Here is a 57,671-nt window from a genome sequence, read left to right on the forward strand (position 1 = left end):
CAAAGGTAAAAGGTTTAGTAAAAAAAGGACTTGGTTATCTCTTGCATGAGCAAGAGTTTGTCGCGTTTGCTGACACCTACCCCCATTTGCAGGGGCTCGAGTTTGTTGAACAGGTGCTCGATGAGTTAGATTTTGACGCTCGCTTTAAACCAAAGCAAATAGAGCATATCCCAAGCGAAGGTCCGGTGGTGATCGTCGCAAACCACCCTATTGGCTCTTTAGATGCACTGGCACTAATCAAAGTGCTGGCGCAAGTACGGCCTGACTTAAAGGTTGTTGCTAACCGGATGTTGATGTCGGTTACACCAATGCATCCACTATTACTGCCTGTTGATAACCTCTCAGGGACCAGTAAAAAGCAAGAGCTGGCAAACATTCACAAGCATTTAAAATCTGAGGGGGCGCTACTTATCTTCCCAGCAGGTGAAGTTTCTCGCTTAAGCCCAACCGGAATTAAAGACTGCAAATGGAACTCTGGCTTTTTAAGAATGGCTAAAAAAGCCAACTGCCCCATTCTACCCATTTTTATCAAAGCGAAAAACAGTCCGCTCTTTTACGGCACCAGTATGATTTATAAGCCTTTAGCCAGTTTATTATTGGTCAAAGAGATGTTTAAACAAAGGCAAAAGTCGCTAGAATTTGAAATAGGCGCCAGCATTCCTCCAGAATCTTATCTTATTGATAACCTTAAAGACAAAGAGATAGTCGCGCTTATTCGCAAGCAACTTTATCGCCTTGCCAGTAAAAAGCCACTGCCACTCAAAACACAAACCCCCATTGCAGTTCCAGAAAATCGCAAAGAACTTAAAAAGGCAGTGGAAGCGTGCGAATGTATCGGTGAAACACCCGATGGCATGCAAATATACGTTTACCAATACACCGGCAGCTCGGTGATATTTAGAGAGCTTGGACGCCTTAGAGAAATTGCCTTTAGGGCCGTGGGAGAAGGGAGTGGTAATCGTCGTGATATCGATAAATACGATATGCACTACCACCATTTGTTGTTATGGGACACGAAACAGCTTGAGTTGGTGGGCGCCTACCGCCTTGCAAGTGCCAAGCAAGTGATTGAAGAACAAGGGCAAGCCGGGCTTTATACCGACAGTTTGTTTTCGTACAGTGAAGCCATGGCCCCATACTTCGAAAAAGGCCTCGAACTTGGTCGCAGCTTTGTGCAGCCCAAGTACTGGGGTCGCAAGAGCCTAGATTACCTGTGGTATGGGATCGGTGCATTCGTAAAGCGCTACCCAGAACACCGTTATATGTTTGGTGCAGTCAGCCTCTCAAACGCGTTACCGGATGAAGCAAAAGCCATGTTGGTTTATCACTACCAACATTACTTTTCAAACCTTGCAGGTATCGCCACGCCGAACAACGAAATGAAGCTAAGTAATGATCAGCTTAACCGTTATCAACACATGTTCAGTGGCGATGACATCAAAGAAGATTTCGCAGAGCTCAAACATATTCTTGCTAATATGGGTGCTCAAGTACCAACCTTATTTAAACAGTATACTGAGCTTTGCGAAGAGCAAGGCGTGAACTTTCTGAGCTTTAGTATAGATCCCGACTTTAATAACTGTATCGATGGTCTGGTACTCGTTGACTTAGCGAAATTAAAAGAGCAAAAAGCGAAACGCTACCTAGGCGACAACCCCTACGGTTAAGCTCAAATACATTGATCCGCTGCAATAAAGATCGCTACACTGCGGTCTTTATTGTTGCCTATTGTTATCACGGGATCATTAGTATGTTCAAGCTACTTGGCCAAGCTGCCATCATTGTGCTGGTGTTTTTCGCCGTTTCAGCCTATCAAGAAAGAAACATGCTTGTCGACTCGGGAGAGCAAACGGCGCCGCCATTTCACCTACCCATTTTACAATCCAAGCAAACTTATTCGTCTATTCAGCTTAAAGGTCAACAAAGTGTCGTGTATTTTTTTGCGCCTTGGTGCGGCGTATGTCGAGTGAGCATGCCAAATATTGATAAACTACATCAGCAAGGCAAAGTCAAAGCGGTGGCGATTGCGTTGGATTATCGTTCCACTGAAGAAGTAACAAAGTTTGTCAGCGATCTACAATTAGACATGCCCGTATTGCTCGGTAATCAGACCACAGCACAAGCGTATAAAGTGCAGGCTTACCCTACATATTATGTACTTGATGAAAACTTCAAAATAACCGAGCGCTCTGTTGGTTACTCATCTGAGATAGGGATCCGAGCGAGATTGTAAGAAACCTCAGTATACCGCTTACAGTTAATTACAACTCTCTGAAATTAATCAACAATTATTTCGTTTAGGCTGACGCACATCTTAATAAAGGATGAATAGGAAGCCGACCATGCGCCACGCCCCACACTTTACGCTCAGCAAAATTTCACTCCTCGTGCTCTGCACTACCCTTACTAATCATGCATTAGCCGATGAGAAGAAAATTGAACACATCGAAGTTATCTATAAACGCAGCTCAGTTATTTCAGAAATTACCGAAGATGCGCAAAAACTCGTAGACATGCCAGGAGCCATGGGCGACCCGCTCAGGGCTGCTTTTGCTCTACCTGGCGTTGTTGCTGCGGGTGGATCTATGGGCGCACCTGCCGTGCGAGGCTCTTCTCCTGACGACAATATCTTTGAAGTGGACTTTATGCCCGCAGGATATATCTTTCACGATTTCGGCAGCTCTATTTTCAACCGCAATACAATTCAAGATTTTCAGCTAAATTCTGCTGGATTTGGTACCAGTTACAGCAATGCCACTGGTGCCGTATTTGACGTCACGCTGCGTAATCCAAAATACCAAGATATTGCCACCACACTTGATTTAACCATGTTTAACGCAGGTATTTTTGTTGAAGGTAAAGCAACTGAAAATTCTGCATTCTATGTGTCAGCAAGAAAAAGTACCTTACCGCTGTTTTTCAGTGATGGCGAGGAGCTTGAGGATGATGATGGCAAGCCAACAGGGATCACCATTAACGATCCACCGGATGATCACGACTATCAAGCCAAGTGGCTGTGGGATATCAATGCAAATAATACCTTAACGGTAAATATCAATGGCGCGGAGGATTCGGTTGCGGCTGGGTTTTCAGGTGCGTCAGATCTTGCTCTTAAAACTCCAGAATATCAGGGCGATGCTCGCTATATTCGTAAATTTAATAGTCAGAACATTTTGTGGGACCACTACGCCAAAGACTTACATATTCGCGCAGGCGTCGGTTATCTCAATCACCAAGCCACCATGCGCTACGGTCAACGCGCGACTTTATCTGATGGCTACTTTGAGAATTTTGAAGAAGAACAACTCAGTTATAAAGTACGAGCCAGTTATAAGCTAAATAAAGAGCAACGTGTCATTGCAGATGCCGGCTACTACGACAAAAAATCCACCTACCGCTACGACGCTTTTAATTATGTTTGCACTGAGTTTGACCCCGACTGTGATCTAAATAAAGGTGAAAGGATTAAGGGCACATCGAGTGCTGGAACAGATTCTGCCTTTATTGGGGTTAATCACGTTTGGCAATTTTCACCAAACTGGCAAAGTGAACTAGGAATAGTGGGTGAATATTATGACTACAGTGATGAGACGATTGTCCATCCACGCCTTGCGCTCAATTACTTCTATAACGATGACACAGTGATCTCAGCTAAGGCTGGCACTTACAGCCGCATTCAAGACCTTGAATACATTTTACCTGTTGTTGGTAACCCGGAACTTGAAGCACAGCGTTCAACTCACTATACCTTAGGTTTTAAGCAGGAGTTGAAAAATGAGTGGTCATATTCCGTCGAGACCTATTATAAAACCATGGATGATCTGCCAAAAAGCGCCCCCTTATCTCAAGTAAACTACATCAATGGGACTTCCGGTACAGCCTACGGTGTTGATTTTATTGTTAACAAAAACAAAACCGATGACTGGTATGGTTGGATTGCGGTAAGCCTTGCAAAAAGTGAACGTGAGGATGAGCTAACCGGCATTAAGCGTGACTATTATGCCGATACCCCTTTTATTCTGAATGCCGTGTTTCACTATGACTTTGGTGAAAAGTGGTCTGGAGGCTTTAACTTTACCGCTCGCAGCGGTCAAGCCTACACCCCAATTGTGGGTGTAAAAGAGAACCCTGAATTTGCGAACCGCTACTTGCCTGTGTATGGCGACCCATTCTCAGAGCGTTTTGACACTTATCACCGCCTAGATATTCGTTTTGAACGCAAAACAGAGTTATTTGGTCTCGATGGCAAGCTAATTTTGGAGCTAATGAATGCATATGGCCAAGACAATACTGCCTATGTTGACCTTGACTACGATAGAGTCAAATCAATCAATGATTTATATATAGAAGAGGAAAGCGATGACTTTGAAATGCGTCCTTCTATTGGCTTCAGCGTAACATTTTAACTTGCCATAGGCGCGCAAGCTCTGCATGATCGCATTTATTTTTTAATGAGAGTCCCTTCATGCCTAAAGCGTGCGCCTATCATATTTTAGTAAAAACCGAAAAAGAGTGTTTAGACATCAAAGCCAAACTAGCCAAAGGTGCTGACTTTGGCAAATTGGCTAAACAATATTCCCTTTGTCCTTCAAAAAAGCGCGGTGGCGACCTTGGTGAGTTCAATAAAGGGGATATGGTGAAGGCCTTTGACGATGTGGTATTCAAAAAGCCGTTATTTGAAGTGCACGGCCCTGTGAAAACCAAGTTCGGCTTCCACTTGATCAAAACCGTCTATCGGAGTTAATCGCTTTTTTGGATTAATCTCATCATTTTAATTCAATTTACCTTCATGATTAATCCTCTATACTGAAGTTAATCATTCTAGCCAGAGAGTTTTGGAGATAACCAGGCGAATTTACGCACCAATAGCTGGCTATTGGAAGTGAATTCAACGCAGTTAGCGCTAAAACTGGCTGCTAGAAAGGCATTAATTATCCGAAGTTCAGGTTCATTTAGGAGAAAGAATATGTTTACTGTTATTTTTGGTCGTGAAGGTTGCCCGTTTTGTGTTCGTGCAAAAGAAGTGGCTGAGCGTTTAACGCAAGAGCGCGATGACTTCAATTTTCGCTATGTTGACATTATCAAGGAAGGCGTAAGCAAAGCCGATCTTGAAAAGTCAGCGGGTAAACCTTGCCCTACCGTACCACAGATTTTTATCGACCAAGATCACATTGGCGGCTTTACTGAATTTGAAGCCTATGCAAAAGCAAATTTAGGCCTTTACCAGTAAATTAGCAAAATCACATAGATTAAATTTTAACCAATATCAGGCACATATAAAATAGTGTGATTTTATGCAAGCTTTTATTTTATCTTTCCTGTACAATGCGCGCCTCTTTAAAATAGTTGAGGCGCATTAATGTCAGAACCAGTTACGTTTGAATCTTTAGACCTTTCTCCTGCAATCTTAAAAGCAGTCGAAGAGCTGGGATATAAAACACCTTCTGAGATCCAAGCTCAATGTATACCGTTATTGCTAGAAAGAAAAGACGTACTGGGACTAGCGCAGACGGGTACAGGTAAAACGGCAGCATTTGCACTGCCATTGTTAAACCAAGTAGACGCATCCGTTAAACAACCGCAAATTCTTGTGCTTACGCCAACGCGTGAGCTAGCTATTCAAGTTGCTGAAGCATTTCAGCAATATGCTAAATATACTAAAGGCGTTGAAGTACTAGCGCTTTATGGTGGTCAAAGCTATGGCATTCAGCTAAGTGCTCTACGCCGTGGTGCCCAAATTATTGTGGCGACACCAGGTCGTTTGATTGATCACATCAACCGCAAGACGATTGACCTTTCTGGTCTAAACGCACTTGTACTTGATGAAGCTGATGAAATGCTACGCATGGGCTTTATCGATGATGTTGAAAGCATCATGGAGAAAACACCGGAAGAGAAGCAAACTTGTTTGTTCTCTGCGACTATGCCTAAGCAGATCCAATCAATCTGTAATAAATATTTAGACAATGCTGAACAAGTTAAGATCACTCCGCGTAACTCTACAGTATCTACGATCGAGCAAGTTTACTGGCGTGCAACTGCACACAAAAACAAAGCTATCGTACGTTTCTTAGAAGCGGAAGATTACGACGGTGCTATCGTGTTCGTACGTACACGTAATGACACTGTTCAGCTTGCAGAGCTACTAGAACGTGAAGGCTTCTCAGCTGCACCGCTCAACGGCGACATGAACCAACAGGCGCGTGAGCGCACAGTAGACCGTCTTAAGAACGGCTTGCTAGATATCGTTATCGCAACCGACGTTGCAGCACGTGGTCTTGACGTAGAACGTCTAAGCCTTGTTGTTAACTACGATATCCCACAAGACTGTGAAGCTTATGTTCACCGTATCGGTCGTACCGGCCGTGCTGGTCGTCAAGGTAAAGCAATCTTGTTCGTTAAGAACAACGAGCGTTATTTACTTAAGAACATCATGCGCCATACGCGCTCTGATATTGCACAGGTTGAATTACCAAGTGCGAAAGTCGTTGAAGAAAAGCGTATTGGTGCATTAGAGACTAAGATCTCTACAGCGCTTGAGCACAAAGACATTGAGTTCTTCTCAAAAGTCGCATCAGGCCTTGCACAAAAGCTAGAACTGAGCCAAGAAGACTTAGCAGCAGCGCTATTGTGTCTTGCACAGCAGCAAACGCCGCTGAAAGTTGAAGATATTCAAATTCAACAGCGTGAGCGTAGAGAACGTGACGACCGTCGTGGCGAGCGTCGCGACAGAGATGGTAGCCGTGGTGAACGTGGTGAACGCAAATCTCGTAGCCGTGACCGTGCATCAGGTCCAATGGATACTTACCGTATCGAAGTAGGTCGTGATCATGGTGTTCAGGTTAAGAACATCGTTGGTGCTATCGCAAACGAAGCAGATATCTCAAGCAAATTCATCGGTGAGATCCGTCTGTTCAATGAACACAGCACGGTTCAATTGCCGCAAAATATGCCAAGTGATGTACTTAGCCACTTCAAGAGCGTCCACATCTGTCAACGCCCTATGAACATGACTAAGAGCACTCACCCTGCCGACCAAGGTCAAGGCAGAGGCGAAGAGCAAAGAGATCGTAAGCGTAGCTTTAAAGACCCACGTAGTGGCGGTGGTGATAAACGCCGTCCTGAAGGTCAAAGAAGAGAAAAACGCGAAAGAAAAGAAATTAGCTTTTCTTAATCGAAGCTCTTAAGAAAAAGCCGCTCAACCGAGCGGTTTTTTTATTTTAGCTAGCGTCAGTTATGCTTTAATGTTGTTGCCAATCTCTTGGTTCAAACTGATAGTAGTCTTTTAACAAATTATATAGTTCTGGGTTTTCCTGTTTGAGTTCATGGGGCTTTTCAATAAAGGTTTCTGTTACCACGGCGAAAAACTCCGCTTCGTTTGTTGCGCCGTATGAATGAATAGCATGGGGCATATTGTAAGACAGCTGCATTTTTAAGTGCTGGTAAGCCTTTGATAGCACCCTCCCCCAGTCTTGGTAACTCATTCCTACAGGTAACGCAGGCGTTCCATTCGTCGCACCAGTTTGTTGGTCAAGTTGATGGGCAAACTCATGAAACACCAAGTTGTGGCCATCCTCAGGCAATCGATTTCCCTCAAGTACATCGTGCCAACTCAGCACTAAAGTACCTCCAGGCCAAGACTCTCCTTGACGAACTGTTTGGTGAAAACTAACCAAACCTGCACCATCTCTAGAGGTTTGTGGCGCGTAATAGCTACTGGGATAGAGTAATATTTCTTTGACGTTGGGATATAACGGCCAAGCTTGCTTAAGAACCAGTAAACAGGCATCTGCGGCAATAATTAAAGTCATCGGCCGTGACACCGTTAACCCATCTCTACCCAACACCCGTTTCTCGCCAAGAAACCATACAATATGTTTTTCCAGCTGTGCGCGGTCAACATCTGTCATCTTACGATAGATAGGCATGTATTTTAGCAATACTTGCTTATCTGAGGCGCTCAGCGTTTGATCTTGGTATTTACATTGCCACTGCAGTCTTTGAATTTTTTCCCAGTTCCAATACAGAGAAACAAATAGAATAAGGCCGATAATAAGCACTATTTCTATCATGGCTGTTGGCCTTTATAAAATAACCTGAACTAGGAATAATGTTAGAAGGCGTATTTTATATCAGTTCCCTAACTTCTTATTCCGAGTTCAGGTTGAATAATCCGTCAAATATTAATTGGTACTGACTCCGACTTTTTCAAGCAAACTTTGTTACTATGGCGAAAAAATGCAAATGAACTGCTATGTCTTTACCCATTGAATCTTTACAGCCTCAGTTTACTCAAACACTAAGCGAACAAAATGCGATTGTTGTATGTGCCACAACAGGTTCTGGCAAATCAACCCAACTTCCGCTCTGGGCCTCACAACATGGCAGAGTATTAGTCATTGAGCCTCGGCGTATTGCTTGTACCTCTTTAGCTGAATATCTCGCGGCTCAAAGTGGCTCACCGCTTGGCGAAAAGGTGGGCTTTGCTATTCGGTTTGAGGGGAAGTTTTCACCAGACACTCAGGTAGTTTATGCAACGCCTGGTGTGGCATTAAGGTGGTTTTTTGAGAGCAAACTTGCAGAATTCAGCGTCGTTATGTTGGATGAGTTTCATGAAAGACGCTGGGACATGGACTTATTATTAGCGCTCTTAAAACAGGCTCAATCGCACAAGCTAATTGTTACCTCGGCAACGTTAAACAGCCAAAAGTTAGCCTCTTATTTAGGCGCCCCTATCTTAGAGTCAGAAGGATTCATTTACCCCGTTGAAGAGTGTTTTCACGCGCCCGATCCAAGAACTATGCCCCAAAAAGAGCAACTCGATACTCGAGTTTTTGCAGCTTGCCAATACGCATTGGAACATTGCCAGGGCGATATTTTGGTCTTTTTACCTGGCAAGGCCGAGATCCAAGCAAGCTTAGCTAAAGTAAAAGCGCTGCCAGCGACTATCGTTGGTTTATATAGTGGCTGCAGCCCAGAAGCTCAGCGCATTGCATTAACCGCACAAAGTACACGTCGAATTATTCTCGCAACCAATGTTGCCGAAACCTCGCTCACTATTCCCAATGTCACTTGCGTAATTGACTCAGGGCTTGAGCGTCGTACTCATTTGCGCCTTGGAAAAACCGTATTAGGCTTAGATGCGATTGCAAGAGATTCGGCAAAGCAACGTCTAGGACGCGCAGGACGCACGCAACCGGGACTATGTATCCGGTTATATGGCCAATACGCGCCATTGATAGACAGCACCCCGCCTGAGATCCAAAGAGAATCATTGGCAGAGCTTGTACTTGCGGCGGGCTGCGCAACAACGGGCATTTCGTCTATTGATTTTATCGACCCACTCCCAGAAAGCTCACTAAATAAAGCTAAACAACAGCTAATTACATTAGAAGCCATTGACGAACAAAATATAGCAACTCCGCTTGGCAAGCTGCTGTACCCGCTGCCCGTCGATTTTGAGTTTGGTTATGTGATCCATAAATTGGCTTCAAACACGCTACGCCAAGCGGCTATTGACCTTATTTCGCTACTGTCTGTGCCAGCCCGAGTCTACCAGCTACCTAATGATGTAGAGCGTTTAACAAGATTAAATAGCCGATTTACTCGAGGCTCAGATATAGAAATCGCTATCGCGGTGGTGAGAGGACAAACTGAAGAATTAATTGATATTACGCCTGAGGCGCTCACAGAAGCACAGCAATTTAGCACGCAATTGCGTGAAGCATTTGCACTACCGCCTTTAGATAAGGCAGCCAGTTTTGACCATGACAAACTGGTCATTGAGTTAGCTAAGCTAATGCCACACTGGGTTTATATTAATAAGCAAAACCGTCGCAACGGCTTTAACAATGGCCTAGCTGAAGTCATGCCTTCAAACCATACTCGCGTACCGGAACAGGCAGAAGCATTACTGGTATTAGATACTTTTTCTCTCGCAGGTAAAGGTACCAAACAAGCCAAGACGCTCGCGATGTGTAATGCGCTACTAACGAAAAAGCAATTACTTGAAATGGGCCTCGGCAACCAAACATTGCGCTCTGCCCATATTGATAATGGTGAGCTTTGGGGTGAGTTTATTACACATTACAGTGACGAGGTTTTAGGCCAACAAACTAAGCGCCTTGAAAAGCCTAAGGATGTTGTTTATGCCTTAGTATTTCTTATCCATAATAATACGCTCTTTTCAGGTTTGGCCAAGCAAATAGAAGCCAGTATTGAGCAAACTGCATTGTTCTACCAATTTCATGAGCGCGATGAACTTGTGCCCACACTCAACTCCTTTTTAAGTGACAAGCTAACGGCCCTTGGTATAGAAAGCTATGACGATATAGAACTAATCAGCGAACAAGACTTGTTATTCAAAGAAATTGAAGCGTGGGAATTAACACCGTTTATTGAAAAGTTTCCGCTAACCTGGTCAATTCCAGAGCTGACTATGGCGGTAAGCTATAACTTTAAAGGAAAAAGAATCGAGCTTACTCATATCAACGGTACAAGGAAAGGCGCACCAAAGAGGTGGGAATTGCCAGCCTGGAGTGGTTTTAAAATACGCTATCGTAAAGCGAGTAGAGTAGTCGATGTGACTTAACTTAACCTGAACTCGGGATAGTAACTTGTTCTCTAGCAGCTGTTATCCCTTACTACTGCGTTAAATTTGCTTGCTATAGGCCAGCTATTGACGCACAAATTTGCCTTGTATTAAGAAATAACTTCTGGCTAGAGTGATATTACGCTTTTGACCTTAGGTATTTTAGTTTAATAACTAACTTCTTATCCCAAGTTCAGGTTAACTTATTTTTGTCCAACCTCCACAATATTATGGTTGGGATACTGAAATAAAAAAGGGCTAACCGAAGTTAGCCCTTTTTGTATGTTAATTCATTTTTAGAATCGGATATTAAGACCAACGTTTAGACGACGGCCGTAAACATCAAAGAACTCACCTTCATCATATGTTCCTGGATTTCTCGGTGGTGTAATATCAAATAGGTTAGCTACACCAGCACGGACCTCAATCATTTCATTAACTGTATAGCGAGCATTCAATGTCCACTCAGTATATGAAGGAACGTCATTGTAGTTATTGACTTCAGCAGTCCACTTTCTATCGTTTACTGTCGAATGACGATACTTACCAATTAGACCAACATACAAATCATCGTATGTGTAGCCAATCGTCAAGTTACCTTGCCAGCGAGGGTATCTAACTTCGCCAACTGTTGGGTTAAATTCATACTCTTCGTTCGCAACGTCAGTGTTAAACTCGCGGTGCTCTAAGTATGTAGCAAGTAGACGGAAATCAAATGAACCAAACTCAGTCTCATACTTATATGTTGACTCGATATCAACACCTTTAAGTGCATAAGACGCTAAGTTATATGGTGCATTACGTACAATTGAGATCTCTTTGGTCGCTGGGTCACGGTCTACTAACTCGCAAGATGTGTTATCAAGGCTCGATGCCTCGTAACAATCGTTTACCACACGCTGCGCACCTAGAGATGCAATAGCGTCTTCTACATCGAAGCTCCAGTAATCAACAATTAACGTTAAGTCTTCTGTCGGTGTATAGATAAAACCAAACAATGTATCGTCAGAAGTCTCTTCTTTTAGATTTGGATTACCAGAATTCACACTTGGAGGTGTAACACCACGCCAATCAACAGATGGTCTCCAATTTGACTCTAAAGGACCTGGGTTAGGGATACCCGCGGCTTTACAGTTTGCGATAATATTCGATTTCTTTTCAGCATCAGCGGTTGCAATTTCAACTTGGTCACATGGATCTCTATACGGAGCAAATGACTGAGTACCCGCTGCATGAATTTGTGATAATGAAGGAGCACGAACTGACTGCGATTTAGTCGCACGGAAACGTAACTGGTCATTTACCGCATAGTTGAAACCAACCTTCCAAGCAACATTATCACCAACAGACGAGTAGTCCATGTAACGAGCTGCAAGCTCTAGGCTCAACGACTCAACAAATGGCGCGTCTGCTAGTAGAGGGATTGAAGTCTCTAGACCAATCTCATCAACCGTGAAAGATCCTTCCCAGCCATATACAAAGTTACCAAATACTAGGTTATTTTGCATCGCAGCTCCTGGTTTGTTAGAACCAGTTTCTTTCCTGTGCTCTGCACTAAGTGCAAACGATACGCCACCGGCTGGCATTTCGAACGCATAGCCAGATAGTACACCACCGATAATTTGCTGTTGTTTCACTTTCGAGATTGAAGCCGATGTAGTCACATAATCCATCGCTTCTTGAGAAGCACCGTTTAAGCCAAACAGACTAAGCGGTTGACAGCCATCCAACGCACCTAAAAGTTCACCTTCTTCATTACGGTTAGCACAACGAACAACACCATCAATCAACACAGCATCGATCGCGTTATTGTAATTTTCTTCTAGGAATTCACCATTCCAAACTGTGTCGTTTTTATTACGACCATAGCTGAAATAGACTTCATAATCATAGTCATCTAGCAAAACACCTTGGAAAGAAAGCGTCGTGTTTAATGAAGTACGATCATCTTCATAAGTACGGTTACCAAAGCCCTGAGCTAGTTTATATACTCCGATTGTGTCGTCATCTTCGTAGCCTGCCTCTGCAAACTGTGCTTTTGCATCTGGGTGCCAAAATGCGTTATCCGCACGTAGGGTACTATATAAGAAAATTGGACTACTTTCAGAATACGCACTCGCCTTAGAGAATGAGATCTCGAAGTTCATTGAGTGGTCTTCATGGTAGTTATTTACAACATTTGAAAATACGTTGAAACGTCTAAGTGGCGTTGCCAAATATTGGTGTTCAATAAATTTATAACCATTAGCAAATTCATCACCGAAATAACGGTGTTGATCGTTAGGAGCTGGCTGTGGACCTCCACCTGTCGCAAATGGAGTTAGCTCCCCGTTGTCACCAAATACAAAGTGACCATCAGGTAGAAAAGCATCACCAGCACGGTCATAAATACCTAAAGTTTGAAGTCCACCGTATTGCGCCCATTTACCATCGGCAAGTACACGCTCTGGCAAGCCATCTTTGTCACTTGTGTTGTCTGGGTTACGTAAAGTCGTTACTGGGTTACGTAAAAAGTCACGCTGTTCTGCTGACAATTGCTCTGTTTCTGAGTATGACAAACTTGTAATAAAGCTTGTTTTCTCACCCTCATCACCAAAAGTGAATGAGAAGAATTCTGAACCACCGCCACTTTGTTCTGGAGTAGATTTTTTATAGTTAAAATCGATTGTATCTTGAGACTTCTTCAAAATGATGTTTACAACACCTGCAACCGCATCAGAACCGTATACTGCTGATGCACCGCCGTGTACAACATCCATACGTTCGATCATTTCTGTTGGGATACCATTTAAGTCTACAGCAGGGTTATCTACAGAAGCACCAACATAACGACGACCATTTACAAGTACAAGTGTGCGACCCTCGCCCAATTGGCGTAAGTCAGTGGTATTAATACCCGCACCGAAGATAGAGTTTGTAGTAGTTGTTGGAGATGAACCAACACCTGAAGCTGGAAGTTTTTGAAGAAGGTCTGCAACGTTAGTAATACCTGCGTTTACTAACTCAACACCTGTAATAGAAGTAACTGGAGTAGGTGCAACTTCTGAAAAACGCTTGATACGCGAACCAGTTACTTGGATGCGCTCAACGCTCTCGCCTTCTTCGGCTTGCTGTTCTTCAGCTGAAACAGCTGTACTGGCGAATGCTGCTGTTGATGCAGCTCCGAAAGCTAATGCTAAGCGAACAGCTTTGCTTACTTTATTATTAAACATGATTGATCCCTGATTTTATTTTTATATATACAAAAACCATATGAAAACAATAATTTAATATTAATCAAATCCTGTTTCCAAAGTTGGTCGATTTATCGTATCGAAGGTTATACTACTTTTAGTACCAACATAGGGTCAACAATCATTTCATAAAATAAACGTAAAACACCACTACTTTAACATAAAATATCAAATTTCTCTTTATAACTCATGAAGTTATAAAATTAAAAATAAGTTCACTTTTTTTTACCCATTTTGTTATTCATCGCAAACTTTCCTTCTTTGCGCAACAATATGGGGACAAAAATCGCACTAGACCATCAAGTGTTGCTATGTATCAGTTGTTCATTGTAAGCATCACTGTGTAAAAGCAATCAATACGCTGTTGGAGTTGTTAAGGAAAAGTGTTTAGTGAGATCGGACTCGGACTTATTTTTGAGACAAAAAATCGACCTCAACAGAGGCCGATTTGGGTCAAAATTGCTAAATTTCGGTTAGAACTTCTGAGTTACACCTAAGAAGAACTGACGTCCGAATAGCTTGAAGTTACTTTCATCAGTGTTCGCATTGAACGCTGTTTCAATATAAGGAGGTAGCTCGTCCGTTAGGTTACGAATACCGGCTTGCACCGTTGTGTTCGTGTCAAATGAGTATTGTGCTGTTAAATCGTGATACACATATGAATCAACTTTAGCAACTAAACCTGCTAGTGAATCGTAATTATCACGCTTAATGTAAGTTAGATCACCGTACTCAAGACCAGACTGATAGTTTGCAGCCCACACAACACGTAGGTTGTCTAGGTCATAACGTAGATTGAATAAGATTTTGTCTTCAAAGTAAGACGTGTCATCTTCAAATCTGCCAACGAGATCTTCAACGATAAATGTACCTGTTTCACCATCAAAGTTTTCTTCTCCACGCTCTAAGAAGTGAGTCCATGATACGCTAGCAACAAATGCACCGAAGTCTGTGTCAAATGAATAATTCACATCAAGGTCGATACCGCGAGCAGTCATACTTTGTAAGTTTGTAGTGCGGCTGTCTACACGGTCAACTGAACCATCAAAGCCACGTGAGATTTTTGCACACATATCTTCGATAAGACCAGCATAACAACCCTGCAGAATATCATCAGTTGCTAGAGAACCAATTTTACCCTCAATGTTGATATCCCAGTAATCAATAGTGACACCTAAGTTTTCAACAAAATCAGGAGCCCACACAAAACCAATAGTGAATGTTTCGCCTTCTTCAGATTGAACACCTGTGTTGCCACCTAAACGTGTACGAACTTGCGCGTCAGCACTGTTGTGACCGCCTGCTGGAGCCCCCATTTCAAGACATTTAGCCTGACCGGCTGCAGATAAACCACCAATGTTTGCCGCAGAACACGGATCTGAAGCGCTTTCAAATGAATCAAGCTCTGGCGAATACAAATCGCTTAGCGTTGGTTCACGGTATACTTCGGAATAGTTTGCACGGAACTTTAAGCCATCAAAAATGTTTGACTCAATTTTAGCCATCCAAGAGAAGTTTGAACCAGTTGTGCTAAAGTCGTCATAACGTGCACCTAGCGTTAAATCTGCAGATTCAACACCTAAATCACGAACTAGTGGGATCAAGAACTCTGCCGATGCAGCTGTGTAGTTCTTAGATAGACCTGTTAGTGGCTTACTGGTGTTACCAGTCACTGAATCAAAGAACTTACCAGAATCATTTACTTGTTCAAACTCAGTGGTGTAATACTCAAGGCCAAATGCACTTGAAACATAACCTGCTGGGACTTCAAATAGCTCACCAAACACGTCAACACGAACTTGGTGGAATGAATCATTATAGTGATCGCCTAGTGGAGCAGTAATGTAGTCAAGCATCTCTTGCGTCACAGTTCCTGGGCCACCAAATACATTTAACGATACACAATCAGAAATAGGTGCGTCAGGCGTACCACATACCACATTGCCAGCGTCATCTTTGAATGATGGGCCTAAAGCTTTTGCTAGGTGTGGACCGTATAGCTGACCAAAGTCAGTATCTTGAAGGCTATTTGCACCATAGTTGTAGTAAGCATCGAACTGCCAGTTATCGTTAATTGCGCCCTTTAGACCTGCAACTTGTTGGAAACGAACATAATCTTGTTCAAAGTAACGACCACCCTCTAGCATACGACGACGAGAGCGATAAACATCTTCACCGAATGGGTTATAGTAGTTATCAGCTGACACACCGTTAGCCGTCGAACCATTTGACAGTGTAACTACATAGCCTGGGTCATAGGCTGTGTCGAAAGGTACAGCCGCAAGTTCCTGTTTTGAGGTACGCTTATTGATGCGTGTTTCTGTATATACAACAAGGTCATCGTTTAACTCAAATGAAGTATCAACAAAGAAGTTAACGACTTCAAAAGGTGTTTGCATTAAGTTTACTGGGTTGTAGTTGTAAGTATCGTTTACTTCACCACCGCCAACAAATGGACGCATGTCGCTTAGAGAAGGCTTACCGTCACCACCACTTGGGCATTTGTCGTTGGTAAAGTTACCTTTACCTTCAACGTAGAAATTACCACAAGGAGTAGAACCAGACCCTAAAATGAATACGTTCGCATTGTCACCATCTGGAATTAAACCGTTCTCGTAAAAGCTCTTAGCACCTTCTTCTGAGAGCACCTGCCAAGGGTATTGGAAGAAGTTAACATCTTTCACGTCACCCTGATAGATTGGATCCTGCTTGGTATAATCGAAACCTACTGTGATATGACCTGCATCGAACTCTTTACCACCAACTAGTTGGAAGCTTTGCTCTTTACCACCACTAAACATGTCATACCAAGACGTTGTTGCTTTAACTTCAACACCAGTAAGTTCTTTTTTGGTGATGATGTTTACAACACCAGCCATTGCTGACGAGCCATACGCAACCGAAGCACCATCTTTTAGAATTTCGATACGGTCGATCATCGCAGCAGGAATATTCTGGAAGTCTGCACTTACAGGCTTGCGACCATTGATAAGTACTAGCGTACGCTCTGAACCTAAACCACGTAGTTCTACAAATACACCACCACTACCGCCGTTGTTACGCGTTGTTGTTGCTGGTGATCCAGACATAACTGGGTTTGATTGAACAAATTCACCAACGTTACTGATACCCATATCGCCAAGCGCTTCGCCGCCGATAACAGTAATTGGGGCAGTAGATTCAAGGTCGGTGCGCTTTAAGCGAGAACCTGTAACTTCAATACGCTCAACGCTTTTCGCGCCTTCTTCTTCTGCAACTACATTGGTTGCAAACACGGCAGCGCTAGCGCCACCAAACGCGATCGCTAAGCGAATCGCCTTAGTTAACTTATTGTTTAGCATGTGAATCACCCTGGATTGTTTTATTGTAAACAGCTTGTATTAATTATTATTTTGTCGCCTTGTTAATTTCTAAATTGGCAACATTAGGGGCAAGATATTAAACAAACACCCGAGTAATGATCAAGGTTAATTATACCATTTTTTGCAATTACAAATTGCAGGCACAAATAAATATCAACATAAAATACTGAATTAAAACAACAAAACCACATAACCGTGAGCTTGATAAAAATAAAAATCCACAAAAACGGGACTAAATATGAAAATAAGGTGAAACACACCATTTTAGTTAACAAAAAAGGAACTTCATTTTAGTGTGTTTTTGCTGATCAATTAATTTTGAGACTTGAAGGTGGCTGCAATTTGAAAGCACGATCCCTATTAAATCAAATCGAAACTTTGTTGCCCATCTGAACGAATTGATAGCTTAGATGCATTTGGAAGCATCTGATATATAGGAAGAATTTGTTTTTCAATGTATTGATAATAATCAATATCTACAAGCTTGCCTTGCTGCGCGAACTTGGGTCCATCGGTACTTAAATAATACGGTATTTGCGCCCCCTTTTTAGCAGTTTGCAACAATCCATCTTCGATAGCTTGTTTCGCAGCTTTTACCTGAGGAGGGATATTTTTTGTATATAACTCAACAGACTTACCAAGCTTCTTTTTATAAATAAGTTTTTCGTCTACTTTTCCAGCGAAAATCTCATTTATGTATTGATGAGTGATCTCAACGGTGTCGAGCCCGTCAAACAGCGCGCGAATAATTGCTTGTTGATATTCCTTTGCAATTTCCGTCCAATCACTACGCACGGTCTCCATTCCTTTAAAAACCAGCTTTTGCTCGCCAAGATCTGTGATCTGCCCAACATATCGCTTTTTAGAGCCGACTTCTTGACCACGAATGGTGGGCATAAAGAATGGGCTATAATGTGTTTCAAACTCTATTTCTAAATAACTGTGAAGACCAAAGCTTTCCGTAAGTAAAGCGCGCCAGCGCTCATTAATTTCTACCATCAGCTGCTTGCCTATTGCTTGGCACGCTTCGCTACGCAAAGACTCGGGTAAACAGACGAAAGTTGAGTCGGTATCGCCGTAGATCACCTCATATCCAAGCTGTTCAATCCAGGTTCGCGTTTGTTGCATTATTTGATGACCGCGCATCGTTATTGAACTCGCAAGACGGGGATCGTAAAAGCGACAGCCTTTTGAACCAAGTACGCCATACAAGCTATTCATGATGATTTTAATCGCCTGTGAGAGCATCATGTCTTTGTCTAATTTAGCTTGTTCACGTGCGCTGGAGAGCGCGGCGACTAAACCCGGTAAATGATGTTCTGTGCGGCTAAATTTACCTTCATTAAAGCCCTCTATGGCACGTTCAGGATGCTGTAATCCTTCTATTAACCCCATAGGGTCAATGCAAAAAGTGCGGATAATTGAGGGGTAAAGGCTTTTGAAATCGAGTACCAAAATATTTTGGTAGAGGCCTGGCTTTGAGTCCATGACATAACCGCCGGGACTGTCAAAGTTAATACCATGCTCAGATAAATTTGGTGCAATGTAACCGCTACGGTGCAGTAACGGTAAATACAAGTTGGTAAACGCAGCGACTGAGCCGCCCATTTTCTCGAGTTCCAAACCCGTCAACTGAGTTCGAGCGAGGGCAAATTCAAGTAAGTTTAGTTTACTAAAAATGTCGAGCACCAACTGACAATCTTGTAAGTTATACGCTGCGAGCGCCGGTTTATCATGATGAAACTGCCTGATGATTTCCTCAAGCCTGTCGTCCTGTGCGATAAGCTTGGTAGCACCCAAAATCTTCTCAGCCACAAAGCTCAGTTTAAATGTTTCAAAGTGATAGGTCGCATTTTTCATCATATCGATGCCATCTAGCATCACTCTCCCCGGAATAAACACCCGGGTATAGTTACCTTTGAAGGTTGACATCGCTCCGCCATCTCGCCCTATCGCAAGTGCGACGCCGTTAGCCTGCGCGCGCTCCACAAGTATTGCGGCATCGAACTCAATCACGTTCCACCCGATTAACACATCTGGGTCTAAACGATTCACTTGCTTGACCAGCTCTTCTAGTAACGCAATTTCATCTTCAACCCAAACGACATTGACGGCAGCATGTTGCGCCTCACCTATCATGATCACCAGCTTTTTGGTATCGGTCACTAAACCCACCGAAAATAAGACCCCCTCGCCGTTACATTCTATATCGATAGAAAGCATTTCAAGGTGTGGCCTATAATCATCGCAAGCCTTAAATTGCGCCTGAGTAATTTCGATATAGCCCGGTTTTTGCGTGGCTTTACCTTTGACCCAAGCAGCTCCGCGAATAAAGCGCTCCATTAAATAGCGGTCGGAATGGCGAATATCCTCTTCATATAACGCGATTTTATTTTCAAGTAGCTGTTTTGCCTCATAGAAGTGATTCAAGGTGCGAAATTTCACAACACAAACAGGAGCTTGATCGAAGTGCTTTAGTTGACTTGGCGAGATGCTAAACTGCAACTGAGCGCGACTTAGCAGCAGCTCTACTTCCGTTTTTTTATCTTGTTTAATGAAAAAGAGTGGCTGCTCATCCTCTACCCACACCTTGAGTAACTGATGTTGCGATTTGAGCCAATAACACAAGCGCAGTTGGCCATTTACCTGCATCTGCTGTCTCGATAAAATAAAGCCCTGATATATCGCTTGTGCCAACTCCAATACCACCCTAAAATAGACGAATCACTGTAATTATATCCACCTGTTTATTGAACATAAAGTCACAAACAGAATAAAACCTATCCATTAACGCAGTGATTAACTAAAAATCGAGACTCAAGTGGTAGGCTTGCTTCATATCAGAACTCTAGGCTAAATAGATTATGCTCTCAGACAAACTAAAAAAAACCATCCGCCAAGCACATCAAAATGTCGCCTCCGCTTTAGATGGCTTTCGTCCTCGTCCGAGTCAAAATTATCTGGTCGCCGAAATCGCAAAAACACTCTCTGGTGATTATCACCGCACTCAACGTATTTGCGTGATTGAAGCAGGAACAGGTACTGGAAAATCTTTAGCCTATCTACTCGGCGCGCTTCCTGTTGCACTCTCAAGTAAAAAGAAACTCGTCATCTCGACTGCAACCGTCGCTTTACAAGAACAGCTGATCAACAAAGAGTTGCCATTTTTAAAAGAACATTCAGGCATAGACTTTAAATTTGACCTTGTAAAAGGCCGTCAACGCTACATCTGTGTACAAAAACTGATGGCTGCCGTCAGCGATGATGAGATGCAAATGTCGATGATGCCGACAACCAGCAGTCCGCTTTCTCAAATGGAGCAAAGGTGTTTAAGAGAGTTAGCACTTGCTTACCAAGAAAAGCGCTGGCAAGGTGATAGAGATAGCTGGGAAGACACAATTCCAGATAAAGTTTGGAATGTTATCGCTTGTGATAAACACGCCTGCCAACGGCAACTAAAATCTCATCACTTATGCCCTTTTCATTTAGCTCGACAAAAGATTGCACAAATGGATGTGTTGGTGATTAATCACGCTTTGTTACTGGCCGACTTAGAACTAGGTGGCGGAACGATATTACCGGAACCAGAAGAAACATTTTACGTAATTGATGAGGCGCACCACCTGCCTCATATTACCAGAGATTTTTCTTCTGCAGCGGCAACGATTAAAGGCACTATCGAGTGGCTTGAAAAGCTACTTAAGTTTAGCGGAAAGATGGCAAACACCGTGGTTTCGCAAAAAGCCATTGGGCAGAATTTCAAACTGAATGATGCAGCCAATGACGCTGCGAAGTACCTTAGAGCGGTAAGGGATATACTCGATCAGAGCGACTTTACTTATAACGATGACGATACCTACCGCTTTAGTCATGGCGAAGTACCTGAAGCGCTCACCGTAAAAGCAAAAGATATTGCGGATGCCACGCAAGATGCACTGCGTTGCCTTACCAAGATGCATGATGCTCTATCGGGCGATGTTTCAGACGGCGATGTACAAGCTTTTTTAGCCGACCCGTTATTGGTTGAAAGCGGTCAATATATCAACCGACTTGAGCAACTCAACAAACTCTGGTTTAGCTATGCTCGAAAAGGCGACAGCGTGCCACATGCAAGGTGGATAAAACGCTTAGAATACAAACACCATCACGACCATTTACTTTGCGATTGTCCGATTGAAGTCGGCTATTATTTGAAGGATCACCTCTGGCGAGAGTGTGCAGGCGCGGTGCTCTGCTCCGCAACCCTCAGTGCTTTGGGCACATTCGATCATTTCGCCCACGAAAGTGGGTTGGCAAAAGAGCCTGGTGTTAAATATATCAAGGCTGATTCTCCGTTTGATTATCCCAATCAAGCGACATTGCATTTGCCAAAAACCCAAACAGATCCAACGGATAAAGCCTTTAGCGATTATTTAGCGGATGCCCTGCCAACCTATTTAGACACCAGTAAGGCTAACCTTGTACTGTTTGCTTCTTATTGGCAAATGAATCATGTGGTAGAAAAATTAAGAGGTAAAAATCTCAATATTTTGGTACAGGGTGAGCTTTCCCGTGACGCCCTACTCACTCGTCATAAAGCAAATATCGACTTAGGTCGTGGCAGTATCTTATTTGGTACACAAAGCTTATCCGAGGGACTAGATTTACCCGGAAAATACTTAGAGAACCTCGTGGTGACTAAGATCCCTTTTGCCGTGCCAACATCCCCTATTGAGGAAGCCCAGGCGGAATTCGTACAAAGTAAAGGTGGGAATCCATTTTTATCTATCACGGTACCCGATGCTGCAAAGAAATTAGTACAAAGCTGTGGTAGACTGCTGCGTAAGGAATCAGACTCCGGCCGTATCACCATCTTAGATAGACGTTTAGTTACAAAACGTTATGGCAAAGCCATGCTTGATACTCTGCCACCATACAAAAGGCAAATTGATTAATAATGTTTGAACTCGCTTTAGATCCCACAACTTGGGGGTTACTTTGCTTAGTCGCACTGGCTGCTGGATTTATTGATGCAATTGCAGGTGGTGGTGGGCTGCTAACCGTACCAGCTTTGCTTACTGCTGGCCTTCCTCCGCATTTAACCTTAGGTACCAACAAGCTTGCCGCGAGTTTTGGCTCCTTAACTGCGAGCTTTACCTACTACAAAAAGCAGTTATTCAAACCTAGCTTTTGGATTGGCTCTATTATTGCCACGGCGATAGGTGCCGTATTGGGCACATTACTTGTCGACTTTTTAAGTATCGAGTTTTTAAATAAACTTATCCCCGTTATTATCATCGCTGTCGCAATTTATAGCTTAGTCGGTAGGCTAAGCCCAACAGATTCCCATACTTTGCCAGAAGCGAATCGAACACTCAAAATCAAGCAGTGGGCGCAAGGTTTATCGTTGGGATTTTTTGATGGTATGGCAGGACCTGGTACTGGCACGTTTTGGACTGCGTCTAACAGTATGCTCTATAAAATGAGTTTACTTTTAAACTGTGGTCTTGCTCGTTCAATGAACTTTGTTTCCAACTTTATTTCGCTTATCACCTTTGTAGCCTTGGGTCATGTTAACTTTATGCTGGGTATCACCATGGGCGCCTTTTTAATGTTTGGAGCTTGGCTTGGTGCGCATTCTGCGATTAAGTTTGGCAACAAACTAATCAAACCACTCTTTAACACTGTGGTTATTGTACTTGCTGGCAAGCTCATTTTTGAGGCTTATTTCTCGTGAGCACAGGGCTTATCAAGCTTGAGCAACAAGTCAGCCGCTTAAAGCAACAAGCAGCGCAATTTGACTCCGCGAAATGGTTTGATAAGAATCGTTATATGCAGGCACAGCCCAGCTTATTTGATGCCCGTGTATTTCGAACTAAAAGCTTAAAGCTCAGCGACTATGTTGAAGAAATAGCAGAAGCAATGTCCCACCTGCCGCCAAGTGAACAGCGCCACGCCTTTACATTTGCCATCGAACGGATAGGTTCACAAATGGAAGCCGTGTTGAAGGTGTTAAAATCAACCCCGGTCTGGGCGAAAGAAAACAAACTGAATACACCAAAAAAAACCAAAGTGTATAAGAAGGCAGTGCAGAAGATTATGCAGTCGTCCCATGAGTTATATCAGGAGCTGTCACAAAATCATGAATTTGAGCGTCGACTGCAAGAAATGATTGATCTCAGAAGACTACAGATGGACAAAGCAGAGCCCACTCAAGCTGCCAAACTCAATGCCGAAATATTAGCCCTTCATGCCCGCCTTGGCCGCTGTAGAAAAGCCATTTCCGCCACCGAGCAAAAAATTCAAGAAGTTGAGAAAAGTCAGAGCCGTTAATGCTGTACTACCACCCTATTTATAGCGAGTTGAGCCTGCCTGAAAAGCATCGCTTCCCTATCAGCAAGTATAAAAAATTATACCAACGAATAAACGCCAGTAGATTTGCTAAATTTATCAAAGAACCCGAGCAAAAAATCACAGCTGATGCACTGCAACTTTGCCACGACAGTAATTACGTTGATGGCTTTCTAAACGGCACGTTGAGCGAAAAAGCAATTAAGAAAATGGGCTTTCCTTGGAGTGAGCAACTAGTTGAACGCACTTTGATTTCTCTAGGTGGCGGTTTAGCGGCAGCAAAGTATGCGCTCGAATATGGATTTGGAGCAAACTTAAGCGGCGGCTATCATCACGCACATCGCGATTTTGGCAGCGGCTTTTGCATATTTAATGATTGGGCGGTGGTCGCGGCAACGCTCATTGCCCATCAACGGGTTGAGCGAGTGCTGATCTTTGACTGTGACGTACATCAAGGCGATGGCACAGCAACGATCGTTGCAGATAGAGACGATATCATTACCTGCTCCATCCACTGTGAAAGTAACTTTCCTCGCATTAAACCGCAATCCGATTTGGACTTTGCCTTACCTGTGAATACACAGGATGCGCAATATGTGGCAACCGTCCGCGAAGCCTTACAACTGGCGGTTCGATTATACCAGCCAGACATCATCCTCTATAACGCTGGTGCAGACGTCTATCAAGGCGATGAACTAGGACACTTTAGTGTTTCAAAGCAAGGTGTTAGAGCTCGAGATTCGATTGTTTTTGAGTATGCTCATCACCTCAATATCCCATTAGCTTTTGCTCTGGGTGGGGGCTACCAGCGCGACGTTGATCATCTTGTAGATATACATCAACAAACCTTTTTGGCTTTGTTCGATAACCCCGCTATTATGATATAAACTTAAAAGGAGTGTGCAGGAGGCTGTATGAAGTTACATGATGATATTCATAATTATTATGAGAAGCTGGTCGTCGAACATATCGTCCGTCGTAAGTTAGATAAAATTTATGATGAAGACGTAATGGCTGACTTTTGTTGTACTGTATTGAACCAACTACCATCGCGTTATATTCGCTACGATGTCGACATGGAGTTTTACCTGCCTCAGCCCGAGCGTGTAAAAATGGAACAGGCGGTAGAGCGTGCGATTGATTTTGCCATTTCACAAATCGCTAAAAAGGAACAATTTCAAGTATGAGTACCCCTTTAGAACAAGCGCCAACTCATGTAAAGCTTGCCGTCGACCTCATTATGTTGTTAGAGGAGCATGATCTTCCTGCGGAGGAAGTCATGGCTGCACTTGAAATTGTCAGATCTGACTTTCAAAACAAGCTGAATAACCAACAAAAAACTTAACATTAAATATACATTTAAGTCATACTTATTTTTTAACCTTAGATTCTAATCAATAGCGGTTGTGCAAAACGGCACAACCGCGTTTATTAAGGAAAGCTGTATGACAACAACACAACTCCCTTTATTGTCCCTCGCGATTATTGCTGCGTCTGCACAATATGCTTACGCCAATGACTTTGCTGCATTAGACGAAGCCCTCCCAGCACCCTACATTATCAACGGTACTGAACCTGTGTTTGATTTTGATGGTGATGGTTGCCTGCCGAGTGCTGGGATCAGTAGAACTGGCGCGCAAAATTCAGGGCTAAAAACATCGGGCCGCATCACAGGAGATTGCAGAGATAATCAATTTTTAAATACCTCTAATACTGTGCACCGCTACGCCTGTAAAACAACAACTAACGGCGAGTATTGTGGACACTTCTATGCACTTTACTTCAAAAAAGACCAAGTGTTCGACTACTTTGGTGGTGGTCACCGCCATGACTGGGAATATGCAGCGGTATGGACTCGAGATGGGATAGTTACACATGGTAGCTATAGCGCACATGGCGACTTATTCACTAAACCTGCTAATGAGCTACCATTCGAAAATGGCCACTTAAAAATTGTCTATCATAAAGACGGCATTTTGACCCATGCACTGCGCTTTGCCAAATCAAACGAAATCGCTGAAAACAACTATCACCGCTTTGTCACACCCGCTATCATCAGTTGGTACAAAATGGCTGGAGATGGAATTTCGAACACAGCATTACGAGAAAAGCTCAATCAATATGATTATGGCTCCGCCACCTTGCCCGTTAAAGACAGTCGTTTCCTCAATAACCTCAATCGCTTTAAACCAAGTGACTACCCAACTTACGCGCAAAGTGATATAGACAACGCTCAGTAATTGCTTAGACAAACTCACCTCATCAATCGATGAGGTGAGTCGATATGCTATACCAATTGGTATTAGCCTGCGTCTTGCTTCTGCCTAAGCAACCTTGCTCGCTCTAGTTTATATTGTGCAAAGAAAATACTATCCATTTCACTTGTTTGCGGATCGATAAAATAAGCAATATCGCTTCGATATGGCTCAGGTGAGAAGTGTTTGCCATCTTCCCAATAGAGCACAGCGTGCTTTACTAATTCACCGAGATAGGTGTGATCCCACGCATAGTGACAAAAGCCATGGTGCTCCCCCAAATTAGGTGAGTATTTTTTTTCAATATCCGCCATTTGCCCGGTATTTTTGTAATCCGCAAATTGTTTAGCATCTTGCTCCGCCGATTGAGGATCAGTGAAATAGGCAATATCACGCCTAGGTGGTAAGGCTTGAGGTAATCCAAATTTATCCGATATACCATTGCACTTTACGACAATCCACTGCACAAAATGTGCCCCGATAATATGGTCCCATTTCAACGCAACGTACATATAACCTCCTTTTGAACATCATTTATCAATTATTGCAAAGAACTGATCATGCCCAGCTAAGTTTAGCCACTTCTATTGATCTTACTAGTGCAAGTTCAATTGCCTTTAATTCAGATCAAAAAGTTTTTCAAACTATAAAAAAGCGTTACAAGGTATTACAGAACCGCACTTTATCGCTTATTTTTGCCAATTTAGCGCTAGCTTTAGCAAACGTAAATTTCACCTTACTGGCACTTTTTTTACATCACACTACAATGCAGAAAAAGCAAGATTGGAAACGTACCGATGAATGTGACACGCAGTTCGCTAAAAAACCCAGCGAGTGTAATTGTCATCTTGGTGTTGATTATTTTATTTGGGCTGTTAAGTATATTTAAACTGCCCATTCAGTTGACGCCAGATATTGAGCAACCACAGATCACGATTTTCTCGGGATGGCGCCAAGCCGCCCCAGAAGAAATAGAATCAGTGATCATCGAACCGCTAGAAAATGCGGTAAAAAACACACCTGGCGCACTTGAGGTTAATACCAACATCAATCGTGGTAATGGCTCTATTACGCTAACATTTGCGGTGGGTGCAAATATGCAACAAGCGATGCTAGATGTGCTAACAAGCTTAAATCAAGCCCCACCGTTGCCACTTGATGCGCTAGACCCAGTCGTATTCGCCGGCGGTAATAACGGTGAAGCAGCAGCCACTTTGTTGGTCACGCCCAAAGACTATCAGGCAAATAGTCTCGATTTTGATATGGCGCAGTTTCAAAAGCAAATCGACGAGTTTATTGAACCAAGACTTGCACGAATTCCCGGCGTGGCACGTGTCGATCTAGCGAGTGAGCGGCCAAAAGAGCTGCGTGTTACTTTTGATCCGCACAAAGCCGCCGCGCTTGGTATTAGTTTAGATCAAATCAGTAATGTACTTGCAAGCTCTCGCGATACCTCTGGAGGTCTTGCCAACGTTGGGCGTCGTCAATATACCGTGCGATTCACTGGCCAATATGACCTTTCCAGTATGGCTCAAATGCGTGTCGGCTACTCTGGGGACAGGCCAATCTACTTAGGTGATATTGCAAGTGTTGAGCGCACCTTTTCAGACCGTTTGGGCATGAGTGGCCGCAATGGTAAACCGGCCTATTATATTCGGCTCTCTCGGGCCAACGAAGCAAATACCGTTGCCTTGCTTGATGAAATCAACCTTGCAATTGATGAATTAAACCAAGGGCCGCTGGCTGAAAATGGCTTATCGATTGAGCTCAGCTTTGATGCCTCCGTCCACATTCGAAATGCACTTTCTTTAGTAAAAAGTAACTTAGGCCTTGGGGTACTCTTATCTTGTTTAATTCTGTGGCTATTTTTTAGAGGCTTAAAAGCAACCTTGGTGATTGCAGCTACAATCCCCATTTCATTGATGGTCGCCTTTCTCGCACTTAATATCTTTGACCGTAGTCTAAATGTGATCTCGTTGGCGGGATTGGCATTTGCAGTGGGCCTTGTACTAGACGCCGCTATCATAGTCCAAGAGAATATCTCACGCTTAAGAGCTGAAGGATTCGATAACAAAAAAGCCGCCTTAAAAGGAGCTGCCCAAGTGACAGGAGCATTATTTGCTTCGACAACCACCAGCGTCGCCATCTTTTTACCTATTCTCTTTATGGCGGGTATTGAGGGACAGCTATTCTCTGATTTAGCTCTGACACTCTCGATTGCCGTTATTGCGTCAATGTTGTGTGCGATTACCCTTATTCCACTGGCAAACCATTTGTGGCCAGACTCTGAACTAAAACCAGATCCTTATCATCAATACTGGCAAAAGCTCACCAACTTCATCATGAAGTTGACCAATAACAGAGTAAAGCAACTTACTTGGATTGGCGTATTACTGGGTGGCTCGGTGGTTGCAACCATGACCATGCTGCCAAAAACTGACTTTATGCCAAGAGCCCCCACCGATGGCTTTTTCTTTAACCTAGTGACACCACCTGGTGGCAACGTACAGTTTATGGAAGAAGAATTGCTGCTGCGCGTGAAAAAACGCTTAATGCCCTATTACCAAGGCGAAAAAGAACCTGGTATTAAAGACTTTAATTTCTATGCGTTTGGCTCTAATGCTGGCGGTTTTATCTATTCAGCCGACCCTCAACGTGTTGAAGAACTGATGAAAGTGGCCAGAGAAGAAATCTTCGTTGACCTTCCCGATACTCAAGTATTTTTCTTTCGCGGCTCCATGATCCAAGTCGCCAATGGCGGCGATGGTCGCGATATCAATATTGACCTTACAGGTCCCAATATGGACGACTTAATCTCAGCTGCTCAAGTGGCTCTACAAGCTGTGCAAACCGCACTCCCTGAGGCAACGGCCAGACCTCAGCCGCGATTGGATATGGCAGAGCCAGAGCTTAGATTAACGCCTAACGATCGCAGGATCACCCAAGCGGGATTAACGCGTCGAGATGTATCTCAAGCGGTACAAGCTTATACCGGTGGATTATTCGTCAATGAGTATTTTGATGGTAACGAGCGTATGAACGTTATTCTTCGTGGTATCCCTTGGCAAAGCCCTGAGGAACTAAAAGCCTTGCCTATCGTAACCCCTCAGTCAGGAATTCAAACTCTCGGCGAGTTGGCAAATATAGAACGTACAGTTGGCCCGACGCAACTGCGGCGTGTTAATGGTCGTCGCACGGTCAGCATTGTTGTCACGCCTCCGGCTGATATGAGCCTGCAGCAAGTGCAAACCATCTTGAGTGAACAGGTGATGCCAAAAGTGCGCGCAAGCCTACCGGCCAGTGCGGGTGCTATTTTGGCGGGAAATGCACAAAAGATGAATTCCGCAATGGAAGAAATGGCGTTGAATTTTGTCCTCGCGTTGTTCATTTTGTTCTTGTTAATGACCGCGCTGTTCAAGTCCGCCAAAGACAGCGCCTTGGTATTGTTAGTGATGCCACTGGCTATCGCAGGTGGCGTGCTGGCTCTGTATATCTTAAACCTCTTTACCTTCCAGTCCTTGGATTTACTGACCATGATAGGCTTTATCATCTTGCTTGGGCTGGTCGTTAATAATGCCATTTTGCTGGTGGATCAGACTCGCGTTGCGATGGTATCAGGTATGAGCCGTGAAGCATCGGTCAGACAAGCGGTGTTACTAAGAGCAAGGCCAGTTTACTTGAGCACCTTAACCAGTCTGTTTGGCATGCTGCCACTAATGCTCATGCCAGGCGTAGGCTCAGAAATCTACCGCGGCCTTGCGACCGTCATCGTCGGTGGTATGGCTATCAGTGCTTTATTTACCTTAGTGTTGATGCCGAGTTTATTGCAACTTGGGCGGCAAACTCCGCCATCCGAAACAAACAAATCAACGGCCAAAGCCCCGCTCAGCCTAGTTGCCAATCAGTAAGTAGTGAGAACAGAATGAAAAACCCGATAAAACAGACACTTCAGGCCCTAGCACTATGTGCTGGGATCGTTGCGCCACAAGCCATCGCCGTGGTGCCAGTCACCGTCGCAGAAGTGACAAAAGCCCCTCTCACGAGCGAAATTGAAGTTAGTGGCACACTGTATGGGAAAGACGACGTGACGCTGACCGCCGGAGTTAGTGGCCGTTTGTTGTACGTAGCAGAACCCGGTACCAGTGTCGCAAAAGACGAAATCTTAGTACGTATGGATACACTTCCGCTGGAACTCGATAAGGCCCGCCAAGCCGAATTATTAAATCGAGCCAAGATCAATTTACGCTTATATCAACAAGAATTGACTCGATTAAAGAAGCTCGCAAAAGCCAGCAGTGCGGCAGAGAGTCAAGTCGATGAAATGCAAAATAAACATGACCTAGCGCTGTCGGATATCGCCTTAGCAGAAGTCGAACTTAAGGTTATTGACGATAAGTTGACTCGCGCAACGGTCCGTGCACCATTTGATGGCGTTATCAGTGAACGTTTTAAGCGCGCGGGTCGAGAAATAAACCGCGCCGACGAACTGCTCACCATATTAGATATCCATCATCTAGAAGTTCGCCTATATGTGCCCGTTAAATACTTAAAGTTTTTGCAAAAAGGCATAGCGCTGCCAATCCGTTCTGGTGATTTATCGCAGCCAGATAACACGTCAGCAAAAGTCACAGCGGTGATCCCCTCAACCGATCCGCGCTCACAAACCGTTGAAGTGCGTGCAGCACTGGCAGCAGATCAGACCCATAGGTGGGCAATTGGTCAATTAGTTGATGTAGCGGTGCCGCTCACCAGCAAACAAGCCGTATTGCTGGTTGACCGGGACGCCTTAATATTACGTAAACAAGGCACCCATATCGTCAAAATAGATGAGCAAAATAAAGCCGAACAAATTCCTGTCACCGTCGGCAATGGCAAAGGCCAATGGGTGGAAATTACTCCCCGCACCAGCGATATCTTACATGCCGGTGATAGAGTCGCCGTTCGCGGTGCTGAGCGCCTGCAAACAGGACAAGACGTCGAGGTGACAAACCCTTAATAACAAACCAGTTACTAGCCCAATGAGCTCACTCATGGACGAGCGGCTCATTTTTCTTTTCCACCCCCACGATATTCTCCCTTTTTGATCTATCGTAAAACCAGTTAAACTAGCGCTATCTGAGAGTTAGGGGGTGTTATGAAACGAACCAAATTAGTGAATCAATTAACGGAATTACTGAAGCCATTTCAAATTAACGATTACTGTCCAAATGGTCTGCAAGTAGAAGGGACAGACGAAATCCAAAAAATCGTCACAGGTGTTACCGCCAGCCAAGCTTTAATTGATGCCGCTATTGAACGAGGTGCAGATGCCATTTTGGTTCACCACGGCTATTTTTGGAAAGGGGAAGATCAATGTGTCACGGGCATGAAAAAGCGCCGCCTACAAGCCCTGCTTGCCAATGACATCAACTTAATCGCTTACCACCTTCCACTGGATGTTCATCCTGAACTCGGGAATAACGCCCAGCTCGGTAAGTTACTTGGGCTTGAATATGAAAGACCGCTTGAACCTTGGAATAAAAATAGCGTAGCGGTAAAAGGTAAATTAACGACGCCAATGACTGCTGTTGATTTTGCCGCTTTAGTTGAAGAAAAACTCGGTAGAAAACCGCTCTTAAATGTTGCAGGCGATCACCCGATCAGCACCATCGCTTGGTGTACAGGTGGTGGGCAAAGCTTTATCGATCTCGCGGCAAGCCAAGGCATTGATGCCTACTTAACGGGTGAAGCATCAGAGCAAACCATTCATTCATCAAACGAACAGCAGATCCACTTTATCGCGGCTGGACATCATGCCACAGAGCGTTACGGCGCGAAGGCTCTTGGTGAATATTTGGCTTCGCAATATGGTTTGGATGTTGAATTTATTGATATCGACAACCCGGTTTAATAGCACTTTGCTTAATTAAGTGATCTTGCATATGGCTAGAAAAAAGCAGCAACAAAAGCCGGCACCGACAGATAGAAACTTTGCTGAACTAACTCACAAGTTTAAAAACAATATCTATGGCACCAATAAAGGCAAAATCAGAGAAGCGGTGCTCAAGCGCGACTTAAGCGCACAAGTTAACTGGTTAACGCAATCAAGTGGCAAACGCATATTAGATGTTGGCGGCGGACAAGGGCAATTGGCGCTCTTTCTAGCATCGCTTGGCCACCATGTCACTGTGATTGATATTTCTGAAGAGATGCTTGAACTTGCCAAAACGCGCGCGGATGAAGCCGGACTGAGTGACCAGCTGCATTTTATCCACGCGCCCCTGCAAGCACTCGATACGCTGCACTTAGGACAATTCGACTTAGTATTGTGCCATGCGGTGTTTGAATGGCTAGTTGAGCAACAAAGTGCGCTTATGCTGCTAAAGTCGCAGCTGAGCGAAACTGGCTTGCTTTCGCTAATGTATTTCAACCATGAGGCGCATCTGATGGCCAATATGGTGTACGGTAACTTCGACTATGTGCAAAAAGGCCTTAAGGTAAAGCAAAAAGTAGGTCTCAGTCCCAATAAACCAATTAGCCAAACTGATATGGCAACTTGGCTTAATGAGGCAAAGCTCAGCGTTATGCAAAAAACCGGTGTTCGCTGTTTTCATGACTATTTAAGGGAGTTGAGTAAGGCGGATGAAGATTTTGACGCTTTGCTCGCCTTAGAGCTTAAATACAATCGCCAAGAGCCCTATGCATCTCTAGGTCGTTATACCCACTTGATATTAAAACAAGCGTAAGTACAGCACTGCTTACGCTTCTTCCGCTCTTAGGGTTAACACTTCAACGCCGTCATCTGTTACCAACACAGTATGCTCCCACTGCGCCGATAGCTTTTTATCTCGGGTTACCACAGTCCAGCCATCTTTTTTGGTTTTAATTTTTGCGCTACCCTGATTGATCATCGGCTCAATGGTAAAGGTCATCCCAGGCTTTAGCGTCATCCCGGTATTTGCTTTGCCATAGTGCAGTACATTTGGCGCTTCATGCATTTCTCTACCTATCCCATGACCACAATACTCGCGTACCACAGTGTAGCCGGCTTTTTCAGCCACTTGCTGTACAGCTGAACCGATATCCCCAAGCTTTGCTCCAGGTTTAACCATTTTTATTCCAGCCCACATCGCTTGGTAAGTCGTTGCCACTAACTTTTTGGCTGGGAGTAATGCGTCTGGCATCACATACATTTTGCTGGAGTCGCTGATAAAGCCATTTTTCTCAAGCGTAATATCGATGTTTACAATATCAGAAGACTTTAAGATTTGTGATTTACTCGGCACACCATGGCACACGACCTCGTTCACAGAGCTATTAAGGACGAACTGATAACCATATTGACCAAGGCTGGCAGGACGCGCTTTAAGCTCATCAACAATAAAGTTGTGCACTTTGTCATTAATCTCTAGCGTAGAAATTCCGGGTTCAATCCAACTATCAATATAGTCAAACACTTGCGTAAGCAATCGCCCACTTTCGCGCATCAATTGGATCTCATCAGCGGTTTTGAAAGTAACCTCTTGCATCTCAATTTCCTTGTAGCTGTTGTGACTTCACTCGCGTCATTTCTGCCGTAATGATCTCTGTAAACGTAAGCGTTGGATTGCGCTCGGCAAGTCGCCCAATTTTAATCCAAAACTCAGCCTGTGAATTGATTGAGCGCGACATCACAGTGCTTGCTTCACGGATCTCATCGTGTAGTTCATCTGAAATTTTTACGATACCCATTTATATAAACCATATACATATCATATATAATTCATATAATAACGGAGTTGCGGAACAATGCAAAATCTAATGCCAATTTGCTTATTATTTTGAAGCAAAAAAATGCACCGCCTCGGCGGTGCACTCCGTATTTTAAGCTTAAGTCACCCAAGCTTAGGTTGACTCACTAAAAGCTATAGCGCATCCCTAATTGCCAATTGAACGGTTCGCCGTGCATTACATAGCCGTCCCAAGATGAAATACTGTTGTAGTAACTTTCATCCAGTAGGTTGTTGAAGTTAAGCGACACACTAAGCTGTTCACTCACTTCATATCTTGCCATTAAATTAAGTAACGCTCCGGAAGATTGTGTGATCTTATACGCCTCGCTACCGCCGCCCGGCAATGGCCTTTGTGGTATTGCATAAAAGCTACCTTGCCAATTAATTCCAAGCCCCGCAGTCAAGCCGTCAACAAACTCGCTAAAGTCATAGGTGGTATACAGGTTTATGAGCTCTTTGGGCTGATCCGTTAACAGCTCTTTGCCATCTTTTGATTCAGTTTTGTGTTTTGATAGCCCTAAGCTGATATTCCACTGCTCATTGATAGAGCCTGTAAACTCAACTTCAAAGCCTTCTGTCGTATCGCCTTCACCGCGCTGAATATATGGTCTATTGCCCTGCGGAGTTAGATAGCTGTCTGGGTAATTTGGATCGGCAATCGCAAGTCCATTTTCAACATTGCGATACACCGCTGCCGTAAAGTTCAAGGTGTCATCAAGTAACTCACCTTTTACCCCTAGCTCATAGCTTTCGCCTGTGCTTGGGTCGAGCATTTTATCATTGATATCAAAATAGGCTTGCGGCTGAAATGCTTCGGTGTAGCTTGCGTAAACACTATATTGCTCATTAATATCAACCACGAGCCCGGCATAAGGTGTGACTTCTGTATCCACCTTTTCGTGATAGCGGTTACGAAGAAACTTACCGTTATTAGGATCATAGAGGTCAATATCGTACTCCCAATTGGTGATCCTAGCGCCAACAATAAGCTTAACATCATCATGCGGGTTAACACGCACGGCCACAAATCCACCATTAGAGTCTGTTACCGTCAAACTATCACGGCCTAAATCTTTAAATGGATAGCGCGGCACGTCACCTGTCCAATCGTGAAAATTTAACCCTTCTAATGAAATAGTAGTCTGGTTGGCTTCATTACCAAATGACGTACGCTCCCGCTTGAATTGGTTGTAGCTGAAAATGACATCATGCGTACGACCAAATAACTCAACCGGGCCTTGGAGTGACAAGTCTATTGTCTTTTGTTCATCTTCGGAGCTACTTATTACAGCACTGTAACCGAATCCATTATCGCTGCTACCATCTGGGTTAATAGGCCCATCAGGATAGACGAAAAACAGCAGCCCACCTTGCATCTCAATGGTATTGTAAGTCGCGATGGCATGGAGTTGCCAATCGTTTTCAAACGCGTGATCAAGCCCAACAAAATAGGTGTATTCTTCGATTGGCCAGCTACTCCATTTTGCCGTCATCCCGGTGTCACCACGGCGTCCCTGATAGCGACTACCATCAGCGTAAAAGTAAGGTTGAGAGTGGCTATTTATCGCCCCTTTTGAAGCAGTATCAGCATATTCCACACCGAGTCGCAATAAGGTGTAATCGGTCAGATCAGCCTCAACGGTAGAGTATATAGACGTCTTCTCCTGGCTATAACGCTCAATGTAGGAATCTCTTTCATAATGTGCAGCAACAAAGCGGCCGCGAATACTGCCCTCTTGGTTTAACCCACTCGCCACATCCACCTCTGCGCGGTAATTATCCCAACTACCAGCCGAAACCGCCACACTGCCCTTAAACTCATCGCTTGTTGCACGTTTTCTTACTAAGTTTACGGTCGCGGTTGGGTCACCAACGCCAGTTAATAAACCATTTGCACCACGTACAATCTCAACACGCTCATAAGCAACCGCATCACCATTTACATTTGGTCTTCGGCCACCTGGGAACTGTTGCACACCGTCTATTTGGATTAAATTGACATCACCGCCACGTACAGAAAAACGTGTCCTATCAAGACTGGCTCCCCGCTTTGCATAAAAGCCCGTTGCATGTTCCAAGATCTCATCAATGTTAACCGTCTGCCAATCTTGCATCATTTGATTTGTGATAACGGTCACCGCTTGAGGCGTCTCACGCTGTGATAAAATCATTTTTAATGCCGCTTTGTTCGAAGACTCGGTGTAATTTTTTACACTCGTACCAGTCACATAAATATGCTCTAGTTCTTGAGCCCTACCATCACCCGCGGCATCAGCAGCTAACGTATCATCAGCAACTTCAGCGGCATGTGCATTGCCGTGTAGTGAGAACAGCACAAAAGTGGCGCAAAGAGAGAGTTTTAAAGAATTATTTATTGTACGTGAAGATGAAGAGCACATCGTTTTTCCCTAAATTAACTTCATTATGAAAACGATAGTGATTATCATTTATATTACCAACTCTTTCAAGTCCCTTTTTTAGTTATATGCCGTTATTTGAAGCGCAATTCAAGTGTGGTAGTGACCAAAACTTATTAAGCTTTGCCGTTTACCTTTTGTTTTTACCCGCTACTATTTAACCTGAGCTGCGGATAATTAATGCCTTTCTAGCAGCCAGTTTTAGCGCTAACTGCGTTGAATTCACTTCCAATAGCCAGCTATTGGTGCGTAAATTCGCCTTGCCTACAGGATGTAGGTACCTTAGCGAGAGCAGGACGCGGAAGCGGTGTTTTCCCTAAAACTCTCTGGCTAGACAAGGAAAAACTAAGTTGTGCTTTAGAAACAATGAGTTGGAACATTCCTTATCCAAACCTCAGGTTATTTACTCAAAAAGTAGGGAGCCCCTATTTCTTCACCACAGGTAAAGACTTCGCCAGCCACTTATTCATATCACCTTCTAGGTGTTTTAAGGTGTAGCCTTTTGGCGCTAGTGCCTCAATAAAGATGCCAGCCCTACGCCCAGAGCGGCAGTACACAACGAGTGGTGTATCAGTCAATTTAGTCAGTTCTTCCTGATGCGTCTCAATCTCGTTAAAAGGAATGTTTATTGCCCCTTTGATATGTCCTGCGGCAAACTCTTCAGGGCTTCGTACGTCCACTATGGTGTAAGCGTCTGCTGACATTTGATTTACCATCAGTGCTTGCTGTGTGATCGTTTCCGATTGGGCATAGCAAATACTGCTAACAAACCACATAAAGCTAATAATCAGTTTTCTCATTTTTCAGTCTCCTTTTTGTACAATCCATCAAATACTATTTGCCACTTTTCAGCCCCTTGCTTACTCAGCCAAACCTGACGTACCGTACCATCTGGGTTCGCAGTCCATGTTATCTTATCCGTCACCTTAATACCTGCTGCATTTTTCCTATCCCCTTGTAATACCATTTTCCCTTCATGAAACTCACCATCCAACCGCAACAACAGTCCGCTATTATCCACCCAAGTTTGATGCCAACGATGAGTGGATGCATCATAAATATTTATACTCTCACCACGATACCCAAGTTCAGTGGTATAACTTTCTTTAATAACACAGCCATCATACTCACGGGTAATGCGATTACGCCCAGACTCAAGGCCTCCTACACTCGTTACCGACCAATCTCCAAGCCAAAAATCAAACTGTCTAAATCCTTGATCTTCACATTTAGCTAAGCTATTACAGCTAAAAAACAAAATACTAATAACCAACCATACCTTCATTTCACTGACTCCTTATATCCAACCTTGTTAGCTTAGCGGGGTTTAACCAAACAGCTAAAGAAATCAGGAAATACTCCGATACAGTTAGAAATAGAGATAACAAGGATAACGTTATGGAAATTCAAATGAAGCCACATCACTTTGCCGGCGCACCAAACGCAAACAACGAAACACCTACTGCCACGAGTAATTCCACAGAAGAAACGGAAGAAAAACCTACAAATGAAGCCATATTGACTGAGTTTATGGACAAACAGGCAAAGAAATACAAAGGTAACAACCCAAATTTTAAGCAACAATATGAAATGTTAGAGCAGTCAGAAGCCCTAATGAAAGAGCAAATCCAACATTTACAACAGCTTATTAGCGAGTTAAAAAAAACACCTCTACAACGAGCCATAAAAGTATCCACAGTAAGCGATGCTGATATCCCAACAACACAAGAAAATATCCTGAGATATGAGCATACCGGCGCAAAACAGTATCGCGATAATGAAACAGAAAAAGAAATTGAGATTTTAACCCAACAACTTGATGAACTTAAATCACAGCATGCTGATATAAAGCAACAGATGATCCAAATGGTACTTGATGAAATGACTAGGCAACGAGATAAAAGGTATGAAGTCTAAATAGCTCAAATACTTCTATTACTTCATAGCGAGTTAACGAAATCAATATTATGCAGTTTTTTACAACTTCAGTTTAGGGTGAATTTTAATTCACCTATAGACCACACTTCAACCTCATAATTAAACACTATCCATAAAACCCCATAACACTAAGACTTTAAACAAAAAAACAAAGTAATTTAGCAAATTTTAAAAAAGCGTGCTTTTCGAAAATAAAACCACTAAAAGAGAATAAAAAACCATATTAATTTTTCAATAAAAAACCACAATCCCAAAACACCAAATTTAATCAACAAATAATACAAACTGCAAACATTAGCAAAAAATATTTAATTACTAATACCACCTGCTTTTCAAATACAATACCGCCCCTTTAAATATCAATCATCATCCATGGATTCATTGAGCTTCAATAATGCAGTTAAAAAAACTATCTATATCTAACCAAATAACGTTAAGTTTCACCTTACTTTTTGTCATTTTCATTGGAGTTGGCTTGATGAGCTACCAAGGAATGAAAGAAGTGAATGCCAATCTAAACTACATTGTCAGAACCAGCATTCCATCTATGGAAACCATTAAAGACATTAAAATTGACTTAGCAACGATACGTAAAGATGAGTTTAGTACTGCATTAAACCCTGAAGACCCAGAGGTGCACAACTGGCTTGCTATTTTAAGAGATCTGAAGAAGTCATTGAATGACAAGATAGCATTTTATCAATCATTGCCAGTCAGCAAAGAAGAAAAGGCACTGTTCAATGCGTTTATTACCGCTTGGCAGCGATACGTCAATGCGACTTATCATTACGAAAGCCTTATCCTAAGTGGCAACGCAAAAGAAGCAAATCGTATTATTTTGGATAGCTATCCAGTGTTTGCCAACGCCATGTCTGAGCTTAGTGAACTGGAAGCATTAAATGATAGCAGTGTTGAAAATTCTGAGCGCTCGGCTATATCAGCAGTTAATAGCACCCTATTTACTTTAGCGATTTCTGGATTACTCGTTGCAGTAACCATAGTCATTATCTGCATACTTTTGAGTAAAGCGATTAAGACACCGCTTGCTTTATCCGTGGATCTTGCGAGTAAGATAGCCCGTGGCGAGCTAAATCACGCAATTGCACTTGAAGATACAGGTAAGAACGAGCTCGGTTTATTGACCCAATCTTTAGAAAAAATGCGTTCACAGTTACACGCCTTGATCACCATGATCAATGACTCAGCCATTCAATTAACTGCGGCAGTAGAAGAAGTAAATGCCATTTCTTACCAGAATGCACAAGGTATGAATGTACAGCAAAATGAGCTGCAATCCGTCGCATCCGCGATGACACAGATGCAAGCGGCGATTAGTGAAGTGGCTAAAAGTACAGAAATGGGCGCTGAATCAGCAAATCAGGCAAGTGAAAAAGCCAGAGAAGGCAGCGACGCACTTAAATCAAATATCGATCATATTTCAGACGTTGCACAAACAGTCACATCTGCAGGTGAACTTGCCAATAATCTCGAAAAAAACTCACACAACATCAATGTGGTTGTTGACGTAATCAGAGAAATCGCGGAGCAAACGAATCTATTAGCATTAAATGCTGCTATTGAAGCTGCTCGTGCAGGTGCTCAGGGACGTGGTTTCGCTGTTGTTGCGGATGAAGTCCGCTCACTGGCTCAGCGCACTCAAGATTCAACCACGCAAATTGTTGAAATCGTCAATGACCTACAAACCAAGTCGAAGGAAACCGGCGTGGCAACCAAGAGCTGTGAGCAAGGTATTGCACTTTGCGTTGAGCAATCAGAAGTCGCCGGCAATATGATCCATCAAATTGAATCTCAAATTGATAGCATCGCAGCCATGAGTACACAGATCGCGTCAGCTTGTCATCAGCAATCTGTGGTTTCAGAGGAGCTGAACAAAAATATCGAGACTATCAATTACTCGGCTGTTGAAATGACCGAAGGCGCCAACCAAACCGCGACGGCGTGTAATGAAATGAGTAAACTTGCCCACGACTTAAAGTCGCAAGTCGACAAGTTTACGCTCTAAAATACCGCCATAATGGATAAATAGCGCCTAAGCCTAGGTACGGCTAGGCGCTATATAATTGAGGCACTCTATCATCAAAAAAACAATGCTCGGTAACAGACATAGCAAAAGTTGATTGCAGCGCTCACTTTAGGACGGATTCTACAAATCTCTTAGCCGCCTCATGGTTACTATCTAATTGCAATAGCTGCAGGTAAGTAACACGTGCATTGGTTTTATCTCCTTTAATCAGATACGCCTCAGCGAGACTGTCATAGGTATTCGCGCTTTTTGGGTGTGCCGCAACATTCAATTTGAAAAATTCAATTGCGGCGTCGTAATAACCGACTTCCAATAATTGATACCCAAAGCGATTTAGTTGGCGCTCACTTAATCCCTTCCCCGCACGAGCTTGGTGCTGATAACTTTTAATCGCAACTTCAACACCGTCAGATAAAATCGTTGCAAAAAGCAGCCGATATGGACTTAACTTGGGCGATGCTGCAGCTTTACCTGCAAGGATTTCAAGTATGCCATCAACCATCTGTGTCAATGGTGCGCCGCCTGTATTATCCAGTAAAATAATAACCGTTTTGTCCTCCAATACTCTTGCAATCTTAGCCCCAAACCCTGGGATTCCACCGCCATGGTGAACCAGCGTTTTAATTTGACTGTCATCTCCTTTGTTGGTGATTTCCCAGCCAAATCCGTAATTTCTGTGTTTGGAAGGGGTAAATAACAATCTCTTGATTTCAGGCGTTAATAGTTTATCTGTGTATAATGCACGCTCCCACTTATACATATCTTGCACCGTTGAATACATTGCGCCCGCGGAAAAAGGCACTGTCATGTCAATAAAATCGGCATGTTTGAACCCCTTTAACGTGGTATCGTAACCATTCGCTAGGCCCTTAATTACCTGCTTATGATCGGCAAATCCAGTTTCTTTCATATCTAGCGGTGCTAATATTTGCTTTTCAAGTAGTTGCCAGTAGCTGTTTCCACTCACAAGCTCAAGGATACGTCCAAGTATAGTGTAGCCGGCATTGCTGTAACGAAACGCAGAACCCGGCTCAAACAACAAGTCTCCTGAGCAAAAATGGTCGATAAACTCATCGCGATTATAAGGGTTGTGACTTTGCACCTGACGAAATTCGGGGTGTTGAAACACATCTGGTAAGCCTGACGTGTGATTAAGTAACTGCCTTATGGTAATTTGGCCTCCCGTATCCTTTCGGTATGTGGGTAAATAGCTGGAAATGTTGGCATCAAGCTCAATCTTTCCTTTCTCAACCTGTTGTAATACCAAAAGTGCCGTAAACTGCTTGGTCACTGATGCTAGCTTAAATTTAGTGTTGGGTTGATTTGCTATTTGCCACTCTACATTGGCAAATCCATAACCTTGCTGCAGTAACACCTCAGATCCTCGAGCAACCAAAGCGGCACCATCAAACTCTTTAATTTGGTGATACTGCGCGATATAGTCATCTAGTTGTTTTTGCAGTTGAGTCGTCGCCTGAGCGGGCATAGAAAACAGGCATAAAAATAACAGTAAATGGGGTAATGCTTTCATGTAAATCCTTGTTTATTGTTATGACGAGTCTTACTCTACGTATTTAATGTTGGCTTGCCAGTGGGCTTTGGTGACATTGCGTGACAGAACAATTAAAAGCATTTAAATCAATAAAATAAAAAATACAGGATTTATAACTTGCAGTATCAGTTGAATCAAAAATGGGATTTTGATGTATCTTCTCGCACCATCAGTCATCGCGATGTATCTCATGTACTGACACCGCTCGCGCATAGATTGTTGCTGAACCTGATTGAGCATGCACCTCACCTTGTGAGCCACCAGCAATTAGAACAACAAGTTTGGCTTGGTCGAGTCGTGACTCATGATGCGATTAAAAAACAAATAGCAAGGCTACGAAAGCTCCTTGAAGATGATGCCAATAAACCAGAATATATCGTGTCTGAACGCAGCTTCGGATACCGCTTTAGTGCAACCGTTAATAAGATAAATCATAAACCGCAAGCGCCAGCAGTAAAGCGATTTACGACTCTAGCCGGCGGAAGTATCGGCCTAGCTCTGGCGTGCATTATTGGTATATATCACTCCCCTTTTACCTCACCATTTTCTTCAACAAGCTATGACGCAACATTGAGCATCGCCCAACAACACTTTACCCAACAAACTTTAGAAGATAATTTACGGGCGATAGCGCTGTATCAGCAAAGCATCACTACATCACAAGATGTAGATGAGAGTTATAAGGGATTGAGTCGAGCATTATTGAGCGACTATAATTTATATAATCAGGTTGCAGACGCGCTGACAAAAAGCCGGAACAATACAGAAAAAGCACTGAATTTAACACCCGATAGTCCGTCGGCAAAACTGCTTTTGGCTCAAGTCCATTTTCTTCAAGGGCATTACCAACAAGCGCAAAAAATTCTAAATGACACCGTAGCAAATACGCCTAATTGGCCCTTGTTAAAGTCACATCTGGCCGAAACCTATCTCTTGCAAGGCAATACCATTGATGCATACCCACTAGCACGCCAAGCTTATGAGGCTTCTCCCAGCGAACCCAAAGTAGTTGCTAGCTACCTCCACTGCCTGCGCAAAATGCATATGGCCAACTGGTTTAACAAGGTACTTGTCAACCCCAGTCCTGAAGTAAAGGCATCTCCTTGGATACAACTAGAACACGTCCAGTTTTTGCAGCAACAAGCGCGGCATGAACAAGCCATCCAACAACTTAATTTATTAGCCAAAGCCGCGCCAAATTCCCAGACATTAAACTGGTTCACAGCCCTTTCTTATCTAAGTAACAATCATCATGATAAAGCGACCAATGTTTTAGCGCTGACGGTTGAAAAGCACGGTAGATATGCATTATTCAGTCAATTATACTTGTCATTTCTCACTGCTAAGCATCAATCAATAAGTAGATATATCGATGATATTGCCAACCAGATAAAGGCCGGCAACCAAGATCCTGAATTGGTCTTTAGCCTCGGCCTCATCAGCCTTTACCATCAGCAAAATGACAAGGCTCAGGACTATTTCAAACAGGCTATTGACCAGGGATTTAGTGACGAGTTTAGGTTTAAAGCATTGCCCTTCAACATCACGGCGGATCAAGCTCATTTTGTAGATAACATTGTTGAGCAGCTTACTCTGACTAACTTAAAGAAAAGAATAAAGCGCACACCGAAGTAATCACTGTGCGCTGTATGCCAATAAGTTAATTGGCAGGTCTTAGCGTTTCGATGACCTGAGCATCAACCCAAAAAATATCAGCATCTCTTGAAGGTGTGGTACGGTTAAAGAACAGATATTTGCCATCTGGCGTTACACTCGCTGACGCCTCCCGCGCACTCGTGTTTACTTTGTCTCCCAGATTAATCGCTTCGCCCCAACTACCGTCTTTCAAACGAAAACTGATATAAAGATCTGAGTTACCAAACCCTGAATCTCGAACCCCGTCCCATATAATGTAAGAATCATCGGGCGCGATAAATGGATGTGCATTATAAAGGCCAGTGTTAATTTCAGGACCTAATTTAACCGGTCTTTGCCGTTGACCATTTTTCACCTCAGAGATCCTAATAACATCGCCACCTTTATAATCGTCAAACACATACGTACCACTCGCAGATGCACTTAACCGCATGATCCCCCAGCTTTCTTTATCAAACATAGGACCAAGACTTTTGGCTTCAGACCAGCTCCCCTCTCGACGCGTCATAATATATTTACCCATATGCATGGTCTCGCCACCTGGTGCTAGCAATGGCCTGCCAACTCTTGGACCTACTGTCGTTTCATACCACTGTTCACCTCGCTGCTCGTATGCAATTAAACTCCAACGGTTCACGTTCAGGTCCTTTCGCGTAAAATAAAAAGTTTTCATGTCGGGAGAGAAAAACGCATTGTGATCTCTGTGCTCTGTTGACACCGTGCCAAGCGCAAATACTTGAGGTGTGTCCCCAGGTGGTGTTTGGCCAAGATAAGGACCGGATATAAGCTGCGCATAACTCTTAGCAGACATTGATATCATCAACAGCGCTAAACCAATGTTTATTTTCATTTTTATTACTCACTTTCTTCTGTTAGAGGTTATTTTATGAGAGTGGGTAAGGTAACAATTTCAGCAAAATTCTCTTGAATTTCTGATGATGTATTAATGACCTTTATCTGATTTCTACCGTTTTCCTTTACGTTTAAGCTCCTCTAATCGCTCCCGCTCCGCTAAAATCATCTTTAACATCTGGATGCGAAGTTCCGCTTCTTGCTGTTTAAATTCAGAGAGCTGCTCTTCAAGCACTTTCACTTCATCTACTTTTGTTTGGTCACGATACTTTTTACTGCCTACATGTTCGATTAAAGCTTGCTGCTCATCATTAGTCGCGTCTGGGAGTTGTTCGACCCGTAAAAAACGCTGCTCTTGGGACTGCATTAGCTTATTAATTCTCTCTTGGAGCTTACGAATTTGCGCTTGAATGAGGTCCATTGCCTTTTCTAAGTTTTCATAATCCTCTTTAAATACAGGGTTATCTTCCTTATAACCAGCCGCTTCGTCATCGAGTTCTTTGGAAAGCATCGCGGGTACCTCTTGCTTTTCCTCCACATCGCTTTGGGATTGCGATTCTAACTGGTTTGAAGCAGCTTGAGCCGAGCCCTGTGATTTCAACTCAGCCAGTTGCTTTAACGGTGATAAGCCACCTTGATGTATTTGAATATCCATTTTCACTCCTTGGGATAGACACTGATTGTTATACATATCGGAAAAGCTGGAAAAAACTTAATTAAATTTATGTTGTGCGTTCCTAATTTCGTTTCCGCTGTCTTCAAACTGACATCAACTCGCGACCAATTTGTCATAAATACCAGCAAAAATACTCGATAAGCTAACTCGGCTAGGAAGTATGTTGGTATAGCCTCTTTTTTTCGCGGGAGCGTTATGGAAAACAAGCAAATTGCAGTGGTAACTGGTGCCTTTGGTGGGATTGGTTCTGCTATTACGAAAACACTCATTGAAAAAGATTTTTTTGTTATAGCGATAGCAAGCGAAAGGCGTAATGAGGCCGACTTTGATCTCTGGCTTAACACGCTACAAATAAATCCAGCTGCAGTAAAACCTTTATTCTTGGATGTGACTAACGCTGAACAATGCCACGCAGCGATGATTCAGGTCCTACAAGAATTTGGTAATATCGATTTACTCGTAAACAATGCCGGGATCACACGCGACTCAGCGTTTAAAAAAATGACCCACGCGCAATGGAGCGAGGTGATCAACACCAATCTAAATTCCCTTTTTAATATGACCAACCCTGTCTTTGCGGCAATGTGCGCTAATAAGCAAGGTCGTATCGTTAATATCTCTAGCGTTAATGGCCTAAAAGGTCAATTTGGGCAGGCAAATTATTCCGCTGCGAAAGCGGGCATGATTGGGTTTACTAAAGCGCTAGCCTATGAAGGTGCGAGAAGCGGTGTCACCGTCAATGCAGTAGCGCCAGGCTACACGGAAACGCCTATGGTAAGCGCCATGCGTGAAGACGTATTAAATAGCATAAAAGCACAAGTACCGATGCAACGTTTAGCCACGCCTGACGAAGTTGCAGCCGCAGTTGCTTACTTAGCATCAAATGCAGCCGGTTACATTACTGGGGAAACCCTGTCGCTCAATGGCGGCCTATATATGCAATAACCTAAAAAACCTCAGGTTAAATACCACCGAGGGAGCGAGCTGTCCCTGATGTTCGGTGGTGCTAACTGATCACTATCATCCATTGTGTTAATTTAATCGATAACAAGGAAAAGACCATGTACAGCGATTTATTCAAAACATTCAACGAACAAACTGAGCAATTCTTTGCACCAGCGGTACAGTTTAACCAAATCGTAGCAAAAAACATCGAAGCACTCTCAAAAATTCAGCTGCACTCGGCTGAACAGATCACTAAAACATCCATTGAGCAGCTAAAGCAAGCGACTGAAATCAAAGATGCAAAATCTATGATGGATTTTAACGCAAGTCAGTTGAACGCGTTAAACGCTCTAAGCCAACAGATGATCCAAGATGGTCAAAAGCTTTCTCAATTAGGTCAAGAATTTAAAGACAGCTTAGAATCTCTTGGCAAAGACACCCTAAAAACCGCGAAAGCGCAATAACCTGCAATTTTGGGCGACTTAGGTCGCCTTACCCGTTCAAACAACACAAAGGATCTACCTGTATGGGCACTCAAGAAAATATTGAGCAAGGGTTAACTGCGTGGTGGCAATATAACCAAGAATTGTGGCAGCTCGCAGCGACACATTTTGGTAAAGAGAATCCATTACAAAATGCATTAAATGAGCAAAACCAAGCCGACTTACAAAGCTGGCTCAGTGCACTCAATCAGCAACCGGAAACCTTTATTAAACAGCAAAATGCGTGGTGGCAGACTCAGTTTGCAATTTTTCAAAACAGTTTTATGTCACAAACTACCGATGATAAAGAAGACATTATTAGCCCAGAACGTGGAGACAAACGCTTTGTAGACCCTGATTGGCAAGAAAATCCTTGGTTTAACTACCTTAAACAAAGCTATCTTTGGTTTGGACAATCACTACAAAACACCATTGAAAATACTCCAGGCCTCGACCCAAAACTTAAAGAGCGATTAGCGTTTTTTGCAAGACAGTCCGTTAATTCAGTATCACCGAGCAACTTTGTTTCAACCAACCCTGAATTACTTAAGCTGACGTTAGAAAGTAACGGGCAAAATCTATTCGATGGACTGGCGCGCTTAAAAAAAGATCTAGCCAAAAGTACTGAAATGCTCCGAGTCAGCATGACCAATGAAAATGCGTATACACTCGGGGAAGACCTAGCTTGTACACCGGGTAGAGTGGTATTTCAAAACCACTTGTTTGAATTGATCCAATATCATCCGACTACGGAGCAAGTACACAAGACTCCCCTGCTTATCGTGCCGCCATTTGTTAATAAATACTATATTTTGGACTTGAGAGCAGATAACTCCATGGTTAAATGGGCACTTGAACAAGGCTATACCGTGTTAATGATGTCATGGAAAAACCCAGATCCAAGCATGGCAAATATTGCGTTTGACGACTACGTCGTAGACGGTGTGTTATGTGCTTTAGAGCAAACTGAAAAACAAACAGGCGAAACACAAATCCATAATGTGGGTTATTGTATCGGCGGTACTCTACTCACCTCATGTATGGCCTATATTGCTGCTAAGCGCATGAAACAAAGAGTAAAAAGTGCAACCTTGTTGACCACGATTTTAGATTTCTCACAGCCAGGTGAACTTGGCGCATTTATCAATGAGCCCACCATTAATGCGCTAGAACAGTATAATAATCAAAATGGCGTGATGTCTGGGCATCTGCTCGGTACTTCTTTTAGTATGCTGAGAGAAAACAGCTTGTATTGGAATTACTTCGTTAATAACTACCTCAAAGGCAAAGCGCCCGCTGACTTAGATTTACTCTATTGGAATAGTGATAGTACAAATCTAACAGCGGCCTGCCACAACTTTATTTTGCGGGACTTATATCTTAATAATCAGCTTATTGAAGACAAGTCTGTCAGTATTCGTGGCACTAAAATTGACCTCAGTAAAGTAAAGCAACCTGTCTACTTTCTCTCTACCCGTGACGATCATATTGCGCTGTGGCAAGGCACTTTTGAGGGCGCCAAAAGACTCAGCAGCCCGCTCACTTTTGTGCTTGGGGAGTCAGGTCATATTGCCGGAGTGGTCAACCCGCCAAGTGCAAACAAATATGGTTATTGGTTTGATGGACAAGACCACGAGAACCCCGCTGAGTGGCTTGCCTCGGCAAAGCATGAAAGCGGGTCATGGTGGTCGCATTGGGCACAGTGGTTACATCAAATAAACCCAGAGCAAGTTCCAGCCCGTGCCGCGCAAAGTGATGAACAACCGGGGATTTACGATGCCCCCGGAGAATACGTCAAACAGAGTATTTAAGAAACTTACAATCAAATCAATTAGAGGCAAGCTATCTTGCTTCTAATATTTCCCGTTATTGACACACGCTACACATTCGGTCAGTCTAGAACGCAAAAATATAGGGAAATAACATGATTGGATTTCTTCTACTTGTTGCGGTATTTGTGGTCTTTGTTGGTGTATTACAATATCAAAAAGTAAAAATGACGGCGCGTAGACGTAGTTTTATTCAAGATTACGATCTCACGCATTTAAGACCCAAACTCAGTCAACATTATCCTGAACTTACCAATGAGCAACTTACACAGGTTGAATTGGGCCTTAAGCAGTTTTTCCAAGCGAACTTATTGCTCGAAGATCAGTCCTTAGCTATGCCCTCCCAGGTTGTCGATGCGCTGTGGCATGAATTTATTTTACACACACAAGAGTATCATTCCTTTTGCTATGAGGCCTTTGACCGTTTCTTACATCATTGTCCATCTGAGGCAATGAAAGGGAAAAACAAAGCTCAGCTCAGTCTGCGTAAAACATGGAGAGCCTGCTGTAGCATCGAAGGAATATCTCCTCGCAGACCGGCTACTTTACCTATATTATTCGCAGTTGACGCTTTACTTAATATTCCAAATGGCTATTACTACTCGGCAACTGATTTTCGAGAGCCCATTGCCAAAGGCGACTCCAGCAGCACAACCTATGCGGGGCACATCGGGTGTACGTCAATGGACAGTGGCGACAGCAGTACCTCCTCGTCGAGTTCTTCAAACTCAAGTTGTAATAGTGGCTCAAGTTGTGGCAGCGGCTGTAGCAGTTAGTCTTAATAATTGATGAAGTAACCTTTTACATTCGTTAACGTTAAGACCTTATATTGACGCTTAAGATTAGCTACTATTTGTACCGGTTTAACTAGTTTTCGTTTGGTGATCCGGTGCCTATTGTTAACAAATATTACAGCTTAGTATTTTCAGCTTTACTGGTGTCAGGGTGTCATCAGTTGGGTGAAGGCCAACCTTTGTGGAAAATAGCCTCTGAGGGCATTATCTTTGACGGGCAGCTGCAAACACATCTTTCCGCTGCTTCAATTCAATGCGAACAGTGTGAAGTCAAGCGCCAGTCCGATATGCGCCCTTCTGGCCCCGCGGATTACACATTGGTGTCGGAAAACCACAAACTAAAAGCGATTTGGGGTAAAAGTAGTAATGCCGCTTTATATATTCCAAATAACGCCGGCAGAACCTTAATAAATTTAGCACCAGATACCGAAACTGGTGTCTGGATAATGGATTTAGATAGCACACCAAAACCCCTAAAGGTGGGTAAGGTGAATTATGTGATGCTTGGTGCTGACACTTACCAAGTGGTGATCAGCCCAAATTCACAGCGTACAAACTTCGAGTACGCCGTCCTTGTGAAATAGCTTTTATTTTGTTTCTAAAATCGTTACTGCATCCGGTTTGAGCCTAACTAGACTCATCCCCTCAGTGACTTTGCTTGCATCAAACGCTTCACCGTTTTCGTGCGCTCTATGGGCCAAATAACGCTTCGTTTTCTCAATATCTAGCTCGAACTGTTCAAGTACACCAGTCGCATAAGCGCGCTTGCCAATGGCTGACATTGGAAAAACCATATCGCCATCCCGTACCTTTACGTTTATTTCCTCACCATTATCTACCTTCAGTGTCATCCAACAGCCACGCTTTTTGCACACTTTTACCACTTCACCTGACAGCGTGATCTCACTTCCCGTAAACTGCTCCGAGTTTTTCAATACATCTGCGGCCGCAACAAGCTTGTTCATGTTCGCACCGCCGCCAAACTGGGTATCACTTGCATAAGATATAGTGCTAAGCAATGCCAACATCAGCAGCAACCTATTTTGTAACTTCATAAAACCTCCTTCTCAAAAATTACAGCCAGTATAAACAAAAATGCCGACTTAAAGTCGGCATTTTTAACGTCATTTTGGTTTTTGCTCGTTATAGTTTTTTCAGCTTCATATCAGTGCCAAATACAAGGCCATGATCTGCAACATCCATACTAAACTCAAACACCATATTTTGCTGTAAAAGTGCATCAATACCTTCAGGCATTGGTTGACCTGTCGCTTTTGCCGCTTCTAACATTGGTGCTAAAAACGCTTGCATATCCATGCTGAAATGCGTCATGCCATTGGTTTCTAGCGCTTGGTTTGCCATTTTCTCAGCAATAACCGTCGCCTTTTCACCCGTAAACAATACCAAGTGATCGCCTTTAACTGCTAGTTTAATATCTACATCTAAAGGCTGTGGAGATGGAATGTACTGGTTAATTGAAACCGGAGTACCATCTTCTGGGATTTGAATTTGACCCAGCATAGGTGCAAGCCCTTTCACCGTATTAACAAGTACTAAAGGATCTTCAGCAGATAATGTGACTAGCGCATCAAACGTTTTAGGTTCTGGCATGCCTTGGTCGTTTGGCTCCATAACAAGATCAAAAACGGATGCACTCACGCCTTTAACCGAGTTCGCCATGCCTGTCATCATCGCAATAGCCATTGGACTGTTTTGTTTCGCTTGCTGCTGTAGCGCAACGAGTTCAGAACACTTGAATTCAGCTTTAGTAAAGCGGCCCCACAGGGTGTTTACAAGCGGCGCAACTTTTGCAACATCAACACCATAGCCAAACCCTAGTACTTTCTCTTCGCCGTTGGTGACGTGCGCAGGAATAAAACCACGGATAGACCCAAGCGCTTTCATCAGTTCAGCATCTTTACCCACCACCACAGTATCAACTTCAAAGTCGATTGCGGAATTTGTAAATTTGATATTCTTGGTACCCAATACCGTCGCAGGCCACAGATTGGCGATTTCGCTGTAGTCCGCCTGACACTCTGGAGCACGTACCGCTGCTAATTTCTCAGTACCACCACCTAGCTGCAATAGATTATTTAACATACGAGTCAAATCAGACTGCTTGTTTGCAGTAATACCATCGACGATAGCCACATGGTTCAGAAACGCAATTGACGAACCATCAAAACCAAACTGCGTATTGTATTGCTCAAGTTTGCCAGATTGCGCCAGTGACTGGGCTGGTTTGGCAATACCCAAAGCAACTTTTAAATCCGCTTCGGTGTTAATTGGCGTGTTAAATGTTGTTGTTACCCATTGACCTTGCACGGATGTGATAAGCTCAAATTTAGCTTCTGGCGCGAACTCAAGCTGATAACGCGTTAATGCGACACCATCAAGCGTATCTTCTTGGTATGTGATTTCGGCATCTTTTGCAGCCATTTTTATCGTACGTTGAAAAGCCTCAGGATCCGCCAGTTCATAGCGCAATGTTGGCAGCAAACCAACTGTGTAGAATACACTTCTGACCGTATCACCCATGCCTAAGATAGCTTTCATTTGTTCAGGGGATGTCATCGCTAGATTGTATTGCTCTAGTAGCGTTGCTACAAAGTCCAAATGCTTATCATTTTCTTTTCTAAGCAACCCAGTTATCTCTTCGATATTTTGAACCTGTCGAAGCTCTTCAGGCATGAAAGACAAATATTTTTGTTGCTCAAAAGGCGTTAATTGCCCCCAAAATACCGCGGTATCAGCCGGAACATATTCCAGTTGTTCCATCGCGATGCTTGAAGAAGATGATGATTGAGTGGTTACATAAGCACCAACGGCAATAGCCACAGCACCTAAGCCAACGAGAAGTTTTGTATTCATAATGTGATCCTTGTTATCACCACGGAACATAGCCAAACACGTGGTAAATTTATTCTTCCCTACGAACCGCAACGATTGCGCGCGTCAGAGGTCGTTGCATCAAAACACCTAAGTGTCCAAAAATGCAGCGCTATTGTACCCTGATTATTGTCTCAATTCCATTAATTGTGCGCAGTCAAGTTACTCTCAATATTCGGTCAGTTTTAAAGTGAGCTTGATCGTTACATCAATAACCACCAAGCTCTCATTTACAGAGTTATTGACTTTCTGCTTGTAAAGTCAACCCTGAAAAAGCAGCGTAACCATAGAGTCCAATATACCAAGTTCCCACATTTGGATTGGTGATTGTGCACGTTTCATTATTGCCATTTTCATAAGGCCGACACTCGTAGGTATTACTATTTGGTTGTTGACCAAAACGCAGATATAAATCAGCATCACCAGTACCACCCGATGCCTTTACTTGTAGGCTCCGTGTCCCCTGTGCCACGTCAAAAGTATAATACTGCCACTGGCCTTTGCTGGCGGACTGATCCAACCATTGCTGGCTATTACCTTGATCAGGAGGAGTGTCAGTATAAACCGTAGCCGTTAGCGCAACGCCCGAATAACGCTCATAGCCATCAAGCATGACATAGTAACGACCTGCTTGTACTGGAGTAATTGTACAAACTTCATTATTACCTGATTTATAGGGTCGACAATCGTAGTTTTGTGTCGTTGGCTCCGCATTAAAACGCACATACATATCTACATCACCACTACCGCCCGCCGTTTCAACTTTTAGCTGCGTCGCTCCTGCAGGCGCATCAATGTAATAAAGTGCCTGAGAAGACTTAGCGCCAGTGACATTCGCTTGTGTTTGACCACTGATAAGTTCAATTGCAGCTGGCGGCTCAATAATGGGAGTTTCTATCACAGATAGATTATTGCTTGCTTTGATCAGATTTAGTTCATCACCAATTTCAGCGGCATACCACCATGTCATATTCATAGGTAACGCAAGCGGATCGGCATCTCGCTGCGCCTTAGATAAGGCAGTTGCATTGCTTGAAAACTCAGCAGTTCGAACAGTAAGCTTATCATTTGTCACACTCAACACTTTAAACTGTTGAATACTCGCAAGGTCGATAGTCCAGCTTTTTGGATCATTGGCGCTTCTTGCCGGTGCACCCCAGCTTCCCTCACCCACATAAACGGTGCCGCCTTGGGTCGTTGCAGTAAAGCCATTGCTGGTAGGCGTTAGTGCGTAAGTCAGTTTATTGATATGAGTATCAGACTCTACCACTAGGTTCATCGCATTATTATAGAAGTCTTGTGCCCACCAAGTGTGTAATATGGTGTTGTCTGACTTACCTGAATAGTGAGGATACATCGGCTTGTGATACTGAGCGATACGCCACGTTGCGCTGTTGCCCTGAGACTGTAAGTCGCTTTTCAGCCAATTGTTCATCGCTGTGGCATAGCTCGACCAGCCACTATTTTTAAATTGGCTGTTTAAGGTATAAACCCTTAAAAGCCCCGCCACGTTAAAAGCACCATAGGTATCTTTTGCTGTACACGCACCATCTTGGTCATAATCTACGCCAAATACTTCGCATAGCGTTTTGTAGTTATCGTCTTCGTGATTGCCATGTGTTGCTACAAATGGATAAATTCGCTTGTATGCAAGGCCATCAATCAAATCATCCGAAAAAGTTAATTGCCAATCTTTTAAGTATTCACGCATTTCAGAAACGGAGTTTGCATTGGTGTAATCGCCACCATGCATAATAAATAGCGGTCGAATTTTAGCGATCAACTCATTGCCTTTACGGCGTGTTGTCCAACCCGTGCGCGTATCACCACCAGCTACAGCAGTGATCCCTGATGCCGTTTGCGGCGCAGTTCTGAACCACAAACGCTGACCGCAACCTTGTGAATCACAAACACGATAATAAACCGCACTATCAGGGGTTAAGCCGGTTAATTTCACAAATGAACTTGAGAGGCCACCGTCAAAGGTATGCGTAGCGCTGACCGCAGCACTTTGCCAACTCTGCTCATCCGTTGTGCTGCCATATTTTACAATATGATTAGTGCCTGATGTAGGTGTAAACCCTATTGTTGCTGAAGTGCTTGGACTGGTGTCCCACACAAGACGGTGGTAGTCACTCGCAGCAAAACTGCTGCAAGATAGACCTGCTGCAACCACAAAAGTTGCCATTTGAGTATATTTCATTTCCTTGGTTCCTAGTTTAGAGTAACAGGCTCAGCACGACTTTGAGCCAATGAGAGTGGTGTTGATGGCGTAGCCACCAACATGACAAATGCGGCGTTTGCATAAGGGAGCGAAAGCGTCTCTGCAAATTGAAAATTCACAGCCGTTGCTCCTAACTTTTCACGCTTAAACGACTTGGGTAACGGCACACCAGCCTCACCACTCCAATAATCACCATTTTTAATATGTGGGAAAAAATCACTTGCGATATGGGGTTGTCCGGGACTATTTGGCGTTTGAATTAAAGAGCGCAGCTCATCAGGTGTAGGTAAGCGCCACTCGGCACTACCACATAAAAAAGCTTGGTTGGTTTTACGGATCAGATCTTGGCTATCGCAGTGGGATGCTTCGAAATAACAATCACCTTGATCAGCATGACCAAATTGACCGTCATACCAAGAGTAACTCCAATAGCCATCGTGGATAGACTCATCATCTCGTTTTACTTCCCAGAGCAGATTAAGCTTTTTGTCATAGACACAATGCCAAGGACCCTGCCAGACAGACAAAAACTGCATGTCATTAGTGACTTTAATAAAGCGTGCATGAGTTGGAATTTCTCGCTCAGAGGGGCTGAATAACAAGTAGCTAATCGCCACAGCGGCAATCGCTAAACTAAGTATTAAACGTGAGGCTACGGTCATAGCATATACCTCAATTGAATCGCTCTGTGGTGACGAGTATGCGCGATTTGTGCGTGATCAAATGCCGAAACCCACATGCAAACACCAGAGCGCAGTTCAACATCAAGGGGAGAATGCGTTTGGTGTTTACGTACCAGCTCTAGCGTCCAATAGCCATCGTGCCACTCTCCCCTAGCTCTAACATCGGCTCTATCTCCCTCAAAACGATTTGAACGGTACAACACGGACGGGAGCTGTTCGCCAATTTTCGCCATGTCTCGTTGTGGGTTGTAGGTTTCGCTGGCAAACCAGTCAAGGACTTTGCGCTCAGTGGTATCCGGCGATGGAATTGGCATTCGCTTTGGCGTAACCTCAGTTGGTGAATACCAGCGCCAGTTCATCACATAAGCACCGCTTTCTTTGCCATCAGGTTGATACCCTGCGGTGTAGCGTCTTTGCCCAAGAGCAACGCTTTGAGGCGGCCCAAAAAAATTATCATCGGCCAAGTACATGTCATTGGTTCTCAGCGCTTTCCAGTGCCATAAGTCTCGCGTGCGGCCGTCCGTACTTGCGTGATAGCCCTTGCCATGCCAGTTACGGGGCTTGTCTGTAAGCGGCGCATCGCCGTATTGAACGGTGCCATCACCTCCTAGTTCACAGGTTGTCGATAACATGATGGCAAACTTATCTTCGTAATAAGTGCGCTCGTCAAAGCGATAAAAGCCATTTTCTTGTACTTGCCAACCGTCCGAGGTTTTTTCCAGCGGCAGATGCTCTAGGCTTTCGGTCGGATCTTGCCAGCGGATCAGAAAGAAGGTTTCATCATGGTTGCTCAACGCTTTTATTTCGACCTCACTACTCCCATCCAAGAAGTTTGCACCACCAAATGTAGTTAACTTAATAGGCTTAGCACGCAACCATTCAGGCTCGTCTCCTTTACCGTCTATTTCAAGGTGACTTTGCCTTGATAGCGGCGCAACTTCTAACCGTAAATGCTGATCTGCAACAATAAGCTTTATCCCAAGGCCGCAAAAATACACCAGAGCAATACTGCAACTGAGCAAAATAAGCGCATTTCGGGGCAATAACACGCTCAGTACTTGCTTGCCCTTAAACACCGTGTGCTTTATGCCATGTAACACCAAATACAAAAAAATGCCTGTCGCTGATAACCCATGAATGACTAAACTTAGACTCTCTGGATTGAGCCAAAGTAACCATCCTGTGGCTATACTCAGCACAATAACAAGATACCCAATGTAGTTAACAGCTTTATCAAACTTGCTTGGTGCACCACGAAACGGTGCGCGAATGGTTGCCAAAGTAAAAACAATCGCAATCAAGGTGAGTAAGCAACCAAATAACACATGCATTGACAGCAACGCGCCTTGTGGAAGCAAAGGCGAAAGAAACGCCAGAAAATCATGATTGATAATGCCTAAACGAGGACCTGTCAGTAACCCAACCAAGATAACTATTACCGCCATAACATGAAAAATGGCAAAACTACTTCGACGCACAACCGCTCCCAAACAAATAAAGTAAATTTAGTGTAAACAAATAAATTTACATAAATATTTCATATTTGGAAAGATGAGACTTTCTCATCTTGTGAATCAGCGGCAAGTGTAATGCCGTGTAACTTGATTGTTAATTAGTTTGTACTAAGGTAGTTGGTACTTCCACCGTCACGGACAGTTCAACATGAACAATAGACTAGTAATAAAATATGTAAGTGCAGCAGTGGCTTGCACATTGTTTCTCGCAAGTTGTAGCTCACCAAGTAAAAAACCTTCAGTGCCAAAAGAAACGCTCGACCCAGTTGCAGAATCTGGTCAAGTGCCTGAGCGAGTTTGGCTCAATCAAGGATGGTCAGATAAACTTCGGCAAGACTTTTGGTTCACAGGCCAAGGGTCACAAATCATTCCCTATACTTGGTTTACTTGGTTAGAGCAACCTAACAGTAAAAAGCTCTTTCGCGATAGCGAACATATGGAAATGCTGCGCTACCTGCCCAGTAAAACCGCCGCCAATAACCCTTCAGGCTTGCCCATCGGTTTTGCCGTGCATAACAATCAAACTACGGGACAAGCTTGGGTCGGAATGACCTGTGCCGCATGTCACACTAACCAAATTGACTATAACGGCACAAAAATCTTGATAGAAGGTGCGCCCACCCTCGCCAACTTTGTACTCTTCTTTAGCCGCCTAAATGCCGCGTTAGAAGCGACCCTTAACGATAATCAAAAGTTTAGCCGTTTCGCGATGCGCGTATTAAAAGAAGGGGCATCGCAAGAATTGATTGATGATTTACGAGACGATCTCAAGCATGTGGCGCTTGCAACCGCCGAGCGACAAACCGTTAATGACTTACCCGAAGACTATCCAGACGATTTTACCAGCTATGCTCGACTTGATGCGTTTGGCAATATTCAAAACGCCGGTACGGCATTTGCGCTTGACGACCTTAACAATAAAAATGCGCCCACCGCGCCCGTCTCCTATCCATTTTTATGGGGGACGCACCAGTCAAATGTTGTGCAGTGGAATGCTTCCGCACCCAATATTCCTGTGGTCGGCCCATTAGTACGCAACATTGGTGAAGTTGTCGGTGTGTTTGGTTCGTTATCCATTGAAGAAGCACCGGTTTGGCAGCGCGTTTGGGGGAAACATGCTCGATATAGCTCAACGGTAGACTTACATGCGTTAGGGCAACTAGAAGCGTGGGTAAAAACACTTCTGCCACCAGCTTGGCCTGAGCAATACCTTCCAGGGATTGACACCAATAAGGCGGCACAAGGAAAAATGCTATTCCAAGCAAATTGTGCTAGCTGCCATCAATTAATTGACCAAAAAAATCTACTTAAAGATTACGAAGCGGTAAAAGTACCGGTAAAAGAGATTGGTACCGATCCGACTATGTCTAATAACGCCAGCTGCCACATGGCAAAAACACTGTTCTTGGAAGGCACAAAAACCGACATTATCGCGGGAGACAAATTCCAAGCGGTGGATAGCGCTATCGATATCCCAGTAAACGGGGTTGTGGGTCTAGTGCTAAAAGATCCCATCAAAGCAATCGAAGCGGGCTTAATAGCAGAACGCACCGGGCCAGATGGTAAGAAAACCACCGTGAAAAAATCCATTGAAGAGCGCCTCAAAGTCTATTTGGCAAATAGACAACAGTTAACCCCCAATACTAACGAA

The 57,671-nt window shown here is 43.6% G+C and carries 45 protein-coding genes (2 of these 45 only partly in view); 27 read left to right on the forward strand and 18 right to left on the reverse strand.

Features of this window, described 5'->3' with window-relative positions:
- The 6 genes from olsF to QSH61_RS13195 all read left to right on the forward strand — a co-directional run.
- Positions 1-1,667 carry the 3' portion of a bifunctional ornithine lipid synthase OlsF gene (gene olsF / locus QSH61_RS13170; protein WP_174169959.1) on the forward strand. It extends 55 nt beyond the left edge of the window, so 1,667 of the gene's 1,722 nt are visible here — the last part of the coding sequence; its start codon lies off the left edge, out of view; its stop codon occupies positions 1,665-1,667.
- A gap of 83 nt (positions 1,668-1,750) precedes the next feature.
- On the forward strand, positions 1,751-2,233 hold the full coding sequence (locus QSH61_RS13175; protein ID WP_206473354.1) for a TlpA family protein disulfide reductase: 483 nt from the start codon (positions 1,751-1,753) through the stop codon (positions 2,231-2,233).
- A gap of 109 nt (positions 2,234-2,342) precedes the next feature.
- Positions 2,343-4,406 (forward strand): TonB-dependent receptor plug domain-containing protein, encoded by a 2,064-nt coding sequence (locus QSH61_RS13180; protein ID WP_206473352.1) that lies wholly within the window; start codon positions 2,343-2,345, stop codon positions 4,404-4,406.
- Between the two features lie 59 nt (positions 4,407-4,465).
- A complete protein-coding gene (locus QSH61_RS13185; protein ID WP_039496854.1) occupies positions 4,466-4,744 on the forward strand; it encodes a peptidylprolyl isomerase in 279 nt (92 codons plus the stop codon).
- 222 nt (positions 4,745-4,966) lie between these two features.
- Positions 4,967-5,230 (forward strand): GrxA family glutaredoxin, encoded by a 264-nt coding sequence (locus QSH61_RS13190; RefSeq protein ID WP_010378880.1) that lies wholly within the window; start codon positions 4,967-4,969, stop codon positions 5,228-5,230.
- A gap of 129 nt (positions 5,231-5,359) precedes the next feature.
- Complete coding sequence (locus QSH61_RS13195) at positions 5,360-7,174, forward strand: DEAD/DEAH box helicase (RefSeq protein ID WP_206473350.1); 1,815 nt, start codon at positions 5,360-5,362, stop codon at positions 7,172-7,174.
- Positions 7,175-7,241: 67 nt separating this feature from the next.
- Here the strand turns inward: QSH61_RS13195 and QSH61_RS13200 are convergent, their stop codons facing one another.
- Entirely contained in the window at positions 7,242-8,072 is an 831-nt protein-coding gene (locus tag QSH61_RS13200; RefSeq protein ID WP_206473348.1) for a M90 family metallopeptidase, read from the reverse strand.
- Positions 8,073-8,254: 182 nt separating this feature from the next.
- Here QSH61_RS13200 and QSH61_RS13205 point away from each other — a divergent pair, with 182 nt between their 5' ends.
- The gene (locus tag QSH61_RS13205; protein WP_206473346.1) at positions 8,255-10,591 is read left to right on the forward strand and encodes a helicase-related protein; all 2,337 of its coding nucleotides are present in this window, start codon (positions 8,255-8,257) and stop codon (positions 10,589-10,591) included.
- 296 nt (positions 10,592-10,887) lie between these two features.
- On the opposite strand, the gene QSH61_RS13210 is transcribed toward QSH61_RS13205, so the two are convergent.
- The 3 genes from QSH61_RS13210 to QSH61_RS13220 form a co-directional block, all read right to left on the reverse strand.
- On the reverse strand, positions 10,888-13,803 hold the full coding sequence (locus QSH61_RS13210) for a TonB-dependent receptor plug domain-containing protein (RefSeq protein ID WP_174169953.1): 2,916 nt from the start codon (positions 13,801-13,803) through the stop codon (positions 10,888-10,890).
- Between the two features lie 494 nt (positions 13,804-14,297).
- Positions 14,298-17,165: a TonB-dependent receptor domain-containing protein gene (locus QSH61_RS13215; RefSeq protein WP_010606579.1), complete on the reverse strand. Its 2,868-nt coding sequence runs from the start codon at positions 17,163-17,165 to the stop codon at positions 14,298-14,300.
- A gap of 381 nt (positions 17,166-17,546) precedes the next feature.
- Complete coding sequence (locus QSH61_RS13220; protein WP_206473343.1) at positions 17,547-19,883, reverse strand: DNA polymerase II; 2,337 nt, start codon at positions 19,881-19,883, stop codon at positions 17,547-17,549.
- A 167-nt stretch (positions 19,884-20,050) separates the two neighbouring features.
- On the opposite strand from QSH61_RS13220, the gene dinG reads away from it, so the two are divergent.
- The 7 genes from dinG to QSH61_RS13255 all read left to right on the forward strand — a co-directional run bounded on the left by dinG (position 20,051) and on the right by QSH61_RS13255 (position 25,756).
- Positions 20,051-22,120, forward strand: a complete 2,070-nt coding sequence (dinG, locus tag QSH61_RS13225) for an ATP-dependent DNA helicase DinG (RefSeq protein ID WP_102057249.1) — start codon at positions 20,051-20,053, stop codon at positions 22,118-22,120.
- A 2-nt stretch (positions 22,121-22,122) separates the two neighbouring features.
- Positions 22,123-22,902: a TSUP family transporter gene (locus QSH61_RS13230; RefSeq protein WP_206473341.1), complete on the forward strand. Its 780-nt coding sequence runs from the start codon at positions 22,123-22,125 to the stop codon at positions 22,900-22,902.
- Positions 22,899-23,498 carry a primosomal replication protein gene (locus QSH61_RS13235; protein WP_206473339.1) on the forward strand — a complete coding sequence of 200 codons (600 nt, stop codon included), beginning with the start codon at positions 22,899-22,901 and terminating at the stop codon, positions 23,496-23,498. Before QSH61_RS13230 ends, QSH61_RS13235 begins: the two co-directional genes overlap by 4 nt.
- Positions 23,498-24,403 (forward strand): histone deacetylase family protein, encoded by a 906-nt coding sequence (locus QSH61_RS13240; RefSeq protein WP_206473337.1) that lies wholly within the window; start codon positions 23,498-23,500, stop codon positions 24,401-24,403. Before QSH61_RS13235 ends, QSH61_RS13240 begins: the two co-directional genes overlap by 1 nt.
- Positions 24,404-24,430: 27 nt before the next feature.
- Positions 24,431-24,703, forward strand: a complete 273-nt coding sequence (locus tag QSH61_RS13245; protein ID WP_010606573.1) for a late competence development ComFB family protein — start codon at positions 24,431-24,433, stop codon at positions 24,701-24,703.
- Positions 24,700-24,861: a DUF2496 domain-containing protein gene (locus QSH61_RS13250; protein ID WP_010606572.1), complete on the forward strand. Its 162-nt coding sequence runs from the start codon at positions 24,700-24,702 to the stop codon at positions 24,859-24,861. Before QSH61_RS13245 ends, QSH61_RS13250 begins: the two co-directional genes overlap by 4 nt.
- 100 nt (positions 24,862-24,961) lie before the next feature.
- Positions 24,962-25,756 carry an NPP1 family protein gene (locus QSH61_RS13255; protein WP_010606571.1) on the forward strand — a complete coding sequence of 265 codons (795 nt, stop codon included), beginning with the start codon at positions 24,962-24,964 and terminating at the stop codon, positions 25,754-25,756.
- Between the two features lie 62 nt (positions 25,757-25,818).
- Here QSH61_RS13255 and QSH61_RS13260 read toward each other — a convergent pair whose 3' ends face one another.
- Positions 25,819-26,283, reverse strand: coding sequence for a hypothetical protein (locus tag QSH61_RS13260; protein WP_102057251.1), 465 nt, complete (start codon positions 26,281-26,283; stop codon positions 25,819-25,821).
- Between the two features lie 285 nt (positions 26,284-26,568).
- Between QSH61_RS13260 and QSH61_RS13265 the strand changes: the two genes are divergently transcribed.
- The 4 genes from QSH61_RS13265 (at position 26,569) to QSH61_RS13280 (ending at position 32,496) form a co-directional block, all read left to right on the forward strand.
- Positions 26,569-29,679: an efflux RND transporter permease subunit gene (locus QSH61_RS13265; RefSeq protein WP_206473335.1), complete on the forward strand. Its 3,111-nt coding sequence runs from the start codon at positions 26,569-26,571 to the stop codon at positions 29,677-29,679.
- Between the two features lie 14 nt (positions 29,680-29,693).
- Positions 29,694-30,767, forward strand: a complete 1,074-nt coding sequence (locus QSH61_RS13270; protein ID WP_206473333.1) for an efflux RND transporter periplasmic adaptor subunit — start codon at positions 29,694-29,696, stop codon at positions 30,765-30,767.
- A gap of 138 nt (positions 30,768-30,905) precedes the next feature.
- Complete coding sequence (locus QSH61_RS13275) at positions 30,906-31,661, forward strand: Nif3-like dinuclear metal center hexameric protein (protein ID WP_206473331.1); 756 nt, start codon at positions 30,906-30,908, stop codon at positions 31,659-31,661.
- Positions 31,662-31,692: 31 nt separating this feature from the next.
- On the forward strand, positions 31,693-32,496 hold the full coding sequence (locus tag QSH61_RS13280) for a methyltransferase domain-containing protein (RefSeq protein ID WP_206473323.1): 804 nt from the start codon (positions 31,693-31,695) through the stop codon (positions 32,494-32,496).
- A gap of 12 nt (positions 32,497-32,508) precedes the next feature.
- On the opposite strand, the gene map is transcribed toward QSH61_RS13280, so the two are convergent.
- The 5 genes from map to QSH61_RS13305 form a co-directional block, all read right to left on the reverse strand.
- On the reverse strand, positions 32,509-33,279 hold the full coding sequence (gene map / locus QSH61_RS13285; RefSeq protein WP_174169944.1) for a type I methionyl aminopeptidase: 771 nt from the start codon (positions 33,277-33,279) through the stop codon (positions 32,509-32,511).
- Between the two features lies 1 nt (position 33,280).
- Positions 33,281-33,481 (reverse strand): ParD-like family protein, encoded by a 201-nt coding sequence (locus QSH61_RS13290; protein ID WP_206473321.1) that lies wholly within the window; start codon positions 33,479-33,481, stop codon positions 33,281-33,283.
- Positions 33,482-33,647: 166 nt separating this feature from the next.
- On the reverse strand, positions 33,648-35,921 hold the full coding sequence (locus tag QSH61_RS13295) for a TonB-dependent siderophore receptor (protein WP_206473319.1): 2,274 nt from the start codon (positions 35,919-35,921) through the stop codon (positions 33,648-33,650).
- A 443-nt stretch (positions 35,922-36,364) separates the two neighbouring features.
- Positions 36,365-36,739 carry a rhodanese-like domain-containing protein gene (locus tag QSH61_RS13300; RefSeq protein ID WP_102057257.1) on the reverse strand — a complete coding sequence of 125 codons (375 nt, stop codon included), beginning with the start codon at positions 36,737-36,739 and terminating at the stop codon, positions 36,365-36,367.
- Positions 36,736-37,224 carry a hypothetical protein gene (locus QSH61_RS13305; protein ID WP_102057258.1) on the reverse strand — a complete coding sequence of 163 codons (489 nt, stop codon included), beginning with the start codon at positions 37,222-37,224 and terminating at the stop codon, positions 36,736-36,738. Before QSH61_RS13305 ends, QSH61_RS13300 begins: the two co-directional genes overlap by 4 nt.
- 113 nt (positions 37,225-37,337) lie before the next feature.
- Here QSH61_RS13305 and QSH61_RS13310 point away from each other — a divergent pair, with 113 nt between their 5' ends.
- Together QSH61_RS13310 and QSH61_RS13315 are read left to right on the forward strand one after the other, a co-directional pair.
- Entirely contained in the window at positions 37,338-37,856 is a 519-nt protein-coding gene (locus QSH61_RS13310) for a hypothetical protein (protein WP_010606560.1), read from the forward strand.
- Between the two features lie 415 nt (positions 37,857-38,271).
- On the forward strand, positions 38,272-39,900 hold the full coding sequence (locus QSH61_RS13315; protein ID WP_206473317.1) for a methyl-accepting chemotaxis protein: 1,629 nt from the start codon (positions 38,272-38,274) through the stop codon (positions 39,898-39,900).
- A 124-nt stretch (positions 39,901-40,024) separates the two neighbouring features.
- On the opposite strand, the gene QSH61_RS13320 is transcribed toward QSH61_RS13315, so the two are convergent.
- A complete protein-coding gene (locus QSH61_RS13320) occupies positions 40,025-41,452 on the reverse strand; it encodes a serine hydrolase domain-containing protein (protein ID WP_206473315.1) in 1,428 nt (475 codons plus the stop codon).
- A gap of 138 nt (positions 41,453-41,590) precedes the next feature.
- Between QSH61_RS13320 and QSH61_RS13325 the strand changes: the two genes are divergently transcribed.
- Entirely contained in the window at positions 41,591-43,108 is a 1,518-nt protein-coding gene (locus tag QSH61_RS13325; RefSeq protein ID WP_206473313.1) for a winged helix-turn-helix domain-containing protein, read from the forward strand.
- Positions 43,109-43,133: 25 nt separating this feature from the next.
- On the opposite strand, the gene QSH61_RS13330 is transcribed toward QSH61_RS13325, so the two are convergent.
- On the reverse strand, positions 43,134-43,979 hold the full coding sequence (locus QSH61_RS13330; RefSeq protein WP_206473310.1) for a TolB-like translocation protein: 846 nt from the start codon (positions 43,977-43,979) through the stop codon (positions 43,134-43,136).
- Between the two features lie 114 nt (positions 43,980-44,093).
- Positions 44,094-44,636, reverse strand: coding sequence for a GumC domain-containing protein (locus QSH61_RS13335; protein WP_010606555.1), 543 nt, complete (start codon positions 44,634-44,636; stop codon positions 44,094-44,096).
- A gap of 216 nt (positions 44,637-44,852) precedes the next feature.
- Between QSH61_RS13335 and QSH61_RS13340 the strand changes: the two genes are divergently transcribed.
- The 5 genes from QSH61_RS13340 to QSH61_RS13360 all read left to right on the forward strand — a co-directional run bounded on the left by QSH61_RS13340 (position 44,853) and on the right by QSH61_RS13360 (position 49,291).
- Entirely contained in the window at positions 44,853-45,602 is a 750-nt protein-coding gene (locus QSH61_RS13340; protein ID WP_206473309.1) for an SDR family oxidoreductase, read from the forward strand.
- Positions 45,603-45,718: 116 nt separating this feature from the next.
- Positions 45,719-46,066 (forward strand): phasin family protein, encoded by a 348-nt coding sequence (locus QSH61_RS13345; RefSeq protein ID WP_206473308.1) that lies wholly within the window; start codon positions 45,719-45,721, stop codon positions 46,064-46,066.
- A 62-nt stretch (positions 46,067-46,128) separates the two neighbouring features.
- Entirely contained in the window at positions 46,129-47,895 is a 1,767-nt protein-coding gene (phaC, locus tag QSH61_RS13350; RefSeq protein WP_206473307.1) for a class I poly(R)-hydroxyalkanoic acid synthase, read from the forward strand.
- Positions 47,896-48,008: 113 nt separating this feature from the next.
- A complete protein-coding gene (locus QSH61_RS13355; RefSeq protein WP_174169935.1) occupies positions 48,009-48,689 on the forward strand; it encodes a glycine-rich domain-containing protein in 681 nt (226 codons plus the stop codon).
- A gap of 113 nt (positions 48,690-48,802) precedes the next feature.
- Positions 48,803-49,291: a hypothetical protein gene (locus QSH61_RS13360; RefSeq protein WP_029215865.1), complete on the forward strand. Its 489-nt coding sequence runs from the start codon at positions 48,803-48,805 to the stop codon at positions 49,289-49,291.
- Positions 49,292-49,294: 3 nt separating this feature from the next.
- On the opposite strand, the gene QSH61_RS13365 is transcribed toward QSH61_RS13360, so the two are convergent.
- The 5 genes from QSH61_RS13365 to QSH61_RS13385 form a co-directional block, all read right to left on the reverse strand.
- Complete coding sequence (locus QSH61_RS13365; protein WP_206473306.1) at positions 49,295-49,762, reverse strand: DUF4920 domain-containing protein; 468 nt, start codon at positions 49,760-49,762, stop codon at positions 49,295-49,297.
- 88 nt (positions 49,763-49,850) lie between these two features.
- A complete protein-coding gene (locus tag QSH61_RS13370; protein WP_206473305.1) occupies positions 49,851-51,581 on the reverse strand; it encodes a hypothetical protein in 1,731 nt (576 codons plus the stop codon).
- Positions 51,582-51,837: 256 nt separating this feature from the next.
- Positions 51,838-53,802: a pre-peptidase C-terminal domain-containing protein gene (locus QSH61_RS13375; protein ID WP_206473304.1), complete on the reverse strand. Its 1,965-nt coding sequence runs from the start codon at positions 53,800-53,802 to the stop codon at positions 51,838-51,840.
- Positions 53,803-53,813: 11 nt separating this feature from the next.
- On the reverse strand, positions 53,814-54,485 hold the full coding sequence (locus QSH61_RS13380; RefSeq protein WP_206473302.1) for an Lcl C-terminal domain-containing protein: 672 nt from the start codon (positions 54,483-54,485) through the stop codon (positions 53,814-53,816).
- On the reverse strand, positions 54,482-55,984 hold the full coding sequence (locus QSH61_RS13385) for an ethylbenzene dehydrogenase-related protein (protein ID WP_227386950.1): 1,503 nt from the start codon (positions 55,982-55,984) through the stop codon (positions 54,482-54,484). Before QSH61_RS13385 ends, QSH61_RS13380 begins: the two co-directional genes overlap by 4 nt.
- 184 nt (positions 55,985-56,168) lie before the next feature.
- Between QSH61_RS13385 and QSH61_RS13390 the strand changes: the two genes are divergently transcribed.
- Positions 56,169-57,671, forward strand: partial view of a di-heme-cytochrome C peroxidase gene (locus QSH61_RS13390; RefSeq protein ID WP_174169929.1) — the 5' portion only. Its footprint extends 336 nt past the window's final position; the window shows 1,503 of its 1,839 coding nt (coding positions 1-1,503); the start codon lies at positions 56,169-56,171; its stop codon lies off the right edge, out of view.

Origin of the sequence: Pseudoalteromonas sp. JC3, assembly GCF_030291895.1 — a bacterium.
GTDB lineage: Bacteria > Pseudomonadota > Gammaproteobacteria > Enterobacterales > Alteromonadaceae > Pseudoalteromonas.

Coding starts and splice junctions, on each gene's coding strand:
- QSH61_RS13175 (WP_206473354.1), top strand. CDS start 1,751: ATGTTCAAGCTACTTGGCCAAGCTGCCATCATTGTGCTGGTGTTTTTC.
- QSH61_RS13180 (WP_206473352.1), top strand. CDS start 2,343: ATGCGCCACGCCCCACACTTTACGCTCAGCAAAATTTCACTCCTCGTG.
- QSH61_RS13185 (WP_039496854.1), top strand. CDS start 4,466: ATGCCTAAAGCGTGCGCCTATCATATTTTAGTAAAAACCGAAAAAGAG.
- QSH61_RS13190 (WP_010378880.1), top strand. CDS start 4,967: ATGTTTACTGTTATTTTTGGTCGTGAAGGTTGCCCGTTTTGTGTTCGT.
- QSH61_RS13195 (WP_206473350.1), top strand. CDS start 5,360: ATGTCAGAACCAGTTACGTTTGAATCTTTAGACCTTTCTCCTGCAATC.
- QSH61_RS13200 (WP_206473348.1), bottom strand. CDS start 8,072: ATGATAGAAATAGTGCTTATTATCGGCCTTATTCTATTTGTTTCTCTG.
- QSH61_RS13205 (WP_206473346.1), top strand. CDS start 8,255: ATGTCTTTACCCATTGAATCTTTACAGCCTCAGTTTACTCAAACACTA.
- QSH61_RS13210 (WP_174169953.1), bottom strand. CDS start 13,803: ATGTTTAATAATAAAGTAAGCAAAGCTGTTCGCTTAGCATTAGCTTTC.
- QSH61_RS13215 (WP_010606579.1), bottom strand. CDS start 17,165: ATGCTAAACAATAAGTTAACTAAGGCGATTCGCTTAGCGATCGCGTTT.
- dinG (WP_102057249.1), top strand. CDS start 20,051: ATGCTCTCAGACAAACTAAAAAAAACCATCCGCCAAGCACATCAAAAT.
- QSH61_RS13230 (WP_206473341.1), top strand. CDS start 22,123: ATGTTTGAACTCGCTTTAGATCCCACAACTTGGGGGTTACTTTGCTTA.
- QSH61_RS13240 (WP_206473337.1), top strand. CDS start 23,498: ATGCTGTACTACCACCCTATTTATAGCGAGTTGAGCCTGCCTGAAAAG.
- QSH61_RS13245 (WP_010606573.1), top strand. CDS start 24,431: ATGAAGTTACATGATGATATTCATAATTATTATGAGAAGCTGGTCGTC.
- QSH61_RS13250 (WP_010606572.1), top strand. CDS start 24,700: ATGAGTACCCCTTTAGAACAAGCGCCAACTCATGTAAAGCTTGCCGTC.
- QSH61_RS13255 (WP_010606571.1), top strand. CDS start 24,962: ATGACAACAACACAACTCCCTTTATTGTCCCTCGCGATTATTGCTGCG.
- QSH61_RS13260 (WP_102057251.1), bottom strand. CDS start 26,283: ATGTACGTTGCGTTGAAATGGGACCATATTATCGGGGCACATTTTGTG.
- QSH61_RS13265 (WP_206473335.1), top strand. CDS start 26,569: ATGAATGTGACACGCAGTTCGCTAAAAAACCCAGCGAGTGTAATTGTC.
- QSH61_RS13270 (WP_206473333.1), top strand. CDS start 29,694: ATGAAAAACCCGATAAAACAGACACTTCAGGCCCTAGCACTATGTGCT.
- QSH61_RS13275 (WP_206473331.1), top strand. CDS start 30,906: ATGAAACGAACCAAATTAGTGAATCAATTAACGGAATTACTGAAGCCA.
- QSH61_RS13280 (WP_206473323.1), top strand. CDS start 31,693: ATGGCTAGAAAAAAGCAGCAACAAAAGCCGGCACCGACAGATAGAAAC.
- map (WP_174169944.1), bottom strand. CDS start 33,279: ATGCAAGAGGTTACTTTCAAAACCGCTGATGAGATCCAATTGATGCGC.
- QSH61_RS13290 (WP_206473321.1), bottom strand. CDS start 33,481: ATGGGTATCGTAAAAATTTCAGATGAACTACACGATGAGATCCGTGAA.
- QSH61_RS13295 (WP_206473319.1), bottom strand. CDS start 35,921: ATGTGCTCTTCATCTTCACGTACAATAAATAATTCTTTAAAACTCTCT.
- QSH61_RS13300 (WP_102057257.1), bottom strand. CDS start 36,739: ATGAGAAAACTGATTATTAGCTTTATGTGGTTTGTTAGCAGTATTTGC.
- QSH61_RS13305 (WP_102057258.1), bottom strand. CDS start 37,224: ATGAAGGTATGGTTGGTTATTAGTATTTTGTTTTTTAGCTGTAATAGC.
- QSH61_RS13310 (WP_010606560.1), top strand. CDS start 37,338: ATGGAAATTCAAATGAAGCCACATCACTTTGCCGGCGCACCAAACGCA.
- QSH61_RS13315 (WP_206473317.1), top strand. CDS start 38,272: ATGCAGTTAAAAAAACTATCTATATCTAACCAAATAACGTTAAGTTTC.
- QSH61_RS13320 (WP_206473315.1), bottom strand. CDS start 41,452: ATGAAAGCATTACCCCATTTACTGTTATTTTTATGCCTGTTTTCTATG.
- QSH61_RS13330 (WP_206473310.1), bottom strand. CDS start 43,979: ATGAAAATAAACATTGGTTTAGCGCTGTTGATGATATCAATGTCTGCT.
- QSH61_RS13335 (WP_010606555.1), bottom strand. CDS start 44,636: ATGGATATTCAAATACATCAAGGTGGCTTATCACCGTTAAAGCAACTG.
- QSH61_RS13340 (WP_206473309.1), top strand. CDS start 44,853: ATGGAAAACAAGCAAATTGCAGTGGTAACTGGTGCCTTTGGTGGGATT.
- QSH61_RS13345 (WP_206473308.1), top strand. CDS start 45,719: ATGTACAGCGATTTATTCAAAACATTCAACGAACAAACTGAGCAATTC.
- phaC (WP_206473307.1), top strand. CDS start 46,129: ATGGGCACTCAAGAAAATATTGAGCAAGGGTTAACTGCGTGGTGGCAA.
- QSH61_RS13355 (WP_174169935.1), top strand. CDS start 48,009: ATGATTGGATTTCTTCTACTTGTTGCGGTATTTGTGGTCTTTGTTGGT.
- QSH61_RS13365 (WP_206473306.1), bottom strand. CDS start 49,762: ATGAAGTTACAAAATAGGTTGCTGCTGATGTTGGCATTGCTTAGCACT.
- QSH61_RS13370 (WP_206473305.1), bottom strand. CDS start 51,581: ATGAATACAAAACTTCTCGTTGGCTTAGGTGCTGTGGCTATTGCCGTT.
- QSH61_RS13375 (WP_206473304.1), bottom strand. CDS start 53,802: ATGAAATATACTCAAATGGCAACTTTTGTGGTTGCAGCAGGTCTATCT.
- QSH61_RS13380 (WP_206473302.1), bottom strand. CDS start 54,485: ATGACCGTAGCCTCACGTTTAATACTTAGTTTAGCGATTGCCGCTGTG.